General features: G+C 61.6%; 29 protein-coding genes and 1 pseudogene (1 of these 30 running past the window's edge). 15 read left to right on the top strand and 15 right to left on the bottom strand.

Features of this window, described 5'->3' with window-relative positions:
* Both AC1D0A_RS15375 and AC1D0A_RS15370 read left to right on the top strand, forming a co-directional pair.
* Nucleotides 1–4462, top strand: the 3' portion of a protein-coding gene (locus AC1D0A_RS15375; RefSeq protein WP_476946210.1) for an AAA domain-containing protein. It extends 767 nt beyond the left edge of the window; the window shows 4462 of its 5229 coding nt (coding positions 768–5229); the start codon falls outside the window, past its left edge; the stop codon is at nucleotides 4460–4462.
* Nucleotides 4463–4532: 70 nt separating this feature from the next.
* Nucleotides 4533–4853: a hypothetical protein gene (locus AC1D0A_RS15370; protein WP_476946209.1), complete on the top strand. Its 321-nt coding sequence runs from the start codon at nucleotides 4533–4535 to the stop codon at nucleotides 4851–4853.
* Here AC1D0A_RS15370 and AC1D0A_RS15365 read toward each other — a convergent pair.
* The 6 genes from AC1D0A_RS15365 to pglW are packed head-to-tail and all read right to left on the bottom strand — an operon-like array spanning nucleotide 4850 to nucleotide 22590.
* On the bottom strand, nucleotides 4850–6970 hold the full coding sequence (locus tag AC1D0A_RS15365; RefSeq protein WP_476946208.1) for a DEAD/DEAH box helicase: 2121 nt from the start codon (nucleotides 6968–6970) through the stop codon (nucleotides 4850–4852). The two genes, AC1D0A_RS15370 and AC1D0A_RS15365, sit on opposite strands and share 4 nt — an antisense overlap.
* 3 nt (nucleotides 6971–6973) lie before the next feature.
* Nucleotides 6974–8299 carry a BREX system ATP-binding protein BrxD gene (brxD, locus tag AC1D0A_RS15360; protein ID WP_476946207.1) on the bottom strand — a complete coding sequence of 442 codons (1326 nt, stop codon included), beginning with the start codon at nucleotides 8297–8299 and terminating at the stop codon, nucleotides 6974–6976.
* Nucleotides 8296–11043, bottom strand: coding sequence for a BREX-2 system phosphatase PglZ (gene pglZ / locus AC1D0A_RS15355; protein ID WP_476946206.1), 2748 nt, complete (start codon nucleotides 11041–11043; stop codon nucleotides 8296–8298). The genes brxD and pglZ overlap by 4 nt, the downstream gene beginning before the upstream one ends.
* The gene (locus tag AC1D0A_RS15350; protein WP_476946205.1) at nucleotides 11040–14804 is read right to left on the bottom strand and encodes a BREX-2 system ATPase PglY family protein; all 3765 of its coding nucleotides are present in this window, start codon (nucleotides 14802–14804) and stop codon (nucleotides 11040–11042) included. Before AC1D0A_RS15350 ends, pglZ begins: the two co-directional genes overlap by 4 nt.
* Nucleotides 14801–18340 (bottom strand): BREX-2 system adenine-specific DNA-methyltransferase PglX, encoded by a 3540-nt coding sequence (pglX, locus tag AC1D0A_RS15345; RefSeq protein ID WP_476946204.1) that lies wholly within the window; start codon nucleotides 18338–18340, stop codon nucleotides 14801–14803. Before pglX ends, AC1D0A_RS15350 begins: the two co-directional genes overlap by 4 nt.
* On the bottom strand, nucleotides 18337–22590 hold the full coding sequence (gene pglW / locus AC1D0A_RS15340; RefSeq protein WP_476946203.1) for a BREX system serine/threonine kinase PglW: 4254 nt from the start codon (nucleotides 22588–22590) through the stop codon (nucleotides 18337–18339). Before pglW ends, pglX begins: the two co-directional genes overlap by 4 nt.
* Nucleotides 22591–22807: 217 nt before the next feature.
* On the opposite strand from pglW, the gene AC1D0A_RS15335 reads away from it, so the two are divergent.
* On the top strand, nucleotides 22808–27376 hold the full coding sequence (locus tag AC1D0A_RS15335) for a sacsin N-terminal ATP-binding-like domain-containing protein (protein WP_476946202.1): 4569 nt from the start codon (nucleotides 22808–22810) through the stop codon (nucleotides 27374–27376).
* Between the two features lie 113 nt (nucleotides 27377–27489).
* Here AC1D0A_RS15335 and AC1D0A_RS15330 read toward each other — a convergent pair whose 3' ends face one another.
* The 3 genes from AC1D0A_RS15330 to AC1D0A_RS15320 all read right to left on the bottom strand — a co-directional run bounded on the left by AC1D0A_RS15330 (nucleotide 27490) and on the right by AC1D0A_RS15320 (nucleotide 32984).
* Complete coding sequence (locus AC1D0A_RS15330) at nucleotides 27490–29235, bottom strand: DNA/RNA helicase domain-containing protein (protein WP_476946201.1); 1746 nt, start codon at nucleotides 29233–29235, stop codon at nucleotides 27490–27492.
* Nucleotides 29222–29542, bottom strand: coding sequence for a nucleotide pyrophosphohydrolase (locus AC1D0A_RS15325; protein ID WP_476946200.1), 321 nt, complete (start codon nucleotides 29540–29542; stop codon nucleotides 29222–29224). Before AC1D0A_RS15325 ends, AC1D0A_RS15330 begins: the two co-directional genes overlap by 14 nt.
* 286 nt (nucleotides 29543–29828) lie before the next feature.
* Nucleotides 29829–32984: a DEAD/DEAH box helicase gene (locus tag AC1D0A_RS15320; protein WP_476946199.1), complete on the bottom strand. Its 3156-nt coding sequence runs from the start codon at nucleotides 32982–32984 to the stop codon at nucleotides 29829–29831.
* 311 nt (nucleotides 32985–33295) lie between these two features.
* On the opposite strand from AC1D0A_RS15320, the gene AC1D0A_RS15315 reads away from it, so the two are divergent.
* The gene (locus AC1D0A_RS15315) at nucleotides 33296–34009 is read left to right on the top strand and encodes an inositol monophosphatase family protein (RefSeq protein ID WP_476946198.1); all 714 of its coding nucleotides are present in this window, start codon (nucleotides 33296–33298) and stop codon (nucleotides 34007–34009) included.
* Nucleotides 34010–34027: 18 nt separating this feature from the next.
* On the opposite strand, the gene AC1D0A_RS15310 is transcribed toward AC1D0A_RS15315, so the two are convergent.
* Nucleotides 34028–34729, bottom strand: coding sequence for an NUDIX hydrolase (locus AC1D0A_RS15310; RefSeq protein WP_476946197.1), 702 nt, complete (start codon nucleotides 34727–34729; stop codon nucleotides 34028–34030).
* 93 nt (nucleotides 34730–34822) lie between these two features.
* Here AC1D0A_RS15310 and AC1D0A_RS15305 point away from each other — a divergent pair, with 93 nt between their 5' ends.
* The 6 genes from AC1D0A_RS15305 to AC1D0A_RS15280 all read left to right on the top strand — a co-directional run bounded on the left by AC1D0A_RS15305 (nucleotide 34823) and on the right by AC1D0A_RS15280 (nucleotide 43212).
* Nucleotides 34823–35782: an ARPP-1 family domain-containing protein gene (locus AC1D0A_RS15305; protein ID WP_476946196.1), complete on the top strand. Its 960-nt coding sequence runs from the start codon at nucleotides 34823–34825 to the stop codon at nucleotides 35780–35782.
* On the top strand, nucleotides 35779–37329 hold the full coding sequence (locus tag AC1D0A_RS15300; RefSeq protein ID WP_476946195.1) for an ADP-ribosylglycohydrolase family protein: 1551 nt from the start codon (nucleotides 35779–35781) through the stop codon (nucleotides 37327–37329). The genes AC1D0A_RS15305 and AC1D0A_RS15300 overlap by 4 nt, the downstream gene beginning before the upstream one ends.
* Nucleotides 37330–37339: 10 nt before the next feature.
* Nucleotides 37340–38341: a sigma factor-like helix-turn-helix DNA-binding protein gene (locus AC1D0A_RS15295; RefSeq protein WP_476946194.1), complete on the top strand. Its 1002-nt coding sequence runs from the start codon at nucleotides 37340–37342 to the stop codon at nucleotides 38339–38341.
* 147 nt (nucleotides 38342–38488) lie between these two features.
* Nucleotides 38489–39910 (top strand): TY-Chap domain-containing protein, encoded by a 1422-nt coding sequence (locus AC1D0A_RS15290; RefSeq protein WP_476946193.1) that lies wholly within the window; start codon nucleotides 38489–38491, stop codon nucleotides 39908–39910.
* A gap of 6 nt (nucleotides 39911–39916) precedes the next feature.
* Nucleotides 39917–41506 (top strand): TY-Chap domain-containing protein, encoded by a 1590-nt coding sequence (locus AC1D0A_RS15285; RefSeq protein ID WP_476946192.1) that lies wholly within the window; start codon nucleotides 39917–39919, stop codon nucleotides 41504–41506.
* Between the two features lie 26 nt (nucleotides 41507–41532).
* Nucleotides 41533–43212 carry a nuclease-related domain-containing DEAD/DEAH box helicase gene (locus tag AC1D0A_RS15280; protein WP_476946191.1) on the top strand — a complete coding sequence of 560 codons (1680 nt, stop codon included), beginning with the start codon at nucleotides 41533–41535 and terminating at the stop codon, nucleotides 43210–43212.
* Nucleotides 43213–43345: 133 nt separating this feature from the next.
* On the opposite strand, the gene AC1D0A_RS15275 is transcribed toward AC1D0A_RS15280, so the two are convergent.
* From AC1D0A_RS15275 to AC1D0A_RS15265, 3 genes are all read right to left on the bottom strand, one after another.
* Nucleotides 43346–43492 carry a hypothetical protein gene (locus AC1D0A_RS15275; RefSeq protein WP_476946190.1) on the bottom strand — a complete coding sequence of 49 codons (147 nt, stop codon included), beginning with the start codon at nucleotides 43490–43492 and terminating at the stop codon, nucleotides 43346–43348.
* 836 nt (nucleotides 43493–44328) lie between these two features.
* Nucleotides 44329–45552 carry a helix-turn-helix domain-containing protein gene (locus AC1D0A_RS15270; RefSeq protein ID WP_476946189.1) on the bottom strand — a complete coding sequence of 408 codons (1224 nt, stop codon included), beginning with the start codon at nucleotides 45550–45552 and terminating at the stop codon, nucleotides 44329–44331.
* Nucleotides 45549–45755: a hypothetical protein gene (locus tag AC1D0A_RS15265; RefSeq protein ID WP_476946188.1), complete on the bottom strand. Its 207-nt coding sequence runs from the start codon at nucleotides 45753–45755 to the stop codon at nucleotides 45549–45551. Before AC1D0A_RS15265 ends, AC1D0A_RS15270 begins: the two co-directional genes overlap by 4 nt.
* A 563-nt stretch (nucleotides 45756–46318) precedes the next feature.
* Between AC1D0A_RS15265 and AC1D0A_RS15260 the strand changes: the two genes are divergently transcribed.
* The 4 genes from AC1D0A_RS15260 (at nucleotide 46319) to AC1D0A_RS15245 (ending at nucleotide 56321) form a co-directional block, all read left to right on the top strand.
* The gene (locus AC1D0A_RS15260) at nucleotides 46319–48985 is read left to right on the top strand and encodes a PD-(D/E)XK nuclease family protein (RefSeq protein WP_476946187.1); all 2667 of its coding nucleotides are present in this window, start codon (nucleotides 46319–46321) and stop codon (nucleotides 48983–48985) included.
* Nucleotides 48982–52137: a UvrD-helicase domain-containing protein gene (locus AC1D0A_RS15255; protein WP_476946186.1), complete on the top strand. Its 3156-nt coding sequence runs from the start codon at nucleotides 48982–48984 to the stop codon at nucleotides 52135–52137. Before AC1D0A_RS15260 ends, AC1D0A_RS15255 begins: the two co-directional genes overlap by 4 nt.
* A gap of 360 nt (nucleotides 52138–52497) precedes the next feature.
* Entirely contained in the window at nucleotides 52498–54537 is a 2040-nt protein-coding gene (locus tag AC1D0A_RS15250; protein ID WP_476946185.1) for an ATP-dependent nuclease, read from the top strand.
* A complete protein-coding gene (locus AC1D0A_RS15245; RefSeq protein ID WP_476946184.1) occupies nucleotides 54534–56321 on the top strand; it encodes an AAA family ATPase in 1788 nt (595 codons plus the stop codon). Before AC1D0A_RS15250 ends, AC1D0A_RS15245 begins: the two co-directional genes overlap by 4 nt.
* Nucleotides 56322–56462: 141 nt before the next feature.
* On the opposite strand, the gene AC1D0A_RS15240 is transcribed toward AC1D0A_RS15245, so the two are convergent.
* Together AC1D0A_RS15240 and AC1D0A_RS15235 are read right to left on the bottom strand one after the other, a co-directional pair.
* A complete protein-coding gene (locus tag AC1D0A_RS15240) occupies nucleotides 56463–56615 on the bottom strand; it encodes a 4-hydroxythreonine-4-phosphate dehydrogenase PdxA (protein WP_476946234.1) in 153 nt (50 codons plus the stop codon).
* Nucleotides 56616–56760: 145 nt separating this feature from the next.
* Nucleotides 56761–56829: pseudogene (locus AC1D0A_RS15235) on the bottom strand (hypothetical protein); the annotation flags it as partial.
* Between the two features lie 503 nt (nucleotides 56830–57332).
* Between AC1D0A_RS15235 and AC1D0A_RS15230 the strand changes: the two are divergent.
* The coding region (locus tag AC1D0A_RS15230; RefSeq protein ID WP_476946183.1) for a LacI family DNA-binding transcriptional regulator at nucleotides 57333–57671 on the top strand (339 nt) is incomplete at its 3' end.

Genomic DNA, 57671 nt, shown 5'->3' with positions numbered 1-57671 from the left:
CTCCGAACTGGAACTGGATCCGTGGGATGCGAAGGAATCGTCCGAGTTGTTCCTCCGGCTGGCGAGAGCCGTAGACGACGAGGGGGTCGTCGCGAAAGAGGCTGGCACTCCGGCCTCCAACCTGGTGGTTGACGATAGCTGGACCCTGTACCTGCGCCCGCGAGTCCCCGACTCGCAGGGATTCCTCAACGACATGCGGGCTATCTACTTGGCTGACGGCACCATTCCCCATCCGTTGCGGGACATTGTCTCGAACGCAGCCGACTCGGCGGCGGCGTCAAAGTTCGGCCCGGGTAGCCAGGATTCCCCGTCGGCCGCCGTCGCCGATCCGTTGCTACTTCCCCTAGCTACGAATGAAGAACAAAAGCGGATCCTGGAACTCGCACAGATTTATCCGGGGGTGACGGTACAGGGACCGCCCGGGACTGGTAAGTCGCACACGATTGCCAATCTGATCAGCCACTATGCCGCCTACGGTCAGCGAGTTCTTGTGGTGGCCGAAAAGGAACAAGCGCTCAGGGTGCTGGCGGACAAGATTCCTTCAGGCATCCGCGACCTTACAGTCTCCGTTTTGGGAGCCGATGAAGATAGTCGTAAGTCGCTCGAGAAGTCCGTGATGACGATTCAGTCGACAGTCGGGACGCTGGACACGAGCAGTGCCGATGAGACCATCGCACGGCTCCGCTTGGACCTGGACGCTGCCAACCGCGGTATCGCGTCAACAACAACTGACATGCTGCGTGGGCGAGAGGCAGAGATCGATACGGCGCCCGGGTCATGGATGGCAGGTCAGAGTCCGTCGCCGCAAGTTGCCGCTGACTGGCTCCGACAGAACGCCGAGTCTCTTGCTGTCATCCCAGACATCCTCGAGATGTCCGCCCCGGTACCTCTCTCGGCGCCGGAATACGCAGAGTTCCTGCGACTTCTGAACTCCGTGGGAATTGATGCGGCCGAACAGGCCTTAACATTGCTTCCAGACTTTTCGGAAATTCCAACATCAGCCGAGATAGGCGCCCTGTTCAATGCTGTGTCCGAGGGCCAAAGCCGCGCGGACGCGGTACGGCCCACATTCACGGACTGGTCGCTGTTCACAAAGGCCTCGCAGGACTCCGTCAGGCCCGTCCAGTCCCTTGCTCGCGAGTACTGCGAGACTCTCGAGAGTCTCGAGTCGTCTCCCTACGCCGCCAAGCTCGCCAGCTTGTCGGATGACCTGCTTTGGGAAGAGCTTGCAGAGTACTTCAACGCCTTAACCAATCTCCGGCAACAGGCAATCGAGCACCGTCGCGCGCTCATGGCGTCAGTTGTTCAGCTGGAAAAGCCCGCCACTCAAGAATCGCTGGGCCGAATAGCTGAGGCACATGGACAGCTAACGTCGAGCGGCAAGCTCGGCCTGTTCGATCGTCAGCACAAGAAAACCCTGGCGACATTCACAGTCGACGGTCGCATTCCCCTTACTACGGAGGATGCTGCGCTTTGCTTGGCAGCCACCCTCCTGGACTTGGTCCGCCAGCACATCAGTCGACTACTCATCAATCAATCTCCTTCGGCACATCAAGCTGGGCTCTCGCCACGGCCCGAGGATGATGTCATATTCGAACTTCGGCACCTTCACGACCTTTTAGAGCTCCCAAATCAGCGGCATCAGCTTGCAGTCAAACTCCACGATGTGGGTATCCGATCGTCAGACCTCGGGAGTGCAGAGCAAACGAGACGTCTGGTCCTGGACATCGACGAAGCCATGCATCACTTTGCAGCTGCTGAATCGCGCGCCACAATTGACTCACTCGAGGCTGCGTTGAAATCCGGCGGAAGCCGACCAGATGCTTCGCCGCTCTGGTCCCAGCTCCTGGACTCGATCCAGAATCATGACGTCGAACGCTGGAGTCGAATTCGCGACGAATTGATTCAGACGACAGCTTTGGTTGAGCCTGCGCGCAGGCTCACGAAGCTCCACAGTCAACTCGTTAGTGCCGCTCCCAAATGGGCAGCTGCCCTCTCCGCAGCCCCCGATGAAGCACCTGCCGCTGACACGGTCAAGGGCGCATGGCAATGGCGGCAACTCGACTGCTGGGTGTCATCGACGACGTCCCAGACGTCCCCCGCACAATTGCAGTCACGCATCGACGATCTCGTAAGTCACAGGCAGCGCACGGTGGCAGAGCTTGTGGAAGCCCTCGCGTGGCGACGGCTGGCGGACAACCTAGGACCCATACAGAGACAGGCACTACAGGGCTACCTCAAGGCCGTCACGAGGTACGGCAAGACAGGCGGCAGGTATGCCCAGCGATGGATCCGGGAAATGCGTGAGGCGCTTAACGACTCGAAAGACGCTGTTCCAGTCTGGATCATGACGACGTCCCGCGCGCTCACAAGCTTCCGCCCTGCAGCCGTCCCACCTTTCGACGTCCTGATCGTGGATGAAGCCTCGCAGATCGGTTTTGAGGCTCTTCCACTGCTATCTCTAGCAAAGAGAGCCATCGTAGTTGGCGACGACAAGCAAACCAGCCCAGAACACGTTGGGCTCGACCGGCAGAAGATCTTCGACATCATGGACGACCACCTTGCGGACGTCCCTAAATACCGGACACTATTCGATCCAGACAACAGCCTCTACGACTTGGCCACGCAAAAGTTCGCGACTCCGGTCATGCTGTCCGAGCACTTCCGGTGTCTCCCTGAGATTATTGCTTTCTCCAACGCGCAAGCGTACAACCGCAAGATAGTCCCTCTTCGTGACCAGGCACCCCACCCAGGGTGGGTACCGCTCGGCGTGCTCCGCGTTATGGACGGATACCGCGAGGGCGACGCTAACGAGCCCGAGGCTTTGCAAGTCGTCAACCTCATCGCAGAAATGTGCGCCGACGAGCAGTATGACGGCATGACCTTTGGAGTCGTGACACTCCTAGGGTCCACCCAGGCCAAGCTCATCTGGGAAAAACTTTACGATCGCCTGGGGCCCGAACAATTCGAGGAACGAAAGATCCGCTGCGGCGAGGCCGCCAACTTCCAGGGCGACGAGCGAGATGTCATTGTCATCTCTACCGTTGTTGCGATCGATCCGAACCGCCCGTCGACTCGTTTTGGCGCGATGACCAGCGTCAAGGACCTTCGCAAGATCAACGTCGCAGCGTCGCGTGCAAGGAATCAGCTGTGGGTTGTGACCTCTGTCGATCCCGAAATGCTTCCAGTTGGAGACTTCAGGGCCGCCCTAATTCGTCACTGTTCAGCCTATTCAGCTGAGGCTCCGCAGCAGGAACAAATACTCGCGGCCTGTGAGTCGGAATTTGAGAAAAGAATCGTCAGCGAGTTGCTTGTCCGCGGATACAAGGCCATCGAGGTCCAGAAGACAGTTGGACGGTACCGTTTGGACATCGTAGTGTCCGGGCCGGAACGCCGCCTAGCCATCGAGTGCGACGGCGATCGCTGGCATGGAGCCGATGTCTGGTACCAGGACCGGGCAAGGCAGGAGGTTCTCGAACGGGCGGGCTGGACGTTCGAACGCATACGAGGCTCCGCCTATTTCCGCGATCCGAGCGCTGCCATGTCGCCTGTCTGGAGCCACTTGGATTCACTCGGAATCCCCACGGGCGACGCATGGATGGAAGGACCCACGAGTTCACTCGTCCGGGAAGTGACCATGGCGGACCTTCCCAATGCATCCGCTGAAACCGATCTGAGTCCCGCTGACGATGTCTCCGACGATGAGACCGGGTCGGATTTCGATTGGGATGAATTCCTCCAGTCTCTCGAGACACCAGCTGATTTTGCGACCGCCACAGCGGACGAGCCGGGCTCCGAATCTACGACCGGTCAATCGTCGCCCGCCATCGAGACAGACGACCAGGTCGAAGAACCTGAAGAAGACGATGAAGTAACCGATGGTTCGCAATCCGAAGGTGACGACGGCCCAATCGCTCCGCTGATCGGTCAGGACTCCGTTCCGTCGACAACATTCGTGAGCCTTGCCCCGTATCGGACTTGGCCGCTGGTCCCGAAGCCGCCCGTAATCGACCGCAACATCCAGCACATCCAACAGGGCTTGGTCGAGATCCTTAGCTACGAAGGACCGATGATCGCTCGACAAGCATACTTGCGCTATCAACAAGCAACCGGCGGCCAACGTGTCGGCAAGGCACTGCAGCGCATCTTCAACGTAGCGGCAAGCCGTGCACTGAATTCGGGGGCCATTGCCAGGCTCGACGACGGAGTCCCAGGGGTCGTAGGAGCCACCTTGTACATCCCGGGACAGGACCTGGTGGTAGTGCGGCAGCTGGGCCCACGGACAATCTTCGAAGTCCCAAAGTCCGAACTTGTAACTTTATTTGAGCTACTCACGGAGCGCGGAGTACCGGACTGGGATTTGGATGGTGAAGTACTTGGCGCCCTTGGGCGTAAGAACCTGACCAAGCGGACCACCGACTATCTTCGGGAATGCCGTAGCTACACGTGGCGGACGACATAGAGGGTGGCCGCGCAGCCTGTCTCCGACCGGGAGCCGCCCAATCGTGGTCTGTCACGGTATCCTCGTCAACGTGACTGACGCACTTTTTAACATTGGCCCAGAAGAAGAACCCGCTCCAAGCGCGGGTCTCGCCGAGCATCCGATTCGGGACGACCAGGTTGCCGCCATCCGCGAAGCATTCACTTCTGCTGGGATCGACAACCAAGATCGTCGCCAAGAAATAGCGCAGAGCTGCGTAGTGCGGCCACTGGCGTCGCTTCGAGAGCTCACTGCTGCCGAGGCTCATCGCGTTCTAAAGCGTATTAAGGCGGACGCCGCGGCAAAGCCGCGACCCGAAGGAGCTTCCGCCTGGGATCTCCGAGAAGAAGACACCTGGATCGACAAGCTCTAACTCAAATCGAGGAAGCCCCGCGAAGCAACTGACGCTGCAGCCTCGTAGTCGGTCATGCGCTCTGCAACTGTTCGCATCGCTAGCTCCGGCGGCAGCATTTCGAAGAATTTGAGCTGCCTGACGGCCCGCTCATCAACGGTGGGAACCACTCCGCGGAAGTCCGCTCCGAATTCGGCTTTGGCCTCGCTCACAGCGGATGCCACGGCACCTGCGGTTGCGTCGCCGCGCAGGGCAATCTGCCAGTTGTCGTAGGCGGTGGTCGTTTCAAAAAGTTCGGGGCGGACGGCTGAAAGAGCTGCCGCTAGTACTGCGTTGCCTCTTGCGCCGGCCCAGGTCCACCATCGAACTCGGCTTCCTCCGCCGGATCCAACGACAGTCCGGGCCTGGTCCACCCTGTTTGAGTACTCGTCCCGGAGCTCCGACGTCATGTTCTCGGCCCTCTTGGTCGTTCGGACTCCTTGGGGATCAGCGCCCAGAAGCACACGCCTGATCGCGTCGGAGAGCGCAAACGAATACGGCTGCGGCATACTGGCCCACTTGACCACCCCGCCCTGACTTGACGGCTCGACGTAGGCCCGTCGGCGTTTCCAGTCGACGTACGTCACTTCCCAAGGCCTTCCGCCCAAGGTGATGAGTCTCGGCCCGTCCACTTTCCGTTGCAGCAGCATCGGGTCCACCGCCCCGACCTCTTGGCGACCATGAAGAATCACTACCTGCGGATCTGCGGTAAATACGGCCATCAGGTCCCGATAGTGAATCCGCCCGTAACGTTTTTCGGCTTCAGGTCCTGCAAATAACATCCCGCCATCCGAATCAAGATGGCCCTGGTCGAGCAACCACTCCTGGATCGATTTCCACTCCTCCTGCGTCGCTAGTTCGAGTCCGCCGAACCAGGAGCGCCACTGGCTCTCGCCGATACGCCTTTCCTGCAGTGTCAAACCGAGTATCTGCTGCGCGGCGACGTGCCGAGGCGAAAGCGGCGGCACCACAGGCTCGACGTAGCCCTCAGACCAAAGCAACAGCAACCCGGAAGCCCGGAGGAACTCGGACTCCTCCGTAGCGAGGAACAACATGTTCCGCTTCGTCTCCGCTCGTCGGCCGGTTCTGCCCAGTCGCTGCAACAAAGAGGCAACCGTGCGTGGGGAACCCAGTTGAATCACCCGGTCCAAGTCCCCCACGTCAATACCGAGCTCAAGTGTAGAAGTGGAGACAATGACGCAGTCACGCCCGACGGCAAAGGCAGCCTCCGAGCGACGCCGGGTGTCCACCGACAGCGAAGAATGGGAGACATGAGTCTCGACGCCATTGTCATGGAGTGCCAGGGCCAACTCTTCGACTACTCGGCGGGAGTCGGCAAAGACCAAGCGCTTCTCGCCACGGTGGAGTCCAGCGACAATCTTCGCCGCGTTCGAGGTGCTTCCCACGAAATCCAGGTCCATCTGCGGGGCAGCCGCCTTGCTGGTATCTGGAGACACGACCGTGGCCTGTCTTCCTACTGCGCCTCCCTGCAACCAGTGAAGCAATTCGGGCGCGTTGCCAACCGTCGCGGAGAGACCAATTCGCTGGAGCGGCTGGCCTGACAATTTGGTTAGTCGTTCGAGAACGCCCAGAAGGTGCCAGCCCCGGTCATCGCCGGCGAATGCGTGGACCTCGTCCGCGACGACGGCGCGGAGATCAGCAAAGAATCGTTTCGGATCGCTGCTGGTGGAGACCAGCATTGACTCGAGTGACTCCGGCGTGGTTAGCAAGATATCTGGCGATTCCAGAAGCTGCCGGCGCCTCACGCCCGCCGTCGTGTCTCCATGTCTCACCGAAGCCGTGCGCCCCAGCCATGATGCGTAAGTGCCAATCCTGGGTTCCAGGTTGTTCAGCAGCGCCCGCAGCGGACAAATGTAGAGGACCGATGTTCCGCGCCATTCCTCAACGGACATGCGAGATAGCAGCGGGAACATTGCGGCCTCAGTTTTTCCGCCGGCTGTGGGAGCGAGCAGCAGAGCGTCGTCACCTCTCAGCAACGGTTCTACAGCTTCGTCCTGCAGCGGTCGAAGGGCCGGCCAGCCAAGGGAATTGACAATGTGATGCTGCACAGCCGGACTCAACCGGTCGAATCCGCTCACAAGCTAGATTTCCAGCTCGATGTCACCGGCTGAGAGCTTGCTCGCGTTCTGTTCTACTTCACTCATGTCCTCGCGGGACAATGTAAGTGAGTAGTGCTGGCGCGGATCGAAGTCAGCAAACTGGTCGACGCGGTCCAATACGTCACCCACCAGCTTCTTTAGGAAAAGCCGGGGCGCAATGCCCACCCTTCCCCCGAGGCCCCCAGCCACCGCAGAAGCCAGATCCTTGAGGTATGCGTCGTCCACCAGAGCCCCGATGCGGTCGCCAGAGGAACTTCCCGCCGAGTACAGATTTCGCACGCGTTTGCCCAGCTCAACCAAGGAATCATGGTTGAAGCCGGCCAGCCTGATCTGGACCGCACGAGGATTGTCGAAGCGACCGTCCGTAGCAAAGTCCGTGGCTAATCGCTGCGCCAGCGGGGGCAATCGCGGCACGCCGGAGGGACCGTCGAAGAACGCGGGCGTGCCGGTCATGACAAGGTACAAGCCGGGAAACCTCCCAGAATCCACTTCATCCATGAGCTGGCGCAGGGCATTCAACGCCTTATCCCGGACGTCACCCCGGACACGCTGCAGCGTCTCGACCTCGTCCAGAACGACCAGCAGACCAGGATGCCCCGCATCTCTCAGGACAAGCAGCAAGCCCTGAAGGAACCCAAGTGCACCAAAATGATCGAGGTCACCGCGGACTCCCGCGATGCGCTTTGCTGCTGCCGAGACGTGCGGCTGGCCGCCAAGCCACGCTGCAAGCCCATCGGCGGCGGGGGCATCACCGGCGGCGACGGCAGAGCGGTAACCGCGCAACGCCTGCGCGAAAGCAGGCGTCTTGGCACTCACTGAGGCCAACCGATCGTCCAAAAGCCTGGCCGTCGCAGCTTCGAGCGCACCTGCTCCGGCATCAGCGAGACCGGGCTCCGCAGCCAAAGCGTCATCTTCCAGTGTGAACAACCAGGCATCCAGGACGGAACGGAATGCACTCGGGGCGACCGATGCAGTCCGAAGCGATTCTGTAATCCGTCGATAGACAGTTTCGAGCTTGTGAAGTGGCGTCTCCGTTTCCGAGATCTGCACTTCGGCGGTGGCGAAGCCGTTCTTCAACGCCAGCTCGGACAGGTATCGGGCGAAAAACGTCTTGCCCGTGCCATATTCGCCGCGCACTGCCTTGACGGTGGCGCCTCCGGATGCCACAGAGCTGAGCTCGTCGCTCAACGCGACGTGGAATCGGTCCAGGCCTACGGCCAGCAGGTCCAAGCCGTTGGCAGGAACGGTACCGCGGCGAAGCGCGTCAATTACCTCCCTGCGGCGACGTGGCGAAACGTCGGCCGTCACGTCCCGACCTCAAATTGCTCGCGGAGCAGTGGTTCGTCGAGGACAAGTGAATTCCCGTCAAGCCGCAGAACTGGGTAGCCTTCCACATTGAGTAGCTTCTGCAACTGTGCAACAGCGCCGCTGATGCGCTGAATCGGCACGCCGATCGCGATAGCGGCAGCATGGAGAGGCAACCGTGAACCTGCCGTCGTAACCGCGGCGTCGACGAAGGCTTCGATCTGACCATCGAGGAGCGTCACGCGTCCCGCAATTTTTCGTTGTGACTTATAGCCGGCGGTGGCCACGACGCGAGCCCCCAAATTGGCGGGCTTCTTTCCGACGGTAGGTACGTTTTCGGAACCTTCAAGCTCCGAAAAGAGATCCGGGCCTTCGTCGCGGGCCTTCTTGCTTTTTGGCGGAGGTGGCGCGGGCTGCGCCTGGGTGGTACCCGAGGAAAGTGACCACCACAGCGGTTCCTGGGGTGGCGCCAGCTCCCACCCTTCGGGCACCACTCCGTCCGGGACGACGACGGCGAGGGGCACGACGGCTTCAGCCGGCGATCCTCCCCCGTGGTATCCGGCCTTGAGCGGCCCATATCGGAGACCCTCGTCGACCGCCAGGATAGCTTTTCCTCCGTGGTCCAGAACTCGTGGCCCGCTCACGGCGATTTCGTCTACACCAGGAGTTCCTATTGCTGCGCGGGACCGTGCGCTGGAGATCTCGTCATAGCTCCGCTGGGTACCTGCGCGCCGCTCGACGATGTGCCCGTGGTCGGCGGTCAGCACCACCGTTCGGCCGGCTGCAAGGGCGGCCGACAGGAGGGGTCGTAGGTGACGTACCGCGTCGTCTGTCCAGGACGTACCGGCGGGATCGCTGCGATCGAGAGCGTCATCGATGGTGTTCAACACGGATCCCACGAGGGGAAGCCCCTCTGTGTCAGCTATGGCCGATGCCACATCGGCAGCGAGCAGGTGCCCGGGACGCGAGGAATCGAGCGGCTTCTTGTGAAAGAGCACCGAGCCCTTCAGGCCGGCTGACTTGGCGACGGCGGCAAACCCAGTCCGTTCCTCGGACTGTCCGCCCGAGAGCAATCTGCCCGTCAAGAGAGACGTGCGGCTGTGCTCGGTAATTGTCGGCAGCACTGCCAGTCCGCAGGCTCGCCTGCTGGTTCCCTTGGCAACTATCTCGGCCCATCCGTCCGGACGAGCTAAGACGCTGGCCATCACCTGCGTCGCGACGCCTGCGCTCATGCCGTCGAGGACAAGCAGCAAGGTTGGACTTTGTCTCGCGAGCTTGGCGACCACCTTGGGCAGGATATCTTCGATCAGCCAGACGGGCTCACGCCCGGAGACTCCCTCGATGAGGCTCGCAGCAGACGTGGCGATGGCCAGCTTTTGCGCGAATTCCCGGTCATGTAGGGTCCTCCGCTGCTGAGCTCTGACAACCGTTGATTCGATAGAGCGCGCCAGCTCGGGTTCGTCGATGCCCTGCGCAGCTGTGTTGATAGCAGCATCAACCCAAGCGTCGGTATGGCTTTGCCGTCGGGCCAATGAGGCCAGATCATTGCCGTCGGCAGAATCCTCGGCCAGCCATCGCTCAAGCCGCACCGCGGCCTGGAACGGCTGCCGTCTGGAGTCCTGAGCGTCCTCGAGTCCAACGGCGCTCAGCGGGTGTTTCGTGACGAGATCCCAGGCAGCTTCCACCGACTGGATAGTCCCGCCGAGGGCGCGGCTCAGATCTTGGTATGCCTGGTTCAGGGAGGACGGCAGCAGGTAAGAGTCGTTTGCGAGTGGCTGGGCATTGACGTCCTTCAAGACGCGGTCGGCGGCCGCAAGTGCCGCCTGACCTGCGCGCCAACTCTCCGGGCGCGCCAGCATGTCCTTAACCACGCCGATGCACATGGCACCGAAAGCCTGGAGTTCCGCGCCGGTGATGGATTCGCCGGCCCACCGGTGCTCCAGTCGCGCCACAGCGAGTTCTGCCTGCGTTCGTTTTTCGCCCGATCCGCCTGCCTTAGCAGACGTCAACAAATGGAGGACGACGCCGAGCGGCAGCACTTGTTCTGGCTGTCCGCTAGTCAGAAGATGCAACATTGGGCGTTCGCCGTCACCGAGCCGTGCAGCGAGCCAGCGGAGGACCGCATCGGCCAAGGCATCGCCCGCGTCACGACGAAGATCGCCGATCGTTGCAGCCGCCCCAAAGCCGGACGTCCAGGAGAGCACCGCAAAAGCATCGATCCCGTGGAGCGGCAGGCCGAGCTGCTTACTAGCCACTGAGCCGAGTGCGTGGTCGCGGGACAGTACGCCAGCAGGCGCCGGGGGCCATCCGTCCTCGGGCGCCGTCCTAAGAAGCCCATATGCGATCTCCGCACGATGCCCTTCACGAAGCAGTGCTCGGTCCAATGAAGTCGCTGAGAACCTCTGCCGTACGGCGTCCCAAGGGTCGGGGTTTCGCAGCTGCTGCCAGACGAGGTGCGAAAGGATACCCGGGCCGAGATCGGACTCCGTCCGGTCGGTGAGAATCACCAGCCACTCGGCGTCGCGTTGCTGATGCAGTGCATCCCGAATTGCCAGCGAGGAGAGGCAGGGCACGACGTCGATTCGTTGCCCTTTGTCGGCGAGCGTCGCGGCGCCTGCCGGGTCAGGGACGGCACGGATACCAATGACGCCGCCCGTGCGCCTACCGTCAGTGCCACGGGCCTTAGCGACCATCGCTTGAATTGCGGCCGGGGTGACGGAAACAGCCGCAGTCGCCTGCCCAATCATTCGATCACTCTCCACTGAACCTCAACGGACTTGACTCCGGACGAGAGTATCTCCTGTAGTTGAACTTCCAACAAGCTCAAAGCATCGCCAGGCTCGAGAACTGTCTTCTGCCAGTGGCCACCTCGGCCGTCCCTTCCTCCGTTCGAGCCGCCTGCGCCGCCGCTTGGACCTGGTGGTTTCACTGCTCCTGCAACCCAAGCAAAACCGTCTCTGTCAGCCTTCTCAAGAGCCGCAGTAGCCCGGTCCGCCTGTTCGTTCGCCCGCAAAGACCCCCGAAGGTCGTCTAAGATACGGCGAGCACGAGTTGACCGCTCGTCCTCACCCGCGCTGCCCTGCTTCAGTGGCCCGAGTCGCTCCCATTGGAAGTCTCGGAGCCTTTGGGCCACAAGACTTGCGGACGACAGGGATTTGGCTGCCTCTTCGTCTTGGCCTGGCAGCTCGAGGCCAGCCAGATGCCTGATAAGGACGACGCCGCTTTGGTCTCGCAGCACGCCGACCAGTACAGATGTGCGGCGCGCCATCTCGAGGCGGAATCCGTCTGAGATCTCGAGCCGAGAATAGGCGCCTTCGAGGCCCGAGACCAGAGTCTGTGAGGGCTCGTACAAGGCTTTAGCGCGCTCCTGAACGTCGCCGGACAGCGCAGCAACCGCCGACGGCGTCAGGTATGGACGGTCGGCAACACCAAAGATCGTGGCGGCACGCTTCCGCGCCTTGTTCCACTCCTCAGCTGTCGGCATCGGCTGAGGTCGCAGCTCCATCCCCGGCTGCAGTGTGCCAGGCACCGGCAGTCCGGACTGTGGTGCACCGAAGCTGAACCAGGCACGCTGGCGCAGCAGCCCCCACCCCAGAATCACCAGGTCAGCAACTTCCGGTCGCAATCCCTGGGATGGTTCCACGGCATCGATGACCGCGCGGAGCTGCGCCACAGTTACCGCGCCGTCTTCATCCACGCCGTTGCGGGACAGACCGCGTACCAGCGTCGGGCCCCAGTCGCCGAAGCGGTCGTCGCCGAACAGGAAGTGGGTCTCCGTGGCTTCGCCGACGCGGAGCGCGTTGGCCACGCGCCGGATGCTTCGCGCATCGCCTTCTAGCTGGACGCGGTGCTCAGGGTCGCCTGCGGCGCGTTCGAGATGCGCAACGACGGCCTTCAGCTCAGGTTGGCGGACTTCGGCGTCGGCCGGCTCGAACTTCGGGTGCCCCGGATACGTGGCATCGAAAGCCTTCGCTACGAGCTGTTGAAAAGCGGACGCCAAGCTCGCGCCCACCGGTGGGGCAGGATCGAACCCCGGGTCAAGGGACCACAGAACCTGGCCTGTACCGCCGTCGTCGAGCAATGCCCCTGGCTCCGCAGATGCTGCACCGTAGGCCTGCTGGATGACTCGAAGCAGGCTGTCTCGCAGCGAGCTATGCTGCGCTTCCAGAATATTGCGGGCCTGGGCCCGGTCCACTTCTCCCAAGTGGTCCGCATGGCTAGCCCACCGGTCACCGCTGCCACCCAATAGCCAGTCAAGGATGACCAGCCGGCGCAAATCCTTCATACGGTCTCCGGAGAGGAAGCGTGGCAACCACAGCACCGTCCGCGAGGTGAAGTTTCGGGACCGGAGCGAATCGATGCGCTGGATGTCCTCCGCCAACGAGTGCCCGGATTCATCGAACGGGTGGTCGATGACGAAGCGCCAAGCGCCTGCACCGGCCTGGAGACGGTCCTCCGTGATATCCCCGGCATCCCGGACATTGCCAAAGACGATTTCAATCTCGCGCTTGGAGCCCCGCCAGATGACGCCGTGACGATGTGCGCCGCTGATATCCGGTGAACCGAGATCAATTCCCAGGCTCTCCGTGATCAAGGCACGAAGCAGCTCGCGCTGCCTGCCCGCGTTGTCTTCTCCCTTGGCCCGCTCCACGATGGATTCGTAGTCGACGTCTGAGAGCTGAACCCGAATGACGGGATTGCGGGGATCCGCATCCACGTGAATTTCAGGAACGTGGCGTGCCCAGTCGCGAACCTTGGACAGCACAACTCCTGCCTCACCTCCGCGCAATGGGGAGACGATGGAACCGTGGTTGAGTGATGCCAGGCGTGCGGCGGTAAGTCCCTTCAGCGCCGGGACCTTGGGCGCAACAGCGGAAAGCAGTAGTGTCTTGGCCAGCCGGTCGTCGGCGAGATAGCCGCTGGTGACTCGGTCGGGTTGATCCAGATCCGTCTGCGCCAAGCCATGAACCCGCATGATGAGGGGACGGAGCTTCTCTTGGTAGAGCTGCGTCGCCGACCGGAACAGGGCGGCAGCCTGCGGGTCGAGGACAGCGTCACCTTTGCCCTGGACGATGTAGTCAAAGGCGTCACCCACTGGAATGACGTCATCAATCGTCAGCGCATCGCGGCGGTCGACGAGCATCTGCTGCATGACCTTCAACGCGGTCCGGTCCCTTTGCATGACGCTGGACAGGGAGCGCAGTGTGGAGACCAGCGCTGGCGAGAACGGGTAGGTCATCCGGAAGGCGGCCTCGTCCGATCCGCGGTGCTGATCAGACGCGTTGACCCCGTCAAGGAGTACATCCCAGACTGCAGGAGCCCGGTCGAGCCCGGAAAAGGCGTCTTCGATAGCGTGGCGTGCCGCATCGTTCTTCGGTTTGAGAAGCCGTGCGCTGGCCACATACGGCAGGTTGTCGTCGCCCAGGACGATTGGCAGGAATCGTCCTTCTTGGTGACGGAAAGCTCTGTCTAGCGCTTCCTGTTCGCTGCCGCTGGCACCTGAGTCCGCAAACCAGCGGCGGAGGTCCATTTGGCGGGCAACGATGGAAATGAGCGGTGCCGCAAGCCTTTCGTATTCACCTTCGACGAGCTTGGTCAGTTTCTGCGATTCGCGGCGGAAGAACTCAGGGGTCTGCATGGCGAACGCGAGCCAGAGAACCAGTTCGTCGAGGAACAGGACGACGGCGTCGTAGCCGAGAGACTTGGCGTGGTTGGACATCGCCTCAAGTCCGGTGTCCAGATCCACGTACTCGGCATGGCGCGCGTAGGACTTGAAGTAACTGTCCACGAGCGCGCTCACCAGTTCCTGGCGCTCCGCGCTCTGAGGTGCCGCTGCCCGGGCTCCGTCATAGCGGGCACGGTCCCACGAGCTGGACCCTAGGAGTCCTGCCCACTCGTCGTCGCCGGCCTCGGAGCCAAGGCCAGCAAAGAACGCGTCATCTCCCAGCCGCTCTCTCAGTCCCTCTGCATCGCGCAAGAGAGCGTCAGAAGGGAAGAAGGCAGGGAGGGGTGCCTCCGGGTGGAGTACCTTGATCTGTTTGATGTAACTGTCGAAGAGCTCCTGCTCCATCGAGTCCGCGTCAAGAAAGTGGAATGCCAGCGGCAGAATCTTCTTGTTTTCCAGCGTTGGATCATGACGTGCGACGACGGATTGCAGTTCAGGGAGCGAGCGTGCATCGGGATTGTGCTGGAGGAGTGCGTGGAGGACCGCCATGAAGTGCGATTTACCGGAACCAAAGGACCCGGCGAGGAACGCGCCCCGGTTGAATCCCGTGCTGAGTGCGTTGGACACGAGTCCGAGCGCGGCGTCGAAGGCATCAGCAATTGCGGGGGTGACCACGTAGTCTTCGACAGCATGTTTGACACCTTCGCCGGAAACGCTGTCTGTCAGCCGAAGGACGTAGTCTTCGCTTCCGGCACGGTCTGGAATCTCAAAAACATCCCGCAACAACTCGGGCATTGCGCCTTCCCCTTTCCGGCTCTCGTTCTTGTCGTTCGCGAAGTTCATTGTGTCACCTTAGTTCTACGGCCGCGGGCGGGCGTCGGGGGGCGCCAAGCTTTGAGCTGGTCATGGGACCGATCGATTTGGGCCGCCCGTTCTTCAAACTGCTGGGCGCAGAAGTCGGCCATGCTCACGCCGTACGCGGGGTCGATGTCGGCGTGCCACTGTTTCACCCACGGGAGTATTTCGCCCATGCCCGCCACGAGCGGAATAAGTTGTTCGTCTGGTGCGCCGTCTGCCACCAGCTGATCCATGATGGCGGCCAGCGCCAAGGACTGCTCCACATGGTTCCAGCCGGCCCAGCCCAGTAAGAGCGTCTGGTCGGTGGAACGTCCTGCGCCCGGGTAAAGGATGAACCGTTCCTTCGGCAGGTCTAGCTTCCCTCGGGCTTGCCACCACGAGGATTTCCGAAAATCCGCCGGCACATATCTTGGGGGAGCAGGAATAACTCCAACGTCTTGGCCCGAGTCTTCCTTTCGCTGCAGGTCCCAGGTCTGCTCCCAGGTCTCGCGCTTCCGTAGTCCAGAGTCTTTCAAACGCTGCGCGGCAAGGTAGGGGACCGCCTCGTCCGTCACCAGCCGGATGAGTGTCTTGACCACGTCGACATCCCGACTGCCGTCCCACAGCGACAGCACGGAGAGGAAATCGTCGTCCCGGGAGACCATATCCGCGAGTTGGCTCACGCTGCGGGCCACTGGGCGGCCCTGCCGGTCGAACCACAGCGACCGGTCCTCAAGGCGGTCCGACAACCAGCGGCGCAGGGCTCGTTCCTGCTGCTTCTCCCAAGGCTCCCTTGCCCACCGCCGCTTGTACTCAGGCCGTTCCAGCAGGCGAATAGATGGGTTCGACTCGATGAGGTCTAACCGTCGCTGTACCAACTCCCGGTATGCCGCCGGCCAATGCGGCGGGATCTCCGTGATTGATGTGGAGCCATGCCGAGCAAACCACGCCGTATCCAGGTCGCCGGCCGCGAGCTTGCGCGCCAGCACGATTTCGAAGGCCCGCTCACCAAGGGACACCTCAGGAAGATCGTCCCCGGCGTAGGTCAGATCTTCTTCGATGAGTCCGTAACGGCGGAAGGTTTCCCAGTCCAGCTCCTCCTGCAGGGCGATCATCTGTCGCTGCATTGACTCGGATTGTTTCCGGGCTTCCGCCATAAGCTCACCGGATGGGACCGCGAGCTTAACTACGGATTCCGGTGCTTGGACTGATTGAAGTCGTCCGAGCTGGTCGAGGCGCTTGGCCAGCTCTACTGGCAGTATCGCCGGCAGGGGGAAGTCCTGCAATGTGCTGCCCGTCAACTCGTAGAAGCGTTCCCACTCCGCGCTGGCGATGCCACCACCGATGCCGCCATTTCCCTTATCGTGGCTGTTCTGCTTTAGCCAGAAGCAAGCGGTGGAAGAGTTGAGAACGGAGAGCAGGGCGAGATGGTCGTCCTCGGTCGCGCCCTTCGGCAGCTTGATGACGGGTGCGTGGGAACCGAAGATGTTGCCTCCGCGATCCAGAGCGAAGTGATTGTGGGTGGCTACGTTTGAAAATGAAATTGACAGAGGGGTCGTGTAAGCAGAGGACGTGTGTTGCATAAATTCCCACCACGCCCGGCCAGCATCTTCCATGTTCCCGCTAAAGGTTGACCTCGCTCGCAGCAATGCGCGGAAAGGCCAGAGGTCGCGCTGAATCTCTTCGCCGGCCGCCTTTCCGTCCTCGTATGGGTACAGCACTAGTTCGGCAGGGGCCGCCACGAAATCCCTCACATCTTCGCCAGCTAGGAAAGGCCGAACAGCTGGCCGCGCCTGGTAGTTATAGCACTGGATGCGAGGACGGATGAAGGCATCGTCAGAACCGATTCGAACAGCTCTACCGATTCCTGGGTCAATCAAGGATGAGAGCCTGCGGGGATTCTTGTCTATAGCTTCTCGCAGATCCATAGCACCACCGCCGGTGAGACTCCAGGGGTGGGTGGAGAGGGAGCCGCGGGGAAGGTCAGTGACGCTAATCCATTGGTCATCGTGGCTGGGACGGCCGACGTTTTCGGTGATGGACTTCCAGACGAGTCCGTGGGCGGGGTCCTCGGGGCGCCCGGGTTCACCGCGGACGCCGAGCACGGCACGGACCGTCGCATGGGCGGGCCGCTGGTGGCGGCCGACAATAATGACCGTGGGCGTGCCGTGGCCGGGAATGTAAGCGCCGGAAGTGTCTACTACTAGGCGCAGGTCCTGGCGGGCAAGGAAGTCCTCAATGAGCTTAGAGCCGAACCCACGCCTCATAAACGAGTTGGAAGTGATCTGGCCCGTCCACCCCGCTGGCTGCTCGGGTGTGCCGTGCTTGGCCAGGCCGAAAAAGCGCTCCATGAAGGGGACTGTCAAGGCGTAGGTTCCCTTGCACGTCGAGTAGCGCTTGCGGTAGGCCTCGTTGAGCACCTTGTCCTTGACCGTGATGTACGGGGGGTTTCCGATCACAGCGTCGTACTGGCCGGGCATGAGAATACGCTTGAGCTCATCCAGATCCTCGGTCACGTAGGAAAACCCGGAGAGCTTCGCGTCGGGGTCAAATCCTTCAAACTGGAACTCACGCTGGACCTGCCCGTGTAGAAGCGAGTCCCCCGCGGCTAAGTGGAAGTTAAAGGCTGGGGCCAGTTCCAGGGACGTCTCGCTACAGGCCCTAAGGGCGGCGACGGTGAGTCTGAACCGGGCGATGGCCACCGCGAAAGGATTCAGATCGACGCCATGGACCGCGTCCAAGGCCTTTTGAACCCGGGCACGCGCGTCCATTCCCGGGGCCTGGACTGCCCATGCATCGGTCAGCCTCGCGAACGCCCCAAGGAGGAAGTGCCCCGAGCCACAAGTCGGGTCGATCAGCTTGAAGCCGTCAAGCGGACGCTCAGTCAGGGCCGGCATCAGGGTCTGATCAAGGATGAATTCTTCAACGAACTCCGGGGTCTGCAGGAGAGCAAACGTCTTCTTCGCATAGTCCGAAAGGTCCTGATAGAGATCGCCCAAGAACCGAGTCGACAGCGCCGAGTCAGCCAAGTCATACGACGATCGGCCGGCGTCGTCAGTCTTCCGCCAGAACTCCAGGATCTCCGTAGCCATGCGGCCAGAAGGCTGGACCTGCCACAACGCCGAGTGCTCCCCGACAAGGTCCGCGGTGGCCGGCAGCTTCTTCAAATACTGAACAGGCTCGAGCAGCCATTCCCGGTCGGTGAGCTCCGGGTGAGCGCGGAAGAACACGATCTGCGCGTCCAGCGCCTCCTGCCGCCGAGCCCCAGGACCGGAGATCCATACCGGTCGGACCAGAGCGTTATCCTCGGCGAACCGGATGAACACCGTCGTCAGAATCCACGCAACCGCGGCCTGGGTGATCTTGTCGTCCCGCCACGCCTGCCATGCCGACGACGTCCGCTGCGCATCCAACGCCCCCTGGTGCTCTGCCTTCCAGCGCGACAAGTTCTCATCGTCCTGCACCAACCGTTCGCGCAGATCGTCTTCCAGCCGCAAGACAAGCTTGCGCAGATCAGCGGTCAGCTGAGACGAAACAGTCATTCAGGAACTCCAATAGCAGGCGCGGTCTTGAGGATTGTACTTGCCTTCGTGTCGACCCAAATGTGATCGAAACGGACAAATTGATTCGGAGAAGTCTGCACGGGAACGCTGTCCAGCAGCGGGCCTTGATTGGCGGCCAGCTGCGGCACCACCAGCCAGACTGCTTGTCCTCTGGCCACGGCCAAGTCGCTCAGCCGCCGCAGAACGTGAGCATGTCCGTACCTGGCCAGCGGAGCGGCTTCGGTGAGCAGAACCGGGCGCGGAGTGCCGCCGTCGTCCTCTTGCGTCATCGCCGCTGAAATGGCGAGCTCGACGGCCGGCAGGGCCCGTTTCACCACGGCGGCGAGCCCCTGCCCGGCGCGGCTCTCCCTCGGCTGAGCGTCGGCTGTCAGGAGGACGTCCCACGGCGGAACCTCGCGCTCGTTGGCGAGACGCTTCATCTCGTCCATGAGAATGCCGGTGAGATCAAGAACCCGCGCGTTGAACTCGTGTTCGAGGACGTTGACCAGCTTGTCGATTCGATCCGCCGGACACCCGAGGGTGAGGAAAGAGCGTCGAGCCGAGCTTTCTTCGAGGCGCCGGGCCACTGAGCCGCCATCGATGTCGTCAGTCTGGGACACCACCACAGTCGGCATGTACGAATGAAGTCCCGTTGTGTCGCCGCCTTCGGTCGGACTGTAGTACCACTGAGACGCCTCATCGAATTTCAGGCCCAAGCCTGACCGGTCCAACAGCTCATCGAGGGCCGGCCGGCGCGGCAGGCCCGGCAACGCCGGGAATCGCGCATGGACCCGGTCCTGAACTTCTTTGGCGCTGAGCCGTTCCCCGGTGCTAATTCCCTGGAACGTGAGCGCCACGGCCTTCGCCTGATCAAGATCGCGCCGGTAGAGTTCGGCCGCACCGGTGAAAGCGGCAGTCTTGGACATTTCAGCCGCCAGCCGGACCAGTCTTGTGCCGTCGAGAAGTCGTGGATTATCCGCGGCGAGCGATTGTACGGTGGGCAACAGCCTTGTCCTTGCACGGTCCGCGGGGATGAGCTCCTCGCCGAATGAGCCGCCGATCAGGAGCGCGTCTGCATCCCTGCCCAGTGCCTCGGCAATGTCCAGGAGACCGGGCTCCCGTGCGATGGCGAGCGCCCGTCCATCGCGACGCCGCAGCTCCATGGCACCGAGCTCTTCTTCGGCTCGGAGCTGTGCGCGCCGTCGATCAACAACGATGCGAAGAAGTCCTAGGGCGGAGCGGCGGGCAATGTCGTCCCGGATGCGGCCGCCCGTGCTGGATCGAAGAATCTCTTCAGCAAGCTCATTGATGCTGGCCACTTTACCGAGGGCATCCAGCCGTTCATCCACGATGCTTTCGAGGCTGCGGAGAAGCCCCAGTGCCTCTACATCTTCGGCCCAAGCTTTATGGAGCGCTTCGAGAACCTGATTGGCTCGACCGGAGGTCACTGCAGTCGGCAGGGCAGCAGCAAGCTGTGCTTGTGTGGCGAACGCGTCCGTCTGCCCTTCAGCGCCCAGAATCAGCGCTACCATCTGCCCACGGCCGGGCGACCGGGTGGAAGACACGCTGTCGGTTAAGATCTTGGCGATGTCCTCCACCGGAGGCAAAGCGCCGATGTCCGTTCCACGGTCCCCTGCGCCGAACCGGTCTCGCCATTGTTTGGCACGGCTCTTGACCTCCTTGCGCGTGGGCTCCGCGACCCCCGACAGTCTGTTGAGTCGCACAGCGTCCACTGCCGCCAGGTCCCCTACCGTGCGGACACCGAAAGGTTCCAAAGCAGACAAGGCCCGGGCGGATAAGCCAGCTGCCTCGAGCTCGGTCTCGACTTTTGCCTTGGCTGCGAGCTCGTCTGCGTCCTCCGGCGCTGTCGTCGTGCCGTGGGTAAAAGCGCCCCGCCACACCGCGAGCATTTCCGCCGCTGTGTCGTGACGCTTGCTCGCATCGCGGGCAAGCGCGCGGCGGAAGAAACCAGCAAGTGAAGCCGCTACCGATGGGTCAAAGGACTTGGGCTCAACGGTAGCTTCGTCCGGAACAGCTGCCGGGTTTGCCAGCGGATCGCCGTAGTAGGGACGGTGTCCGGTTGCCATTTCGAACAGCACGACGGCGGCGGCGTACCGTTCGGCAGCCGAGTCGAAGCGCGGACGAAATCCCCCGAGAAACGGGTCAAGGTAAGGCGGTGTGCCGGCGTCGAGAGCGGCAGCGGGCGCCCGGGAAAGCGAGAAGTCAAAAAGAACAAGGTGCTTCGCCTTGCGACTGTCTTCCCGAACTCCGAGGTTACTGGGCTTGATATCGCGGTGATCGATGCCGGCCTTATCCAAGGCAACAACAGCGTCAAGCAGGTCCGCGCCGAATCGTTCCAAGAGGTCAATGGAGAGTCTCCCCCCACGATCTCGGATCAGTTCGTCGAGTGTCTGGGAGCCGGCACTCTCCAGCAGCAGTACTGTCCGACCGTTGAGATTGAACGGCCCTTCAACGAGAGTGGCGAGGCGGGGGCCTCGAAGCCGCCCGATAACTTCGGCTTCGGCTGTCAGCCGGTCCGCAGCCTTGTCATTGACCGCGACCTTAAGCACCCGTTCAGTTTCAGTGCCGTCGGGTCGGGTGTCCTTGACCATCAGCCCCTGGGCTGTTGATCCCTTGCCGAGTCTGCGGAGGACAGTGAACCGGCCCTCTCCCAGAAGTGTTCCTGGCACCGCATCGAGCGGATCGGTATCTGGCTCGCTGTCCCTCGGTCCAGGCGCACTGCTGTCCAAGGCATTGAGGAATTCCTGCACCGTGCGCAGCCGCTCACGCGGGACCGGGCGGGTGGCGTCCAGTACCGCTTTGCGCAGAGCCGCGCCGACTTGGGGAAGAACCGGGGCGATGTCCAATCCCCCCTGCTCCCGCAGCCGCTCAGCGAGCGCCAGTGAAGAAACCGCCGGCCGAACCATGGTGACGACGTAATACGCCAGGGCGCCGAGCCCGAAGACATCCAGCCCCACCCGGTCCGTGGCAGCCGCACTCCACCGTCCTTCGGGCGCACGGAACGCCTCAGTCAGCCAGGCGTCATCTCCCGCTGCGGACGCGATGGATGTCTGGTCCGCACCGAAAAGCCGTGTTACGCCGTCGTCGCCTGAAAGTCCGGTCGCCACAGCGGCGGCCGCTCCCGCTGTTTGCCAGTCACTGACTTGCACGCGAAGGCGATCGCTGGACCGTGCAACCCATACAACCTTTGGCGAGAGCCCGCGGTGCACAACTGCGTTGCGGTGCGCGTAGTCGATAACTTCGGCAACCTGCCGGATGATGCTGAGTTGGTCCGCCAGGCTGACGCCGTTTCCCTGCTCAGCAATCCACAGATCAAGCCTCTGCATGGACTCATCGAACGGATAGACCAGCCCCACACCGAGGTCGGACTCGACCATGTCCCGGGGTTTGAGCAGCCCGTCGTGGGACAACCGGTTCATGACCCGGTATTCGTGTTCGGCGATCTTTCGCGCACGGACTCGCTCTGCATTGCCTGCCCCGGGGTCTGCCACCTGGAAGCGGATGCGAGCGGTGTCCTGCTTGACCACCTGGTGGTAGGCGCGCCAGTCCTGCCAACCATCGCCCTCGTCCAGAGCGCCGTCTTCGATGATCCATGAGCCCGCGGTGCGTTCGCGTCGCTGGACAAGGCCGATCCGAGCCATCAGCTCGGCGAGGATGACTTCCTGGTTTTTACCGATGGCGCGGTCAGCGCGGGGCTCCTCTAGAAGGAGGTCGCTGATTCCGGGAAGATTCGACTCGTTTTCGCGTTCGTCGAGACCGAACAGGTGCGAGGCAGCCGTGCCGCTCATTTCGCTGACCATACCAGGGTGGTGCAGGAACACAGATTCCTGGACGTATGGAATGATTTTGCGCTCGTCCGCGATATCGACTTGCTTCTCGCGCGCCCAGGACCGCAGTTCGTCGCTGAGTTTGGACTTGAAGCGCTGAGCCTTACGCCTTGCCAGGAGGAGCGGTGATTCCTCGGCCCGTCGGCCGTCACGCAACCACTGGGTGTCGTTACCGTACAGTCTGCCGGAGTAATACTTTAGTTCGATCAGGTGAAGGCGGCCGCGAGCAAGCACCAAAGCGTCAACCTCATGCCACCGCCCTTGGCTGTCCAGGAACTCGAAGTTCGTCCAAGCTCGGAAGGGCGTGGTTGTGGGCAGCTTCGACTTGAGATAGCGCAGTCCCTCGATCTCATGGGGAAACTGCGAAGGGCTGACTTCAACCCAGCGTTCTTCAGTCAACATTCCCCCTGTGAAATTCGCCGTCCAGCACCTGCGTGAGCGCGGCCAGCCTTGAGACTCTAGCCTTCCGATACTACTGGGTGATGCGACAATCCTTGAAGCTGACTCGCGTGACTTTCGCTTCGGTCCGCGGTGGGTTGCACCGCGGCGACCGGCAACCGCGGTTATGTTTTGAGAAGACAGCTGTACCGCTATCGATCTAAATTCAGCTAGGAGCCCTGTGCCTGGACAACCGGAAAGCACTTTCGACGTCGACGGGGCCGCCGAAGCCGCAGAACGCGTGTTCCATCACGAACCCGGAACACCGTTTCTCGATCCGAAGGAACCGACAAACGAAGCGGCCGCGGCTGCCGCGGTTCGCAGGCTCGGCCAACTATTCAGCGAGCTCCCTGCCTCGATTCGCCAAGCCCTGCGTGGTGCAGAAACCAACGCGGGCCACTTGAGCGATGACCGGCTGCAAGGGCTTGCCGAGCTAATCCAAAATGCCGATGATGTCGGCGCAACGCGGGTCACGTTCGCGGTTGAGTCAGGACCCACTGGGAACGCCATCCTGTGCAGTCACAATGGCAGTCCCTTGCGCCTTATGGATGTGATGGGACTCGCTACCCCCTGGTTGAGCCTGAAGTCCGCTGACTCCAAAAGTCTCGGACGGTTCGGGATCGGACTCATGACCTTAAGGTCGCTGTCGGATTCCCTGGAGGTTTACTGCGGCCATTTCCATCTCTCCTTAGCGTCGCAACGACTGACGCCCTTAGACTCCCGGGGCTTCCCGGAAGGCACCGGCGGCGACGGAACAACCGTATTCCGCATACCTATCAGGGGCGATGCCGTAACGGAGGACGAGATTGCATCTTGGCTAGATTCCTGGGGCGACGCTGGGCTTATCTTCCTAAGCAGCGTGCGAACTGTGGAAGTTCTCGACCGCGATGGCGACCCCGTTTCAGGTGCATCCCTTTCGCGAGGAGAACTAACCCAGCTCAACGTTCCCGGCGGAAGTATGTCGTCGCGCGTGGTGAGTGCCAGCGACGGGCGCCGATGGCTCGTCTACTCGCAGGACGCGCCGACACCATTGCATCTGAGCCGCTCCCTGAAGGCTCAGGCTGCTACGACACTGGTCTCGATTGCGTTCCCTGCCGGCCATCATGATCCGGGTCATATCCATGTCGGGCTCCCCGTGCGCCCGGTTGGATTTCCCTTCCGCGTCTCAGCACAGTTTGATCCGCTCGCCAGTCGACGCGATGTGGCCGACAACGATTGGAACATCGGATTGATCTCGGCCGTCAGTCGGCTGTGGCTGGATGCCTGCCTGGACGTTTTTGATCATTCCCCTCAGTTGGGGTGGGCGACCATTCCGCTCGTCGACGAGCTAAACAAGGACGTCCGAACTCACGGCAGAATACGCCAGGCTATCGACGGCCTGCTGATGACGGATGCGCGGACGACGCTCGCTAAGACCCTGAGATTGCACACACCCAGCCATGGTCAAGTCGGCATGGATGATTTGGCATTCGAACACCCCGACCTCACTTCCATCCTTCAGCCCGAAGACACCGCAAAACTGGCTGGGCGGCCGGCAGCACTTCCATTGGATGCCCGGGATTCGGAAGAGCTGTGGCGGGTTGCCCTAGCGGATTTGGCCAGTGTAGGTGCCCCGACGCCCGAAGTCGTCAGCGTTGGCGACGCCCTACCACTGCTGGAAGAGCTCAGCCGTCCACCGGCCTTCGTCAGTGACCTGACAGCCGTCGCTATTACCCATGGCATTGGTTTGAAACTATCCGGTGTTCCCTGTCTAGTCCTAGACGACGGGTCACGAGTATCACCGGACGAAGTAACCGGTACGTCGGCGATCGTCGATGAAGACGCTGCGGCACTTTGGCACGTTCTACGGATGGGTCTACGGCTGCATCCTGAGTACATCGCACGTCACGGCTGGCATCGGGTCCAGACTTGGCTCGTCGAGCGTGACCGTTTTCTCGTCGGAGCAACGCCTGGACAGGCTCTTGCCCGGCTTGCTCGCTCCGGACGAATCGGCGACGAACTACCGCATCCTCTCAGTGACGCTCAAGCAGAGGAGCTCCGGGCTGCGCTCGAGGCTGCCAATGACACGGACCGAGCCAATTGGGGGCCAGGCATCGGCATGGCCGTTCGATTGGATGCCACCGAGTACGACCTAAGGGGCCAACGTATCGACGTTAAAGCAAGGCCGTGCGATGCCTACATCATTGAGCGCGAGGCTGGCACGTGGCAAGCAGCCGCGGGCAAGACAGCCGGCTTGACTTGGCTTCACCGTCGGTATGGGAAAGCGTTGCGTGCCGAATCTGGCAGGACTGGCATTGGCGCGCAGCGGCTCTTCCGCCTCCTTGGAGCGGAGACTGCGCCGCGGCTGATTGCGCACCCCAAAGCCAGGCAGCGCTTTGCCAACGGGAAACCGGGCGTGCCCCGGGACCTTCCGGAACTACCTAATCGCAGGGAAGTTCTACAACAGAAACGTGCGACATTCACCATCGATGACTTCATCTCACCCGACTTAGATGCGGTGCTCCGCAGCATCGCGGCCGAGAAGTTCGCGGTGGAGCGGCGACGACGCGCCAACGCTGTGCTTTCAACTCTGACCAAGGCATGGGACAGAATCGGCACGCACTCTGAAGCATCAGCTGTGGAGCCACACCACGTATGGCAGGACCGCGGCATCGTTCCCGCCTGTTGGCTGTTCAGCGCGGCTTCGATTGCCTGGCTATCCGACGGCAACCGCAGGGCGGCTCGACCCTCCAGCTTGAATCTCCGCAGCCCCGGGAATGTAGCCCTTCATGGCTCCGACCCGACTAATTTCCTCCATTCAGAGCATGACAACCCTGCATGGCACCACGTCCTTGAGAAACTCGAAGTGCACGGCGACCCAAGGGCTAGTGAGCTGATCCGGGCGCTCGAAGACGTGCGCGCCACACATGGAGATGACCCCGCCGCCGCTGAAGAGGCAGCCGCCCCTTTGTATCAAGCCCTAGCACAGCAGATCCCGTCCAGCATGATATCCGAGAGATCGGTCGGTGATCTGTCCAGGGCCCATGCCGTGGCTGCGTTCGGACGAGATCAGGGTCTCATCGCCACAAAGAACGGTTGGCGCCGTCCGAGCTCCGTCCTAGGCGGCCCCCCCGTCTTCGGAGACTATCGAGCATTCGTACCAGCAGTTTCCGGTACGGAACGCCTCTGGCGCCTCGTCGGCGTTCGGCCACCCTCGCTCGATGACGCGCGCGACGTCATCCGCGCAGTCGCGAAGAGCGACGTGATGAATCCCGATCGACTGATAGTAATGCTCGAGTCGCTGCGGCTCATGTCCAAAAGCGTCGAAAGCGGGTCCGGTCTTGGGAGAAAAAATCTGAGCCGTACGCCTGCCTGGACGAGTCAAGGATGGACCACGCGACGGCCGGTGCTAGCTATCGTGAATCGGCAGCTCGCAGAAGCGTTAGAAGAAACCACCGCAGTCTGGAAACCAGGGGGCGATGTTCGGCAATTCGACAATTTGATCGAACCTCTCGCGCTGACGAGGCTCGATGAAAGCGCCGTGCGCGTTGTGGGTGGGAAGAACGCGTTTGAGGATGAGTGGGTTGCTGAGGTCTTCCCGCGAGCCGTCCGAAACCTCCAAGCCGATCTCTCGATGAACGACGCAGTGGCGGAGCAGGCACTGACCGTACCTTGGGATGAACTCGTTGGCTACGACGTACGAGTTCTTCCCGGACTCAGCCTGAGCGTGAACCACGCCCAGCTCAAAGACAGATCGCCTCTTCGCGTGGGGGCATGGATCGACTCGTCAGCGAGGACTTTATATCTAGAGGACGCCGCTGAGGGTGGTCGGGCAGCCACCGGAGGCAACGCACTCGCTTCCCTGTTCGGCATCGAAGCCCGTCGGGTCGCTCAAGCATGGATGGCGGCTTGGTCCGATGGAGTAGACGGTCACCGCGCCGAGACCGTGACTCTCGCCTCGCGACGAGCAGCCGATGAGGCTGCTCGTCGTGAAACCGCAAGCGAAAACCGGCTAGACAATCTCCGACGTCAGGCAAAAGCGAAGCGCGGGATCAACCACTGGCCTGCGCCTAAGATCCAAACCGCCGACGGCTCGCGGCCGGCGCCAAATGACAGTCTCCCTCTCCCAGCCCGCATACTCGTCGACCCCAGTAACCTGACAATCCTCAACCCTGATGGAACCATCCGAGACAGTGGAGAGACTGGTGCAGATTCCTCTCGACGCACGGAGAAAACCATTGCGCTGAAGTCGCCAGATCGGGGCAAACCGAAGCAACCGTCGGTGGGCCGCGGCCCGGTCAATTACACTCCCGAAGAACGAGAATCAGTAGGCATGGCTCTCGTCCGCCACGTCCTTGGGGGTGAGGAAGCTGGAATTGTAGACATCAGAAACCAACACAATGTTGGCGCAGATGCGATCGATGATTTGCAGCGATTTTTCGAGCTCAAGGTTTACCGAGGTGCGATACCAAACGTCGTCCAGCTAACCGATTCCGAAGTTCAGCGAGCCTTGAATACCGAGGACTTCTTCTTGGTGCTGGTTGGAAATGTGGAGCAAGGAACCGATCAACCTGAAGTGCGCATTCTAACGGACCCCCTCACTCAACTTTCGGTCGAGCCCACGGGAACAATTCATCTCAGTGGCGTCAACAACGCACGGGCCTTGGTTTACTCGTTTGGCACACCGCAGGTGCCCGCCGGCGAACAGCAAGCCCAGGACGCGGAAGCCGCCAGCTCAGGAGTAAGGGTTGACACCCCGAGTGGTTGTTGATCGAAACTTCAACTGATGCCGGATGTTTCACCTGCGGCATCGAAGCGCCGTCCCCGAATCCGTCGTTATGAGACGCCAAGTGAGCCTCTCGTCCGACAAGAAGCACCCGAAAATTAGCATGGCCGACTAGTCCGCGTCCCCGGAGGAATGAAATCGCGGAGGTACTCGCGGAGTGCCTTGTCGTGAACGTAAACGTAAGTCCCGTGCATACCCCTTGTCATGAGGACGGCATATATGTTGATGATGTATCTGAGCAAGTCATCATCGGTATACACCAAACCCAGCTTGGGATTGTTTTCCTTGCCTTTTTTGTCGAAGTAGCTACCCCGGTCGATAACGATAGATTGCGTTTTCGGATCAAAGCGGAGATCGGGACCGATGATGACACCGGCATAGTTCAGATCGTATCCCTGGACCGTGTGGATGGAGCCAACCTCGTCTACTGAATTCTTCGAGTTAATCCAGTCGGTTTGGGTCTGGTTCCAGCGAAGCTGGAGCCCGTCAATTTCAATGTCGAATGCCTTAGGGTCAAGCTTCGTTATCCAAGGCCACGCGTATCCGGCAACAAGGCGAGCAAGTTGGGTCTCAGACTCCCGCCTGCGGATCGCCTCATGCATGTCCTTGACGTCATCAAACAATCTAAAATCGTAGTCATCAAATTGCACATAAAGCGGCGGCTCGGCCGAAAGCATCCCACGAACATACTTGATATAGTCGGCGCCGCCCTTGACGCGCATTTGGGAATGTAAACGATAATACCGCTTCTCGCCCTGAGATTTTAGCAAGAGAGATCGAACCAAGTCCTGGGGTAGGTCAGCAGGCCTTACGCTCTGTTCGGCGTCTACTAGTAGGATTTGGTGCCTACTGCATTTGCGAATCCAATCCAGCTGAGTGATCGAAAGGTCATCCATGCCAAATAGGGCTTCGGTAATCTCACGATATTTCTTGTTCTGGGGTCCTGACGGTTGGTTGGCACGCTGGCTCAGCCTATGTGCTTCGTCAACTATCAGTAAGTCATAGTGCTCCCCCTCCGCGGGAGAAAGGTCAAATGGACTCAGAACCATGGCCGGTTGAAGCGAAGGTGTTTTGGAAAATACCTTCTTGATTGACGAACGCAGCGATTGCTGTGGGACCACCAGACCGATCTTGAAATCTTCAAGTAGATCGCGGTTTCCTTCTAAGAAGTAATCCGAAAAAATCGAGTCGCTATCAAAATTTTCCCCCTCTTTTGAAAGCTGGATATCACTAATGAGTTTCATGAGGTAAATTGCGATGATCGTTTTTCCCGTGCCAGGGTCGCCTTGGATGACGCTGGTGCTTCGTTCTTTATCCTCAATGTCAGCCAGAATTCCATCCATTATGTCAGCGACCGCGCCTGCTTGATCATGATTCAGCGCCTTGAACGGTGAAAACTTAAAGAGATCGCTGTTTTCTATTTCAGGAATCGAGCGTTCAAACATTCCTTCTGTACGCAGTTCATCAAATATTTGCCTGAAAGAAGTTGCGTAATTTGCGCGATCGTAGTAATCAGAGTCGGTTATTCCACCATTCCCATTCAACACCCGGTAGCGCCCCTCACCGGCGAACAGCCTGATCAGAAATGACTCCAGGTCAAGGCAGGCTGACTTATGGAAAGTATCATCGATCACAAGGTGCATTTTTTGTAAAACGCTTTTTTCGGGTGATTTTAGATGCTGCCGCATGCGGGAAGAGGCACTTCTTGACTCGCCGACATAGACATCCTTTGAGTCATTTAACGTGTACACGACCGGCCAGTTGGTGAATCGGTCGCCGCTGTGGCTCAATTGCTCGACGGCGTGAGGCGTAAAATTTCGTCGTTCAATCCTAAAGCTCGTCATACTTCAGACTCCGCCCACGAGCCTTGTCTACCGGGTACTTGCTCCGAGATTCTTCCAGTTTCCTTGCCACTATCGTGTCAGGGTCGAGGCCTAGACGATCAGCCAGCAGGTATGCATAAGTCAGGACATCTGCAAGTTCCGACTGAACTCGCGCCGGGTCTGCCTCTTCGCCCCACTGGAAGCACTCCAAGAGTTCGCCCGACTCAATCGAGATCGATTTCGCTAAATTTGAGCCACTGTGGAACTGACCCCACTCACGCTCGGAAACAAACTCCCGCAGCAACTGAACTACAGATTTTTCAGACATGATTTCACCGCATGCCCCCAATCATGCAAGTCCGAGGAACTGTATGTTCAGTCACCGATGCCAGCTGGCCACGATAACCAGGGGGTTCATCGATGACCTCGAGCATCGGTTAGCCGCACGGACCCAGGCAGTCCGGGTAGATTACTAGGCACAAATAGTCCATAAACCGGCCACCAGGTCCTTCCTAGCATTCGGTGTGTTCTGCACCGTCCGTGGCCGCCTAGAACTTGAGACAAATTGACCTCGCGTTATTAGAGAACTACTGCGCCACCGCGGCGGCCGAGAACTATTGGGCCACCGCAGCCGCCGTCGCAAACACATCCGCCGGCATGGGCCGGTGCAGCTTCCAAGTGATAGCGATCGGCTTCTCCCCCGCGTGCTGGACGTAATCCACCTGGCCCAGACACGTGTACGGAACGGTCAGCCCGGTCTCATCCTCTGAAGTATCCCGGGTGAAGATGAGGATTTTCGAGCCGTGGGAAGCACGGTCCAGGTACCGCCGGCCAGTCGGGCTTCCCGGCGATGTCGCGTTCTGCGATTCCCAATGGAACAGCTCTGGGCTGATGGCGTAGTCCTTGTACATGGTGGTGGCCGAGTGCTTCTTGTCGTCCTTATTGAGCGTGACAAAGAAGGCGTCCGTGGAAGTCGCCGGGCACCAGGCCACGCCCTCCCGGTGCTGCACGTTTTTGCCAAGCTCCAGCGATCCGTACTGCAAGCCCGCTAGGATCTCCTCGCGCCGGTACGTCGCGTGCGACAGCAACGGGACGTTCTGCAGGCCCGCCCCGAGGCCCGTGGCGGCATGCCTGGACGCCGCCACGCCGAGCTTCACGATCTGGCGGATCTCGCTGCAGACAAACTGGTAGCCGCGCAGGTAGTCGAGGCCGGCGTCGTACGTCGCGAAACCGCCGCCGTCGTCCCAGAGCGTGTAGAACAGCATGCGGGCGAACGTCTGCTCCCGCATGCCGAGGTCCGCGTAGCGGGGCGCGTCGGCGCCGACGAGCATCGAGTAAGCCTCGGCGCGTTCAAGATCGTCCACATGGATCAGCGCTGCCATGCGGCCGAGGAGCCTCTCCTCGCCCGAGTCCGACAGGTCCTGGATCTTCCCACTGAGGACAGCTTCGACCGGCGAGAACCCGTGGATCAAACTGGCCTGGCGAAGGTAGCCGGTCCAGGAATCCTTGGTCGAACGGTAGATCGACTTCACGTCGTTCCCGGACCGCTCCAGGTAGGCCTCCAATTCGGTCTCCGCGTACGAGGCGATGTCCCGGACGAGCTGCGCTCGGTTGAACCGCAGCTGGGCCTTGATGTTGTCCAATACCACCTTCTGCGCCACCCGGTCCAGCACGATCTGCGAGCCCGACGGCAGGTAAGGGAATTCATCCTCGACAGCCTTTTCCAGCTCCTTGCGCCCATAGCCGGTAAGCGCCCGGTAGCGCAGATCGAAACGGAACTCACGCCGCTGCTGGCCGATGAAGTCCATGACCGTCAGGACTGCCTTGCCCTCGGCACGGCGCAGCCCGCGCCCCAGCTGCTGAAGGAAGATCGTGGCGCTCTGCGTGGGCCGGAGCAGCAGGATAGTGTCCACCTGCGGCAGGTCTACGCCTTCGTTGAAGAGGTCGACGGCGAAGATGCAGTTGATCTCGCGGGCGGCGAGACGTTTAAGAGCCGCCGCACGGTCGGCGTCGTCGGTGCTCCCGTCGACCGCGACGGAGGCGATGCCGGCGCGGTTGAAGACCTCGGCCATGTAGTGGGCGTGCTGGACCGAGACGCAGAAGCCGATGGCCCGCATCTGCTCCGTGCTGGTGACCTTGTCGCGGAGTTCGCGGATTACCTTGGCGGCGCGGGCGTCGTTGCCGGTGTAGAGGTTGCTCAGCTGTGTGGTGTCGTAGTTGCCGCGCTTCCACTCCAATTGGCTGAGGTCAACGTCGTCCGAGACGCCGAAGTAGTGGAACGGCACCAGCAGGTCGGCATCCAGCGCGTCCCAGAGGCGCAGTTCGCTGGCGGTGCGACCGTCGAAGAACTGCTTGGCGACGTCGACGCCGTCGCCGCGTTCCGGCGTCGCGGTCAGTCCGAGGAGCTGCTGCGGCTGCAGGTGGTCCAGCAGCCGGCGGTAGGTGGGCGCCATGGCGTGGTGGAATTCATCGATCACCACGACGTCGAAAAAGTCGGGTGGCAGCTGTTCAATGCCGAGGGATGACAGCGACTGGACGGAGGCGAAGATGTGCTTCCACTGCCCCGGTTTGTGTTCCCCGACGTAGAGTTCGCCGAAGGCGCCGTCCTGCATGACGTCACGGTAAGTGCGCATGGCCTGTTTCAGGATTTCCTGACGGTGGGCGACAAAGAGCAGCTTCAGATCACGGCCGGCCGCCTCACAAAGGCGTTTGTAGTCCAGGGCTGCGATGACGGTCTTCCCGGTACCTGTCGCCGCGACCACGAGGTTGTGGTCGAAACCCTTGAGCCGCTCAGCCTCCAGGTCTTCGAGCATCTCCTCCTGGTGGAGAAACGGCTGGATTTCGAGTCCAGTGGCTGCCCCGGGGATTGCCGTCCGCCGGCCGCCGTTGCGTTCCAGGGCGGCGTCCAGCCTTTCGCCGTCGCGTTCCGGATCGTAGCTTTGGAAGGCGCGCTGCGCCCAGTAGCTGTCGAAGGTGACCTCGAACTTCTGCAGCAGGGCGGGCGTGCCGACGGAGCTGAGCCGGACGTTCCATTCCAGGCCGTCCAGGAGGGCTGCCTGGCTGAGGTTGGAGCTGCCGACGTAGGCGGTGTCGAATCCTGAGTTGCGGCGGAACAGCCAGGCCTTGGCGTGGAGCCGGGTGGCCTGGGTTTCGTAGCTGATCTTCACCTCGGCCCCGTATCGGGTGACGAGTTCGTCGATGGCCCGGCGTTCTGTGGCGCCCATGTAGGTGGTGGTGATGACGCGGAGTTTGGCGCCGCGTTCCTTGAGCTGTGCGAGGGCAGGTTCGAGGAGCCTGAGTCCGGTCCAGCGGACGAAGGCGCAGAGTAGGTCCACGGTATTGGCCGATTCGATCTCTGTCCTGAGTTCTGCGGCGAGGTTGGGATCGTCTTTGCTGTTAGTCAGGAGGGCGGAGTCGCTCAGTTTGGTGGTGGGGCGGCGCAAGCTGCGGCGTTTGAGCGTGTCCGGCCGGTGGAGCGACTGGAGCTGGGTGGGACCGGGTGAGATGCGGTCTGCATGCTGTAGCTCTCCGAGGAGCTTGTTGGCGAGGGCCACGCGTTCGGTGGGTTTGGCTGTCGCGAGGGCTCGCCGAACAGCGTCGGCGACGTGGCGGGAGATGATATCTGGGGAGTCTTCGTCGTCTATGTCTGCGAAGACTGGCTGAAGCGCAGGCGATTTGTCGAGCAAAATGCCAAGACCGTCCGTTTTAAGCCGTTCATACAAACCTTCACGCAGCTCATCGGCTGTCTTTCCCCCACTGAAATAAGTCACTGGGCCAGGGTATTTGTTGGAGTTCGAAAATCAACAACCCAACGATCATGTGGCGGTCATTCAGGAATTGACTCGTTCCGAGGGCGGTCCTCGATTCAGCACTCACGTCATTCCCGGGAATATGGGTTCCATGAAATCTCGTGTTTCAATGCTTCAACAACCTCAATCATTGGAGTCAGATGACCCCTCCCGGCCAAACTTCACCTGACTTGCCACGCCTGATGCGCATACTCGCTGACTACGCGGGCTCTTGTGCCAACCAACTGAGGTCTATGGCGTCTGGCCCATCCTCTGTTTCTCAACGCCGGCACATGTCCGAAGAAGAAAGCACTCTCTGGCTTTCATCGGGCATAGAAGGAAGATCGCAGGGCCGGCTGAGGGATTTCTTCGATGCGCCGGTGCTACCCACGGCAGCGCCTCTGCCATCGTCAGAGTCGGATTACACCTGGGTGATGAACCCTGTAGACGGGGTAGGTAATTTACTTCACGGCATCGAACACGCTTCGGTTTCTTTTGCCTTGCTCTGGCGCGGACTTCCCATCCTTGGTGTGATCGCCGACGTATTTGGGGGCAGACAGTACATGGCGGCTCACGGCGAGGGTGCATGGATTCAGGATGAGCGGCTGGGCTCCGAGCCGCAGCTTCTTCCCGAGTTACGACAGGAGCATCTGTCGTCATCCATCTTGACATTTGCGCTTCCAGAACAAGCAGAGTATTCCGCTTCCGTCTTCCGTGCCGCAGCCAAGTTGTTTTCTGAGCGTCGGGACTTGCGGCACCGGGGCGTTCCGTCTCTCGATCTCGTCAACGTGGCCGCGTGTGTCACACAAGGGCATTTTCAGCGTGGCATTAGCACGGCATTGTTGGCTCCGGCGGCAGTGATCCTGCGAGAAGCTGGGGTTCATCTCACGGACTGGTCGGGAGATTTCGTCGTCTTTCCTTCTAAGTCCGAGCGGCTTGATGTGGCCGCGGGACGGGACCCAGTCTTTCGTGAAATGCTCGATGTTCTCGTGAAGATTAGGATCTGACGATCTTTGAGGAACTAGCTAACGGCGGCCATTTCCGTGGTCCCGATAATCAGCTCCTGTCCGCACCCACAACCGTGACGGTCTCCCCCGCGTCCCGTCGGACATCTGCCCCGTCCCAGCCAGCTTTGGCTCCATGAACCGCCGGAACGTGTCACGCATCAAAGTCTCGCCCGCCACGGCCTCGTGCAGCTCACGGAGATCCTTCAGCGTGAATGGCTCATCCAGAAGCTCCCCCGGATCCGGCGCCTCCGCGTAGGCGGCCCGCAGCCACTCAACCGCCTTCGCGACAATGTCCGCGTGACCGTACGGCAGCCCTGAGATCAGCTCCGGCTCCCCGGTCACGGAAGCCAGCCGGACGCCGTCGGACTCTAACGCCGATTCGAGTGCTGCGAGCGGCACTACGTCCACGTGCGCCACAGACAAGACCCAGCCGCGGTCGTCACGCGCCGGGTCGTCGAAGACCTGGAGCTGGCGTGGCACGCGCCCGGAGATCCCGGCCTTCTCCCGCAGGCAGCGCAGCACCGCTTCCGCCAGGGTCTCGCGCTCCCGCAGGAAGGTGCCCGGCAGCGCCCACTTTCCGTGTTGGTGATCCTCCGCGCGCCGCACCAGCAGCACGCAGACGGAACCGTCCGCCACCGTCAGCACCGCCGTGTCCACCGCCACCGAGGGGCGCGGGTAGTCGAGCAGAGACGTTCCTGGGCTGTTCTGGGAATCCTTCACAGGCCATTTATTTCACTATTGCGCTAAAGATGCAAGCCGTGCATACTGGAGTCAATTAGCGCAGAAATGATCTAAATCAATCGGAGGTTCCCCATGAAAGTCCCCCAGCTCCACGTCGGCGCCGGCAGCCGGCTCGGCCCCCTCAGTATCTTCCCCGTCTGGACCTCCGGCTCCGGCAGCCTGGGCATCAGCACCGGCACCCACGCCGACGTCGCCGTGACCGAACTCGCCAGCGGCCCCCAGGTCGCCCGGCTCACCGTCACCAACAACGGCCCGCGCCCGGCCCTGCTGCTGGAAGGCGAACTGCTCGAGGGCGGACAGCAGCACCGGACCTGCGCCCGCGACGTCGTCCTGGGTCCCGGCGAAACCCGCGACATCGACACCTTCTGCGTCGAAGCCGGCCGCTGGGAAGCCGGGGAAGCCAGCCACCGCCGGCAGGCACGGCGCGCCCCGCTGAACGTCTGGTCCGAGCTGGCTGACGGTCCCGACGGCCATCGCGGCGGCAACCGGCAGGGCCGCATCTGGGAGCGGGTCAGCCGCTTCGACTCAGCGCGGGGAGCCTCGGTGACCAGTTCCCTGCTCGACCACATGGACCGGTTCACGGAGGACGTGCACAACCGCTTCGATGCCGCGGACGCACCGGCCGCGCTGGAAGGTCAGCGCGGCGTGGTGATCGGTCTGGGCCAGCAGCCGCTGCTTCTGGAGGTCTTCGGCACCGGCACGCTGTTCCGCCGGCACTACCGCCAGCTGATCGATTCCGCGCTGCTGGACCTGGAGCTCCTCTCACCCCAGGCGCTGGCCTCCGGTCCCATGCCGGGCCAGCGGGCCCGCGATTTCGCCGCCCACGTCCAGGCGATGGACTTCGGCGCGTTCGACGGCGGCACCGCGGCGGTTGAAGTCCGGAGCCACGGCGCCCTCCGGAGCCGCAATGTCTCCCGGGCCGCCGGCCCGGTGTCCGCGGCGGGCATCGCCGTCGAGCTCCCCGAGCGCCGCCCCCAGCTGGCCCACCTGACCGGCTGGAACACCAAACACCCCCTGATGGAGCTGGCATGAAACTGACCCCCTTGCAGAATGACCGCGCGGCCGGCGTCCTCGTCGCCCTGGCCGCCGGCGACGCTCTCGGAGCCGGGTACGAGTTCGGCGCGCCGCTGCCAGACGGCGCCGAGGTCACCATGAAGGGCGGCGGCCCTTTCGGGTTCGCGCCGGCCGAGTGGACCGACGACACCTCCATGGCCGTCCCGATTGCCCAGGCCTTGCTGGAGGCAGCGTCCGACGCCGGGTCCTCCTCCCCCGCGGCGCTCACCATGATGGTCCGGGCCTGGACGGCGTGGGCCGCCGAGGCCAAGGACGTGGGCGCCCAGACCAGCTCGGTCATCGCTGCCGCCGGCTGGCTCGCTTCCGAGGCCGGCCGGAGCAAGGTCCGTGCGGCCGACTTCAGCGCCGCGGCCGCGGACTTCCACGCCCGAACCGGCCGCAGCGCCGGCAACGGCTCGCTGATGCGCACAGCACCGCTGGCTCTGGCATACCTTGACCGGGACCCGGCCGAGCTCTTGACGCAGGCCGGGGTGCTCAGCGCCCTGACCCACGCCGACCCGGATGCGCAGGAAGCCTGCGGGCTCTGGTGCGTGGCCATCCGCGCGGCGGTCCTGACCGGGCGGCTCGACGTCCGGGCCGGGCTGTCTCTGCTGTCCACGGAGCGGGCGAACGTGTGGCTGGGGCGGATTGAAATGGCCGAGCGGTCCCGGCCGCGGGACTTCACCCGCAACGGCTGGGTGGTGGAGGCGTTCCAGGGTGCTTGGAGTGCCATCCACTTCACGGGCCTGTCGGCTTCGGGCCCGGCGCACCTGCGGGCCGCGCTGGAGGAAGCCGTCCGCGGCGGCCGGGACACGGACACCGTCGCCGCCATCGCCGGCGGGCTGCTGGGTGCTGCCTACGGTTACACGGCCGTACCGTTCGAATGGCGGCGTCGCCTGCACGGCTGGCCCGGGCTCCGGGTCCGCGACCTGATGATGCTTGGCATGGAGCTCGGCCGAGGCGAGGGCCGCAGGCCCGCATCCTGGCCACGAGCCGAACACCAGGACTACAGCATGTGGGGCCGCACCGACGCGCTGGTCCAGCACCCGCACGACGACGGCGTCTGGCTGGGAGGCGTCGGCTCGCTCGGACGGGTGGCCGAGTTGGGGATCGATGCCGTGGTGTCGCTGTGCCGGCTGGGAACTTTGGACATGCCGGGCGTGGCGCCGGAAGACCACGCCACGTTCTGGGTCATCGACTCCCCTGTTGAGGAGGACAACGCGCACGCCTCGTTCGTGCTGCGGGACGCGTCCGCCGCCGTCGAACGCTTCCGCGCGGAGGGCAAGACGGTGCTGCTGCACTGCGTTCGCGCCGAGTCCCGAACCCCGACCGTGGCGGCACTGTACGGGGCGCAGGTGGCTGGGGTATCTCCGCTGGACGCGCTGGAGGATGTGCGGCTGGTACTGCCTGGGGCCAGTCCGAATGGGTTCTTCCTGGGGTTGCTGAGGGAAGCCGGAACAGCCGCAGCACTTCATGTTGAAGGAGCCACGACCGGGGTGTCCAAAAATGTCCGACGCTACTGGTAGGAATGTGATCATGACTACAACTCCTGAACTCAGTCGGGAGCAGCGCGACGCCGTTATGGTGGAGCGCTACTCGGACGGCGAGACCCTCGATGCCATCGGCCAGAGCTTCGGCATCACCCGCGAGCGGGTCCGGCAGATCGTCGCCAAAGTGGGCGGAACGAACGCCGAGGAATCCCGCAAGAACCGGATTGCAGCACGGGAAGCGGTCCGAAAGGCCGCCCACGACGCGTTTCTGACGGAATACGGTGACTTGGCGCGCCAGATGGCCAAGCGCGGCGTCACCCGGCCGGACGCGGTCCTTAAGCTGCAGGCGCTTTACCCGGCGATCGACGTTGATCTAGCCGAGGACGTTCTCCGGGAGTCAAGCATTGTCTTCGACAAGAGTCAGATCGACGACATCTTCTCCAAAGAAGCTGTTGCCGCAGGCGTCTGGTACCTGCTCGGTTCCGAACTCCGGCTGGCCCCGGACCGTGGATGGGCAGCAGTCAATCTGGATCTCTCGCTGATGGGCGAGCTGAGGGCCGCACTCGGGTCCGCGGAAGCAACCCCCGATGACATCGCCACAATTCTCGGAGTCATCGGTGCGGCGCAGAAGCACCTCGCCAGCAACCCCACATCCAGCATCACCGGCAAGCGATACCAGGAACTCCGCGACGAACTAGTGGTTGCGCTTGGCCTCGTATCGCGGCAGGGCGCGTTCCCTTGGCCGCCAACTCGCCAAACGGTCACGAAACGCTTCGGCGGCTGGAACGAAGCCCTAGAAGCCATGGGCGTCGGAACAACTTCTCAGGGCAGGCCGAAGGGTCTGTTGAAGTTCACCCGCGAAGACTACGACGACGCGGTGCGCGATTTCTGTTTCTTCGCCTCAGCTGCCGAAATAAATGCCACGTATGCAGGATATGACGTGTGGGTGAAACAAGAGATTGCCGAAGGTCGCGAACGGCCGTCAGGTGCGTCCGTGCGCAACATCTACGGCACGTGGATGGATGCCGTCCGGTCAGTGCAGGAGTAGGCGCCGAAGTTGGGGGACATTGTGGAAGAACGGCCGATCACGCGGGGGATCAGGATGGCGCCTGACTATCGGACCCGATCAGAGGCCTTGATCGAGGCATATCGCAGGGGCGATCCTCTTCGGGTAATCGCGGCTAAGTGTGGGGTCATGGTAGAAACCATCTGCTCTCCGCTCACCGGTGGACTCAGCGGCGATGACGACGAACTGGCGCGGATGCGCAGTATCCGCGCCAGGGCCACGGCCACGATGTCAGATCTCGATGAACAGGCGCACCTTGTCTGGCGACTGGCCGACTCGGGATTCGCCTTGGCGAATATTCCGACGGTGCTCACCACCGTCGGAACACGGGCGGAAATCGATTCGGAAATCATGACTGAATTACTCCAATTTCCCGGGCCCCGGGATCCACGCGTTTGCGAAGACATGCCGGCGCCGGAGACACCCCCTCTCAGTGACAGACTCAGCCTGTTGTACGTCATTGGCAAGCATCACCGCATTGAACCCGATTATCAGCTGACGCTGGGTCAGATGCCCACGGCTGAGGTCGCCGAACTGCGGCTTTTGAGTAGGGCTGAATATCCTCCGAGACGTTTGGCTGAGATTCTGGCAGTCGCTGAGACCACCAAGCTGGCTATCCGAGCGCGGGTTGCCAGATCCTTGTCCGTTGAGGAATACGCGGCAACGGCGGAACCCCTAGCGAGGCGCCTTAGAGGCCATATCTTCGATGACACTGCAGCTTGGCCTGCGCCTGTCTCGGCCCTGACACGGCGCCTCGGTGGTGGGAGCTGGGATCAGGCTCTGAGCATGGTTGGACTGCAGCTGCGCCGAGCCGCTGACCGTTTCAGCGAAGACGACTTCATTCGGGCGCCCCGGGACTTCCTGGAAGTATGTTCAAGTCGTGATTTTCCATTGGATATCGAGACTTATGACCGCTGGGTAACGGCAGAGGTGTCGCTGGGAGGTGACCGCCCCTCAGCTATCGAGGTGATTGTGCACTATGGCGGCTGGCAGGATGCACTCCGCACACTCCCGGATTACAAGGCGGATCAACAATTTTCCGCTTCTGATTCCGAGTCTTACGACCACTCGCTATTAGACCGCACTGATTCCGCTTTGGAGGCCGCCTGGGTACGCGCAGGCGAATACATCTGCGAGCTCCTAGCGAATGTGCCCCGAAACCGCTCTCTCCAAATTCAATACGGCGACCCCATAGAGGGTTCCATCCGTCCCTACGCGCAGGGTACCCGCGGCGCCGACGGCGTATGGTGCGAAGTAGTCTCCGAGCGGTTCTTGCCCGACGAACAGTGGCCGATCGACGCAGAGTATTTCGAAGCCCGAGACTGGCTGGCCCCTGACGACGAAGTTCCGCACTGGTGCAAGGAAAAAGTTGCCCTCCAGGATGCCGGACACCAGCTTCTCAAAGGACTGAGATTTGGTCGGCAGTGCCCAGATCCCTGGCAGTTGCGCTGGAGTACCAAACAGCTCATTAGCGGACCAGACGCGGACCATGGCGTGACCTTGGAGCGCGCTCTGGCCGGCGAAGTCCAGACACTGCGAAATGCGGGATGACGATGCTTGAAGAAGTTCCGCGAACACTTCACTCGACAAACACCACACTCGATGGGGATTACATTCATGACGACACCAACCGATGATTCGCTGCCTGAAGCTGCCCCACGGGACAGGCTCGGGGCAGCGATGGCATCATTTCTCGCGGGAGATCCCCTGAGTACAATCGCTGCTTCCGCCGACATGGATAGCTACGGGATGCTAATTCTCCTCGGTTCTCGAGTAGCTGACCGGGCCGAGGAACAGCGATCCAGTGCTATTCGGGATCGCTGCATTGCGACGGGGGCCGCTCTTTATCAGGAGCGCGAGCGCTTCGAGCAGCTTATGCGAGCCGGCATTGATCTCCCAGACATACCGAGGGTTCTGACCGCCCTCGGTGTTCCGGTCGACGTCGACATCGCCGTGGAGATTCTCCGGAGTACGAGCATGTTCAAGGAAATTCTTCATCGCGTTCTACAACAAAACGGGGTCATCGAAGTGTCGCGGAACGCGCCGACCGTCGACTTGCTCAGTCTGCTGTACGTCACGGGCCTTCACCGAGGCGTGAATCCAGATTATGAACTGGCGTTGGGGATGATGCCTGTCTCCTCTTTCGCTTCGCTCAGGGAGCTTCTGGGAACCCGCCGTCCCTACCAAGAAACAGCCGAAATCTTGGCTGTAATTGAAGCAACATCACAGGGCATCCGCGCCGGAGACGTCGCCGGAATTTCGATTTCCGAATACGACGAGATAGCCGAGGCAATCTCGCGTGAACTTAAAATCGCGGAGATCCATTCCGGAGGTAGCTGGCCGGCTCCGGGAGATGAGCTCAGGCGACACCTGGGCCAAGGATCCTGGGATGCTGCGCTAGACGCCGCAGGGCTGAAGCTCTTTTCTGGCAGAGGCCGTTTTAGCAATGCTGATTTCGTTGAAGCGGCACGAGGATTCAGGAACGCTTACGGCGATTTCGGCTCGCCGAAGGAAGTATCGAGCTACGACAGCTGGGTGATTGCAGAAACAGCTGCCGGGCGGGAGCGTCCCTCCGCTATCGCTATTCGCCGGCACTTCGGCACCTGGGAGTCTGTGATCGGTGCCGTCATGCCTCCGGAAATCGAGGATGAGTACGACGGCATTGTCAACCATATTAGAGCCGGGAACGACGTCCAAGAAGCTTGGGCTAAAGCAGGGGAACTGATCAGCGAAGTCCTCGCCAACATGCCGTGGAACTCATTCCTCAGCATTCAGTACGCTGACGACGACACCGAAGGACTGACACCCTACGCCCAGGCAGTTCCCAGCGCCGACGAGGTCTGGTTCGAAATTGTGTCCGAGCAGTTTCTCCCCGCCGAGAATTGGCCTATAAGTGTCAGCTACCTATCCGAGAATGGCTGGTCCGCTCCCGATAACGATTTTCCGAACTGGTACAAAGACGGTATTCCGCACATCGATGCGGGGCACCAGCTACTCGAAGGCTTGAGATATGGCCGGGGTTGCCACGACGCAAGCAATCTTCAATGGCATACCGGCGAATTTCCGACCGTGCCCGGGCCGGACGGTGGCGTCACACTTGATGACGCGCTGAACGGTATTGTGCAGACACTTAGTAACGCTGCTTAGCCAAAGTCCGAGTTGATGGAGCACCGATGAAATGCATTCCGGAAGAACCCGAATTCGGCGATGGCCTGGTGGCCGAGAAGGCGGTCTGGGACGCGCTGAAAAACAGCCTCCCGGACGACGTCGTCCTTGCCCACTCAGTCCAGTTGCGGGACGGACGGGCAGAACACGAGATTGACATCCTCGTCCTGTGGCCCGGCGTCGGCATGGCTGCCATTGAGGTGAAGGGCGGGCGCGTCTCCGTCGAAAACGGGCAGTGGCTGCAGTCCGACAGGTCCGGAGTGCACAAGATACAAAGTCCCGTTGCGCAGGCGCAGGGCTCGCTCCACGCCTTCAGGCACTGGATCGGCCGCCAGCTAGGGACGCCGCTGACGAGCCGCTTCGCCTACATGGTCAGCGTCCCCTACACCGATGTGCCCCGTGATTGGGAGATGGCGGGCTGCCCGCGATCGCTGGTTCTCGACAAGGAAGACACCGCGTCTGCGGCCGAACTTGTCCGGACCGCCATCGAGCGGGAAGGCGGCGGAGTTTCCTCGCTGGCGCCGCCGTTCATGGAACGCATCGTGCGCGTGCTCAACGGAACACTGGGACACGATGCCACCAAGCCGCTGGACCCCAAAGAGTCGGAGGACGTCCAGGATCATCTCACCGAGCGGCAGTCGGTGCTGTTGAAGGCCACACGGTCTCTGCCAAGAATCCGGTTCACCGGCGGTGCGGGAAGCGGAAAGACTTGGCTGGCCGTGGAGAAAGCCCGGCTGCTCTGCAAACAGGGCAAACGCGTCGGACTGTTCAGCTACAACAAGGGCCTCAGCCAGTACCTCCAGGACCGGGTCTCGACCTGGCGTCACGCCCAGCCGGCGTTCACCGGAGAGTTCCATGAATATGCCCGGCGCCTCGGAGTGCCGGACGGCACGGGACCCGCCTATTTCGAAGAGGAATTGCCACAGCTACTCAAGGATCTCGCGGTCAATCTCCAGCCCGACCAGCGGTTGGATGCCATCATCGTTGATGAGGCTCAGGACTTCGCCCCGCTGTGGTGGGAAGCGTTGCTTGCCACCACCACGGATGACGCCGAGATCTACGCCTTCCTGGACGATCACCAGGACGTCTACCGGCGTTGGAGCAATCCCTCGACGGATGGCGAAAGCCCGCTGGAAGACCTGGTGACCATCCACATCGACGAGAACCTGCGAAACACGAGGAAGATCGCCGAAACATTCAGATCCTTTGCGGGCGATCACTTCACTCCCCGCGGCAGCACGGGACTGCCCGTCCGGCGGGTTCAGTGCGCCACCGAGGACGCCCTCGACGTCGCTGGTGACTGCATCGATGCGCTGATCGAGGAGGGGTGGGTGAACAACCAGATCGCCATGCTGACGACGAAGGAACGCCACCCAATCCATAAGGAATTCTTCGAGAACGGCACCACGGCTGACTACTGGCGCGAGTTCCACGCAAACGAAACCGAGTTCTACGGTCACGTTCTGGGCTTCAAAGGCCTGGAACGGTCAGTGATAGTCCTGTGTGTCAACGGCTTCAAAGACCTGAGCCGAGCTACTGAACAGCTCTACGTTGGCCTGTCCCGGGCGCGCAGTCTCCTCGTGGTTGTCGGCGACTCTGATTTGCTGGAGGAGGCCGGCGGCCGGGATCTGAAGATGGCCCTGACTCGCGCCCAGATTTGGGCGCCGAGGACGCCCATCGATCGGTGACGGTGGGCGGGTGGCCTCCTTGCTCGTCCCGAGTATCCGCGCTACGTGGGTGGCAGGCTTACTGGCGACAAGCACCCCACTGCCGGTCGCACAGTATGAACGTCTTATTTGCCCCAATGGGCCGCGGCGCGCCCTACTTCTTCTTCGCCTTCTTCAGGGCGGCGTTCTCTTTCTTTAGCGCCGCGTTCTTCTCTTTGAGTTTGCCTATCGCAATGGAGAAAGCCCCATCCTTCTTGTGCTCTCGCGGGGTGCGGTTCGTCGCGCCAGGTGTTCGTCCCATGCGGTGTCCTTCTTACTCATGTCTGGAAATGTATTCTTATGATAGTTCCGGCGGCTGCGATTACAAACGGTTACACCCGCGTGAGTCGATGCCCATACCCGCCTGCAGTATCCCCTAATTCTGCGGTAATCCGTGCAGACGACTTCGAATAAATGACTCCTGCGAAGGTCGTTTTTTCTGCGGCGGATAGGGCACGCAGATACGTTGGTCAAACTGGTCTATTCTCAGATCGTGCCGAAAACCACCACCAATCCCCGAGCTATCTCCGTCGAAGTCTTCGAATTGGCAGCCCATTGGCATGGGAGAGGGAAACTGGGCTCGCCCTGAGCGAAATTCAGCTCGCCTTCCAGCTCACTGACCATGGGCTCGCAGCGTGGTATGCACGAACCTACTCAGACGTCTTATGGAAGGTGTGCGGAGCAACCGGAACGCTTCCGCTGGCATCGGCGTTACTCGTGAGAACGCAGACAACTAGCTTCACCATCGGCTCTTCTTGACTGGTGCGTAGCCCCGCTGTCGCCTCGTATCCCTGATGATGTGAGCCGAAAAGGTTTCGAGACACCGAGTTGGTGGGGAAGCACCTACGGGACAGCTTCGCCGCCAAGTTGACCCCCGGCAGGTCAAAATTGATGGCGATCCGCACGGACCGTTGACCGAGAGCGCAGCTGCCCGCAATAACTGCCTGGCGACGGAACGCTCTTTGCCGTCCAAATTACTGCGAGAACTTTTGGACTGCGCTCGGGATGAACGCCAAGATGCTGACCAGTGCCAGTGCGGCTTTACCGTACCCAATTGTGAGGCCAGCGATGGCTAGCCCCTCCGGCCTCGCTCACCTCTCAGATGATTGACCGGATGGTCTGGTCGGCGTACCCCAGCGTCTCATCGATGGCCTTCTCCATCTCGCCTAAGGCGTCGGGCGTTGCGGTCAGGAGAGCACTGATGTTGATGCTGCTCACGGCGAGGAGACATCCCGCCAGGGTTAGGAACTCCTTGTACCGCTCCTGCCCGTCGTGCCCGAGTGCTTCCCAGCGCCGGGGCTCCGGCGGCAGGTTTTCCCTCCACTTCTCGAGGGCGTGGGTGCCGTGGACGCTGATGTATTCCATGACTTCCGTGGCACGCTCCAGCACCTCTATCAGCACGTCGAAGCCATGCTGCGACTGGTCCAGAGCCTTCTCGGCAGCCTCGATCTCCGTTCGTAACCGTTCTTCCTCCTGCTTGCTGCGACGCTGCTTCAAGACGTAGAAGCCGGCGGCTGCCATTGCAGCCACGGGGGCGAAGACCATGCCTGTGAGCAGAAGAGCGCCACCGGCCATGCCGGCGCCGCCGGCGGCCAGGGTGCCCCCGCCAAGGAATGCGAGGGTAGCGTTGCTCGCCGCTACTCCGGACAGTGTTGAGATGGCCGTTCCGGTGGAAGCGGTTCCAAACATCGCGACGGCAGTGAAGGCGCCGTAGGCTGCAGCGCCGCCGGCGGCCGCTCCGACCGCACCACCAGCCGCTGCACCGCGGATCGCGTCGGCGATGCCCGCCGACATGGCCCCGACATGGATCGCAGCAGGTATTTCGTTTGTGCTCTCGACCTCCTGCTCATTCGGCTTTTCGGGCCCGAGCGCGCCGCTGATGCTCTCGGCAAGCTCGACGAACGTCATGAAGAACTTGTCGCGGGCATCGTCGTGAACCTTGTTGAATGCCTCCCCTACCTCTTGAGTGATCCTCGACCGCTGGGCCACGTTGTCCGTGATCAGGGCGTGACGCCTTTTCGTCTCGGCGACCTGTTCACGTAGCTTCACCGGTCGCTGGCCCCGCTGATTGGCGAGGGAGTCGGTGAGGTCCTTCGCCTCCTGCTTGAGTTGCTCAGGCGTCAGGTTGAGCGCTAGAGCGATGGCGGTCAGGCGGGGCTCACTGGGACTTATCAGCCCGCGCTCGATCCGGGAGATCGAGACCGCACCTCCCTTGCGGTATTCGGCCCGCTTGGCCAGCTCTTCCTGAGTCATCGGAGGTGTCTGAGCCTGGCGATGCTCGCGGATCACGAGGCCCAATGCCTCTGCGCTGAAATCGCTCATCGGTTCTTCCTGAAGTGGCTGTGGCGATTCCAGGAGGACCGAGTTTCACGGATCAGGGCCCCGCCGGAGCGGGTGACCCGGGTGCTGTCCGCCGCGAACTGTCTGGCGGCCTTGATGACGGCGGGGTCACGACTGACGTCGTCGGCGGTCTGAATGTTTTGGGCGGCGGCGAGGGCCAGGGTGGCGAGATCGAGGCGAGACATGGGCGTTGGCCTTTCGTTGGTCGATGATGTCTAGGTTCACCCAACATACCGTTACTTAGTGTTTATTGTCCACACTATGATGGACACTAAATGTTTCAATGCTCTACTTAGTGGCTGAAGACGATATCAAACCCCAAGATGATGCCCGTTTGCCTCGAGCCCAGGACTGTGGCCGAAGGGGCCCCGCAGGCGGGGTGTGGGTCAGACATAAACGGTGATGATCCGTCCGGGGAACCTGCCCTGCGAAGCCTGCTGACGCTGAGGCCGCCGGGTGGGATCCCTGAGGGCTGGTGTCGGGGAGCCCCCTATGACCTGCCCGTCGCTCTGGTGAAGCGTCCCCCACTGGAGCACGAGCCCGTCTCGTAACCCCAAGGATACGAGGCGCCCGCCACGCCGCCCGACTAAGGAACGGCCAGTTTCTACAGACCGCCTCAGGCCGCGTCCAGCCCGACAGACACGTCACACTCCGCCAATCGGTCGCCCCCAACGCGCCGAAACGTCTGTTGTCCGACCCCGCCCATATGATCTAGGAACTGTCGGGCCTATACGTCCAGGGGGACGAAGTGAACGTTTTGTTTGGCTTGTATCTGGACCGCGCTCCGTGGGCCTACCGGGACTCGGCACTTGGCGAGGTGCGCCTCGGCCCGCTGGGGTTGACCCAGTTGCTTCAGACCCGGCTCGGGCTCACCGGACCTGATGCCCGCCACTCGACGCGGATTCGGCAGTACATGGCCCGACTCGCGGAACAGGACGCCCCGACCGCGTGGTTCCACGGATCCTTCTCGGTCGACGCGTGGTCCACCGCCATTGACCTGCTGAACCAGCGCGACGAACTCGTGGTCAATGGCTGGACCGGAGTGGCCCCGCCCGGGTCCACGGCTAAGCTGCGTGCCCTCGCCGCCCTCGAGCAGAGCCCGCTCCCCCTCGACCGGGCGTTCGCCGACTTTCCGCTGGAGCTCGTTCACGAAATCGAGAGCGATGCCACGGCGAACTGGCCGCTCGGGATCTCCCGGCTGGAACTCCAGCACCCCCGCATCTCGTTCCCCGCCATCTGGGGCCGGCTCATCCATGCCCTCGAACGGCGCGGGGTGAACGTCACAGACCCGGCTCCGCGTACGGGGCCGGTGGGCGACGTGACCGTCCTCGTCGCGAAGACCGAATGGGAAGCGGCCGAGCACACGGCCCGCTGGCTCGCGTCCGCGGCAGACCCCGGCACGGCCCGCTCCGCCGTTGTCGCCTCCGCGAGCACGTCCCTGCTGGACCAGGAACTGCAGCTGCGCGGACTGCCCCAGATCGGTGTCAGCAGCCGCTCCCGGTGGCGGGCCGTGGACCAGATCATCCCGCTCTTCTTCAACGTCAGCTGGGGGCCGGTGGACGTCCAGCTGCTGGGCGAGTTCCTGAACCTCCCGGTCAGCCCCGTCCGCCGCGGAGCAGGCCGGCAGCTGCTGCGCGCCCTCGCCGCCCAGCCGGGCACCGGCGGCGAGGCATGGCTCGCTGCGCTGCAGGAGATCAGCAGCGACGAGACCCTTGGCCCCGGCATGGCTGCCGAGCTTGACCTTCTGCTTAGCACCGGTCTGCTTGCCGACGATGGGACCGTCAGCGGCAGCGCCGTCGTCGAACGCGCGCAGTGGCTGCGCACCCAGCTCAGCCGCCGGGTGCAGATCTACCCCCAGCTGGAGTCTGTGCTCAGCCAGCTCAACGAATTCACGGCCCTGATCGACGGGCCGGAGCCGGTGACGCGCAAAACCCTTGCGCGGATCCTGGAATCCGTCATTCCGGCCAGTGGCAGTCCAATAACCAGCGGCGAGGCCGCGCCCTGGGTCACACTGCGCAGCCTCGCGGAACTCTGCGACGACGTCGACACCCTGGTCTGGTGGGGGTGCCAGGATGACGGCCAGGCCCGGGCCCGCAACTGGGACGCCGCGGAACTCCGGGCGCTGCAGACCGTCGGCGTCGAACTGCCGGATCCCGCGGTTCTTGCCGAGCTGGAACTCTCCGTAGCCGTAGAAGCCGCCAGCCGCTGCCAGCGGCTGCTGCTGGTGCGCGCCGCCGAGATCAGCGGGGAGCCGACAAAGGCGCACCCTGTCCTGTCCTCGCTCGCCTTCAGCGTCCTTCCCGTGCCCCTGCCCGGAACTGCGGACGAGAACAAAAAGGCCGTGGAGGAGGCCATCAAGGCCTTCACCGTTACACCCGCTGAACTGGTGCACGACGGTGTCTGGCACCTCGCCGGCCGGACCGCGGCTCTAAAGCCGGTGCACCCCTCCCCCGCCCAGCTTGTCCCGGCCTCGCACGAGCTGGGCCCCCGCCCGGCCTTTATGCCCGACAAGCTCTCTTACTCGCAGCTCAGCACCCTGATCGGCTGCTCACTGAAGTGGGTGCTTGAAAAGAAGGGTCGGCTCAAGGTGGGCGCCGCGCAATCCGTGCCCACCGGCAACACCATGATCGGCACCCTCGTCCACCGGGTTGTCGAGGAACTGTTCGGCGAACTCCACGCCGCGAACCGGGCAGTGCCCGCGCCGGCGGAAGTCCAGGCGAAACTCGACCAGCTCGTGCCGCACTACGCCTCGGAGCTGTTGCTGCCCGGCCGGGGAAGCAAGCTCGCCGGCCTCCGGCCCGTCGTCGAGCACTCCGTCATTAAACTGTTCCAGACCCTGCAGACCCAGGGTGTGTACATCCGCGCCACCGAGCACAAGTTCGACAAGCCGGCCGCGTTCAATGTCAACGGTGTCCGGACCGAGGTACAGGTTTCCGGCTCCATCGATGTCCTGGCCGCGGACCAACAGTCTGAACCCGTGGTGATTGATCTCAAGTGGACCAACCGCTCGAAGTACCGGCGGCAAGAAATTACCGAGGGAAACGCGATGCAGCTCGCCTTGTACCACTGGGCCCTCGACGACGGGCCGGACACCATGTCCACCGTCGCCGAGGACGCCGCGATGTCCTACTACATGCTCAAGCAAGGCGAGTTCGCCTCCACCAGCACACTCTTCGGCCCCGCCCTGGCCAGCCCGGCCTCCAGCCGGGGCACCTGGCAGAGGTCCGTCCGTGCCGCCGAATTCTCGATCGCCGAAGTCGTCGGCGGACGGGTCCTGGCAACCGGCCGGCACGAGCTCGGCTCCTCCGACGAGCAACGCGACGCGGCCACCGCGGACGGCAGGCTGTACCAGAAGCCGCCCTGCAACTTCTGCGACTTTTCCGCACTCTGCGGCCTCAAGGGGGACCTGTCATGAACCACGCCCTGAGCAACGTCACTATGATCACGGCCAGCGCCGGAACCGGAAAAACCTACAGCCTGATGGGCGAAATCGCCCGGGCCATCAACGCCGGCACCCGCCCCAGCCAGATCCTGGCCACCACCTTCACGAAAAAGGCCGCAGCCGAACTCATCGACCGGGTGCAGGCCGAACTCTTCGGCCATGAACGTCCCGATGCCGCCCGGCAGATGTCCATCAGCATGGTGGGCACAGTCAACAGCGTGTGCAGCCGCCTGCTGCAGGAATACGCGGTCGACGCCGGGCTCTCGCCCGCGCTGCAGGTCATCGCCGAGGACGAACAGCTCCGGATCTTTCAGCTGGCCACCGACGATGTGTTCGCAGCGTTCACGCCGCGGATCCAGCCGCTGGCACGGCGTCTGGGGTACGACGGCGAATCGGACATCCGCGGCACCGACCCCGACTGGCGCAAGATCGTCTGCGACATCACGGACGCCGCCCGCGGCAACAAGATCAGCCCCGCGGAGCTGGCGCACTCGGCCTCCTCGTCATGGCAGGGACTGCAGCAGGTCCTGGGACCGGTGGGTCTTGACGACCGCGCGTCCTGGTCCAACCAGCTCCTCCAGGGCCTCATAAGCATGCGCGCGATGGCCGCTGACCTCATCGAAGGCGGGAAGACCCCGCCCAAGAACCTGATCGCCTCGATTGCCCTGCTGGAGCCTGTTCTGTCCCATGCCTCGCCGGAGGACGCTCCATGGCGGTTTTGGATTGATGCGGCCGGGGTCTCGAATGCGGGGGCCAAGCGGCTGCTGGAAAGCTACATTTCCGCGGTCGAAACGGATCTCGTGGCAACCCCGGCCTTCCAGACCGAGCTGAGGAGATTCACGGAGTTGGTGTTTGCCTGCGCGGCCTCCTGCCTGGACAGGTTTGCTGAATTTAAGCGGGAATACGGGCTCATCGACTTCGCCGACCAGGAAACCCTGGTCCTGGACCTGCTGGAGAACAACCCGGAGTTCCGGGCCTCCATCACGGGCCGGATCAAGTTCATGGTAGTGGACGAGTTCCAGGACACGAGTCCCTTGCAGTTGCAGCTGTTCACGAAGTTCGCCGAGCTTGTGGAAAAGGTTGTCTGGGTTGGCGACTCCAAGCAGGCCATCTACGAATTCCGCGGCACGGACCCGGAGCTGATGACGGCCGTCGCCGCCCACATCCAGCAGAAGACCCAGCTCACCGAGTCCTGGCGGTCCAAGGAAGCGGTCATCGACCTCTCCAACGCGATCAGCCTCGCCATGTTCCCGGAGCTACGCGAGGCCGAGGTTGAGCTGGCTGTCCCGGATGCCCGACAGGATCCCGCGCACCCCAAGAGCGCCCTGGGCGGATCCCGGGAGGCCTGGACCCTCGCCGCGAAAACGGTTCCAGAACAGCGCCGGGCCATCGCCTCCGGCGTCCTGGACCTGATCCAGCGGCGCGGCTTCAAGGCATCCGCCGTCGCCGTCCTCGCCCGGTCCAACGCTGCAGTGGAGGCCCTCGCCGCCGAACTGACCGCGCTCGGGCTCAAGGCGACAACCAACACCTCCTCACTCTTCGCCGCACGGGAAGTCCAGCTGGTGCGCGCCGGGATGGCCTTTGTCGCCTCCGACGACGACACCGTGGCATTGGCCGAGCTGGCGCACCTGCACCCCGAGCACGCCGCATTCGGCCGCTGGGTACCCGCCTTGTTCGACACCGCCGAGCCCCAGGAAGAACTCCAGCGCTGGGCTGCAGACCCCTTGGTGGCCGGGCTGCTCGAGCTGCGCCGCCTGGCCAAGCTCTGCACTCCCACGGAAATCATGGAGGAAGTCACGGCCCGGCTCGGCGTTACCCGCCTGATCAAATCGTGGAGCAACCCCGGAACGCGGCTGAAGAACCTCGACGCGCTGCGCGCCCTGCTGGAGCGCTACTACGAATCGTGTGCGGCGCTTTCCAAGCCGGTCACGCTGAGCGGCTCGCTCAAGTTCCTTGCCGACGCCGACAGCGCCGGCAGTGAGAACTTCGGCGACGACGTCGTCAATGTGCTGACCTATCACAAGGCCAAGGGCCTGGAATGGCCCGCCGTGGTACTGGCCAGCCTGGACACCGCTGTTGCAGCGGCGCCCTGGGGTGTGGCGGTTGAAGGCGTCAACGAGATCGACGTCCGGAACCCCCTTGCCGGCCGATGGGTCCGTTTTTGGCCCTGGCCGTTTGGCGGCAAGGGCTTCAAACCGCTCTCCGCAGCAGCGGACGAGTCGGCCGTCGCCCGGCGTGTGCTGGCGCGGCGACAGGCTGACTCTGCACGGGTGCTCTACGTGGGTCTTACCCGCGCCATCAGCGTTACGTGCCTGGCAGCAGCAAAGCCGGCCCCGGCCTCGCTGAACACCCTCGCGCCAGGGCCGATCGTGGAATGGACCGCGGATGACGGCAACGACGGCAAGCTGGTCGTCCAGGGCCGGCCCGGCGACAACGAACGCCGGCTGTCTGTGGAAGCGTTCAGCTACGGGCCTGCCGACGGGCCAGCAGCCGGCGATGAAAGTACCCCCAGGGAATTTACTGATGGCCTGCCCATGTCGGGCCCGGTGGCTCAGAAGCCTGCCCGGGTGACCGCGAGTTCAATGGAGAGTTTCGGCTTCATCGCCGATGTCACGGAGGCCGCAGTCCTGGGGGCGCAGCTGATTCCGCACGGAGCTGCCAACTGGGACCATGTGGGCTCCGCGATCCACGGCTACTTCGCCCTGCCGCTTGCCGAAATGGACAGCGGGGTCCGGCTCCTGGCGGCGCAACGGCTTCTGGACCGCTGGGGCGCTGCAACCGCCGTCGACGCCTCCGTTGTGGTGGAAGCTGGCGACCGGATGCTCGCCTATTTCGCCGAGCAGTACCCGGGCGCGACAGTCATCACGGAACAGTCCGTCGCCTGGCGGAACGCGGACAACCAGCTGATGGAGGGGTGGATTGACCTTCTGCTGGAAACACCTGGCGGATACGTGCTGGTGGACCATAAGTCCTATCCCGGCAAGGACCCGGTCGGCCACATCAAGGACAAGTACGTCGGCCAGATGTGCGGGTATGCCGAGGCGATCCAGGCCATCACCGGGCGGCCCGTCGGCGAGACCCTGATCCACATGCCCGCGTTGGGGAAGATGTTCCGGATCAGCTGAGGCTTAGCACCAGCGGTGTCGGCACTCCGGTTCTGGCACGCCCGTTTCTCGCGCCGATCTCTGTTTTGCCGGTCACTGGTTTTCAATCACTAATCGCCACATCGCCGTTACCTCACAGCTCAAGTACGGACGGCGGGCGCCATCCAAAGCTTTTTTGTACCAGTGCCGCGCGTGTTGATCGTAGGGTTACCACCGATCTGAGGCAGCATTGGATTATTCATTAATCTCATTTTAAATTTGGAGCGCGCGCATAGTCTTGCGGTCCTTCCGGGGGGACTAGCAATGCCAACTGCCGTCAAATCAGAGCTTTCATTTGTCCCCTCGCAGGCCGCAGCTCCGGAAGCACCAGAGATTCTTCGAGTGAGCAACCTCAGAATCGAGAACTTCAGATTACTCCGGAATGTTGACGTTGCGCTGGACGAAAAGACAACCGTCCTTGTCGGCCGTAACAACACTGGTAAGACGTCCTTGGCGGAGGCCTTGGACCGCTTCATGAATCCGAAAACCTTCAAGCTCACCATCGCCGATTTCTCTTCGGAGACTTACGAGCACTTCGCGGATGCATACGAGTTCTACCTCAACGGAGATGAGAAGACAGCCAGAGAAAAGCTGCCGGCCATTACTCTGACGATCACCATCACCTACGACCCTGAACTTCCCGAATACGGCCCCCTGGCTGCTCTTATAGTTGACTTGGATCCGACCTGTTCGGTGGCAAAAGTGAGGTTCTGTTACCAGCTTGGTGCAGGGAAACTGAACGACCTTTTCGCGGGTGTCTCGGTTATCTCAGAATCGGGCATACCACTCGAGACGGCACAGCTACTGGAGGTTATCGGGGACCGTATCCCTGAGTTGTTTGAACGAACGATCACCGCTGTAGACCCGAACGATGCGGCTAACACACGAGATGTTTCGCTGGACTCCATTCGAAAGCTCATCACTGTCGATTTCTTGAAGGCTCAGAGGGGGTTGGACGACGAAAAGGAAAAACCCAAAGATCTCATTGGAAAGATCTTTGAGTCCTTGTTCGTGGCGGCATCAAAGGCAGATGATAACTCGACTCGCCGGAAAACCGCTGACGAGCTCAGGGATGCTGTGTTGGCTATCGAGACGGAGTTGGGACGGAAAGTCGACAACATGGTATCGGGTGTGATCCCCACTCTGCAACAATTTGGGTACCCGGGTCTCGGCAATCAAAAAATTGCGACAAAAACGACTCTCGACATCGAAAGGCTTCTCTCGAACTACACCAGTGTCCATTATCATGGCGTGGCCGGTGTCGCTCTCCCTGAAGCGTACAGCGGCCTAGGCTCTCGGAACCTCATACTGATCCTGCTCACGCTGCTCAGCTACTACCGAGAATACGCCATTCGTGGTAACGTTCCGGGGATTCATCTCGTTTTCGTAGAAGAACCCGAAGCGCACCTACACCCTCAAATGCAAGAAGTTTTCATCGAACAACTGGCTGCATTGAAGAGCTTGTTTCCCAAAATTGATGGCATCGAAACAGGATGGACGGCACAGTTCCTCGTATCAACCCACTCATCCCACGTCGCGAACAGAGCACCCTTCTCCGGCATTCGGTATTTCCGGCTCGAAGCCCCAGTCAAGGAAAAAGAGGGAAGGCACGCTAAAGTACTTGACCTCAGCAAGGCTAAAGGTCTGAACGAGAAGTTCCTGCATCAATATCTGACCTTGACTCGATCAGACCTCTTCTTCGCGGACAAAGCTATCCTCGTTGAGGGCACAAGCGAGCGTCTCATCGTTCCGCGGGCAATTGAGAAACTAGACAAGGCCGATGCCGGCGCTGGACTATCAAGTCAGTACGTGACGCTGTTGGAAGTTGGTGGGGCATACGCCCATATTTTCTTCCCGCTTCTTGACTTCCTCGGCTTGCCAAGTTTGATAATTACAGACATCGACGTCGTTGGAATCCAGGACAAGGAGAAGCGTTCAGCCGCACTAGTCCACGTCGGTGATCGGACAAGCAACGCGACGATCAAGAAGTGGTTCTCGAATACGAATATCACGCCCACCGCACTCCTAACGAATGCAGAAACCGAATCGATAAAGAACGGGAATCGTTATCTCGCCTACCAAATTCCGGAGATGGTTGGAGAGGCATGCGGGCGTTCATTCGAAGACGCATTCATATTGGCCAACCCCTCACTCTTCGGCCTCATCTGCAGTGGAAATCTGACTTCAGACGAGGAGAATGCCAGGGCCGAAGCAGAATCTCACAAAAAGAGTGAGTTTGCGCTAAAATATGCCATCCAAGAATCCGCTTGGGTCACCCCGAGATATATCCACCAGGGACTTAAATGGCTCCTGAGCTACCCCCTGCTGCCTGATGAAATCGAAGTAGATGCATCAAAAGATGGCCAGGTCGCAGTCAAGTGACCGTCCGATCTGGTGGCACTGCGTATACCGCCGAGCAGGAAAGCGAAAGGGCACTGAAGTCAGTCTTTGACGCACTCGACGGACGACAGAACTTCAAACTCGACGCAGGGGCCGGCGCTGGAAAGACATACTCACTCATCGCTGCGCTTGAGCGGATACTTGCCGACCGCAAAGCATACCTACCTCGAGCAGACCAGCAGGTGGCCTGTTTAACCTACACAAAGGTTGCGCGCGACGAGATCATCAAGAGAACGGACGCGAGCCCTCACATCTTCGCCGACACTCTACATGGGTTCCTATGGGAAATGATCGGCCCATATCAGAAGGCACTTGCACCGGGCATCCTTGCCGCTGACGAGTGGCAGGAGACCCTTGGCGAAAGAACTTCGATCAACGGGCTCGAGATTGAATACGATCTAGGAATCCGCAGTATCAGCAACGGTACCGTCCGCCTCCATCATGATGATGTCCCACGCCTTGCGTTGCAGCTTTTCAGCATGCCGAAGTTCCGAACCATGATTGCCGATCGCTTCCCAATCATCTTCATCGACGAGTACCAAGACACTCCCAGGGGACTTGTTGAAGCAATGCTCGGAAGCGGTGGGACCGACTCGCGATCGCCAGTCTTTGGATTCTTCGGTGACGACTGGCAGCAGATCTACGACGAAACGTGCGGATCAATCCAGCACTCCGGCGTTGTAGCCATCCCTAAGAATGCCAACTTTCGGTCTGGGAGCAACGTCGTCGGGTTCCTCAACAACCTCCGACCAGAGCTAACTCAGGCCCCTGCGGCGGACGCACGTCAAGGCACGGTCACCGTTTATCACACGAATGAGTGGCCAGGGTCGAGGCTCGGACGCAACTGGAAAGGCCAGATCTCACACATCGCGAGTCATAACACCTTGGAATGGGTGTTGAACGATGCGAAACAAAGGTTATGGACTGGTTCAACCGCAGACACCAAAACGCTCATGCTTACACACTCTTCTCTTGCCAATGAACTTGGCTATGCGTCTTTGCCCACTATCTTCAAGTACAACGATTCTTTCGCCAAAAAAGAGGATCAGGTCATTGCCTTTCTGCTCGACGTTGTGGAACCGGCATGCCAGTCCTTTCGCACCCGCAGGTACGGCGAACTCTTCGACGTCCTGGGCCGTTCACAACCGCACATCAAGTCTCATAGAGACAAAAGGGAATGGTCAGATTTCTTTATAAAGCTCGATGAACTACGCCGCAGCGGGACGGTGGGAGATGTCCTCGACCATGTCCTTCAGCAGAAACTATTTTCGGTTCCTGGGAGTGTAAGCAGGAGGCAAACAGACCTGGAACTTGCAATTACCGGGCTAGCTTCCGGCGAAACGATGGAAGGCCCGCGTCGCACGGTTGAGTACAAAGCCTTGCGCGACGTCAGCTATGCGGAAATAAGCGCCCTTGACACCTATGTCAACGACAAGACTATCTTTTCCACAAAACACAATGTCAAGGGTGCAGAGTTCGACAACGTCCTTGTTGTATTAGGTCGCGGGTGGTCAAAGTACGATTTTGCAAAGATGCTTGCCAACCACACTCGGCGAGACCGACTCGACGATTCCGACAGAAAGAGCTTCGAACGATCGCGAAACCTCTTTTACGTTGCAGTCTCACGAGCGAAGACCAACTTGGTTTTGCTGTTTACCCAGGAGCTGACAGCCGACGCTCTCAGCACGCTGGAGGGTTTGGCCGGCTCAGGCAACATACTCTCGATCGAATTTGCTAACGAAGCCTCACCTGTTAACGCCCGATAGTTTCAATGGTGGATTCCTTCGGCTAGACATCCAGGTTTCCTTCGGTCTTTCGCCTAAGCCAGCAGCCGGACTCTGACTAAGGTGCTGTCGACCCGGTGTGCACGTTCGCGGCCAAATCTCCGCGCCTAGCGCAGGCCCCGATCATACTTCCCAACTCCACGTGGCCTCTTGCACGCGATATCGAAGCCCTGCCGTGGCAACCGAGGTGCGGATCACCGGCAAGCACACGGCGATTTTGAAGCGGACTTTGGTGCTGAGGACCTTGACCGGGCTGTGGCCTTGATCGTGGTATATGGCGACGATCAGGTCGTAGTCGCCGCCGCCGCCGGCCTAGAAGAACGCGGTGTAGGCCGGGAGCGGGCCGATGAGGGAGATTCCGTCGGCTTGATGCTCTGTGGCCGCGGCGGATCGTGCGCTCCACCAGGCCGGGCTCAATCTTGTTGATCGCGTCGATCAGGCCGCAGTGGGTGATTACTCGGATGACCCAGACTGTAGGCGTGGACAGCATCATGGATACTTCCTCGATCCCCATGAAGTTCGTCAGCAGCTCGGTTTAGCCCGGACAGAGGAGCCGTCTTTGTGCAGCACACCTTGTTCATCGGTGCCGTGCAGACCCTGCACCTTCCCACTAAATTCCATGCTCGCAGGCGATCCGGATGAAGCGAGAGCTCAGTGACGTGTTCCACCTCGTGCCGACGCTGACGCCGAGAGGGTCAAATTCAACTGGAGACAAAGATCGGGGACTGCCAGCGGTCATAGACGGGCTCAGAGTGTCACCGCCCATGAACTCAATGGGGAAGCGTATCCGTGCGCGGAAGCTGTCTACGACGCGTTGCCAATCGGCGTTCCCGCCCGGCATTGCGAGCCTCGTTTACGAAACGCAACGCGATCCCCGGCCCACCCCCTACTGTTGATCCTGCACCTAACGAAACCGTTTACGTAAACCGTTTTCCGAAACCGATTACGTAACGCGAACACCAGACAACAAGACACCCTCAGGGAGGAGGAACAGTGGTCACCATCCGCGATGTCGCCAAGCACGCCGGCGTCTCTCCGGCCACCGTCTCCCGGGTTGTCAACGGACTCGTCGGCTACTCCGACGAAACAAGAGAACGTGTCGAGACCGCGGTCAAGAGCCTCAGCTACGAGACGGACTACCTCGCCCGGGGCCTGAAGACCCGGCAGACGTCCGTGATCGGGCTGCTCGCACCGATGGTCTCGGATGCCCTGGCCTCCCAGGTCATGCAGGGAGTGGAGGAGGAAGCCCAGGAACGCGGCTACGCCGTGATGCTCGGCCGCACCGGCGCAAAATCCGCCTACATCGCCGGTTACCTGCGGACCCTGCGCACC

The sequence above is a fragment of the Arthrobacter sp. P1_D4 genome (assembly GCF_056406115.1).
This window is presented reverse-complemented; position numbering and strand designations above follow the sequence as displayed.

Coding starts and splice junctions, on each gene's coding strand:
- AC1D0A_RS15255 (WP_476946186.1), top strand. CDS start 48,982: ATGAACCACGCCCTGAGCAACGTCACTATGATCACGGCCAGCGCCGGA.
- AC1D0A_RS15315 (WP_476946198.1), top strand. CDS start 33,296: ATGTCCGAAGAAGAAAGCACTCTCTGGCTTTCATCGGGCATAGAAGGA.
- AC1D0A_RS15330 (WP_476946201.1), bottom strand. CDS start 29,235: ATGACGAGCTTTAGGATTGAACGACGAAATTTTACGCCTCACGCCGTC.
- AC1D0A_RS15300 (WP_476946195.1), top strand. CDS start 35,779: ATGAAACTGACCCCCTTGCAGAATGACCGCGCGGCCGGCGTCCTCGTC.
- pglZ (WP_476946206.1), bottom strand. CDS start 11,043: ATGATTGGGCAGGCGACTGCGGCTGTTTCCGTCACCCCGGCCGCAATT.
- AC1D0A_RS15265 (WP_476946188.1), bottom strand. CDS start 45,755: ATGTCTCGCCTCGATCTCGCCACCCTGGCCCTCGCCGCCGCCCAAAAC.
- pglX (WP_476946204.1), bottom strand. CDS start 18,340: ATGACTGTTTCGTCTCAGCTGACCGCTGATCTGCGCAAGCTTGTCTTG.
- AC1D0A_RS15290 (WP_476946193.1), top strand. CDS start 38,489: ATGGTAGAAACCATCTGCTCTCCGCTCACCGGTGGACTCAGCGGCGAT.
- AC1D0A_RS15280 (WP_476946191.1), top strand. CDS start 41,533: ATGAAATGCATTCCGGAAGAACCCGAATTCGGCGATGGCCTGGTGGCC.
- AC1D0A_RS15270 (WP_476946189.1), bottom strand. CDS start 45,552: ATGAGCGATTTCAGCGCAGAGGCATTGGGCCTCGTGATCCGCGAGCAT.
- AC1D0A_RS15350 (WP_476946205.1), bottom strand. CDS start 14,804: ATGAACTTCGCGAACGACAAGAACGAGAGCCGGAAAGGGGAAGGCGCA.
- AC1D0A_RS15305 (WP_476946196.1), top strand. CDS start 34,823: ATGAAAGTCCCCCAGCTCCACGTCGGCGCCGGCAGCCGGCTCGGCCCC.
- AC1D0A_RS15325 (WP_476946200.1), bottom strand. CDS start 29,542: ATGTCTGAAAAATCTGTAGTTCAGTTGCTGCGGGAGTTTGTTTCCGAG.
- AC1D0A_RS15275 (WP_476946190.1), bottom strand. CDS start 43,492: ATGGGACGAACACCTGGCGCGACGAACCGCACCCCGCGAGAGCACAAG.
- AC1D0A_RS15295 (WP_476946194.1), top strand. CDS start 37,340: ATGACTACAACTCCTGAACTCAGTCGGGAGCAGCGCGACGCCGTTATG.
- pglW (WP_476946203.1), bottom strand. CDS start 22,590: ATGTTGACTGAAGAACGCTGGGTTGAAGTCAGCCCTTCGCAGTTTCCC.